Origin of the sequence: Waterburya agarophytonicola KI4 (assembly GCF_020640915.1) — a bacterium.
In the GTDB taxonomy this organism is placed as follows: domain Bacteria; phylum Cyanobacteriota; class Cyanobacteriia; order Cyanobacteriales; family Xenococcaceae; genus Waterburya; species Waterburya agarophytonicola.
The window spans coordinates 1-57,671 of the sequence record NZ_JADWDC010000025.1 but is presented as its reverse complement, the minus strand read 5'-3'; the positions used below and the strand labels follow the sequence as shown (position 1 = coordinate 57,671).

The 57,671-nt window shown below is 38.2% G+C and carries 46 protein-coding genes (2 of these 46 only partly in view); 27 read left to right on the top strand and 19 right to left on the bottom strand.

The annotated features are described in order from the left end of the window. Window positions 1–47, top strand: partial view of a hypothetical protein gene (locus I4641_RS11615; RefSeq protein ID WP_229640692.1) — the 3' end only. It extends 91 nt beyond the left edge of the window; 47 of the gene's 138 nt are visible here — the last part of the coding sequence; its start codon lies off the left edge, out of view; it ends in the stop codon at window positions 45–47. Beyond that, a protein-coding gene (locus I4641_RS24165; protein ID WP_369426773.1) for a DUF6399 domain-containing protein crosses the window boundary here: on the top strand, window positions 1–241 show its 3' portion. Its footprint begins 2 nt before the window's first position; 241 of the gene's 243 nt are visible here — the last part of the coding sequence; the start codon is cut by the window's left edge — 1 of its three bases falls inside, at window position 1; the stop codon is at window positions 239–241. Before I4641_RS11615 ends, I4641_RS24165 begins: the two co-directional genes overlap by 49 nt. Here the strand turns inward: I4641_RS24165 and I4641_RS11610 are convergent. The 5 genes from I4641_RS11610 to I4641_RS11590 form a co-directional block, all read right to left on the bottom strand. Next, window positions 197–835, bottom strand: a complete 639-nt coding sequence (locus I4641_RS11610; protein ID WP_229640691.1) for a hypothetical protein — start codon at window positions 833–835, stop codon at window positions 197–199. The genes I4641_RS24165 and I4641_RS11610 overlap by 45 nt on opposite strands. Before the next feature lie 148 nt (window positions 836–983). After that, window positions 984–2,072, bottom strand: coding sequence for an acyl-CoA dehydrogenase family protein (locus tag I4641_RS11605; protein ID WP_229640690.1), 1,089 nt, complete (start codon window positions 2,070–2,072; stop codon window positions 984–986). Between the two features lie 3 nt (window positions 2,073–2,075). Continuing rightward, window positions 2,076–3,662 carry a circadian clock protein KaiC gene (kaiC, locus tag I4641_RS11600; protein ID WP_229640689.1) on the bottom strand — a complete coding sequence of 529 codons (1,587 nt, stop codon included), beginning with the start codon at window positions 3,660–3,662 and terminating at the stop codon, window positions 2,076–2,078. A gap of 122 nt (window positions 3,663–3,784) precedes the next feature. Next, window positions 3,785–4,093, bottom strand: a complete 309-nt coding sequence (gene kaiB / locus I4641_RS11595; RefSeq protein ID WP_229640688.1) for a circadian clock protein KaiB — start codon at window positions 4,091–4,093, stop codon at window positions 3,785–3,787. A gap of 74 nt (window positions 4,094–4,167) precedes the next feature. After that, the gene (locus I4641_RS11590; protein ID WP_229640687.1) at window positions 4,168–5,145 is read right to left on the bottom strand and encodes a circadian clock protein KaiA; all 978 of its coding nucleotides are present in this window, start codon (window positions 5,143–5,145) and stop codon (window positions 4,168–4,170) included. Between the two features lie 473 nt (window positions 5,146–5,618). On the opposite strand from I4641_RS11590, the gene I4641_RS11585 reads away from it, so the two are divergent. Beyond that, window positions 5,619–7,904 (top strand): sensor histidine kinase, encoded by a 2,286-nt coding sequence (locus I4641_RS11585; RefSeq protein ID WP_229640686.1) that lies wholly within the window; start codon window positions 5,619–5,621, stop codon window positions 7,902–7,904. Between the two features lie 28 nt (window positions 7,905–7,932). Here I4641_RS11585 and I4641_RS11580 read toward each other — a convergent pair whose 3' ends face one another. Beyond that, window positions 7,933–8,805 carry a metallophosphoesterase gene (locus tag I4641_RS11580; protein WP_229640685.1) on the bottom strand — a complete coding sequence of 291 codons (873 nt, stop codon included), beginning with the start codon at window positions 8,803–8,805 and terminating at the stop codon, window positions 7,933–7,935. Between the two features lie 80 nt (window positions 8,806–8,885). On the opposite strand from I4641_RS11580, the gene I4641_RS11575 reads away from it, so the two are divergent. Beyond that, window positions 8,886–9,698, top strand: a complete 813-nt coding sequence (locus I4641_RS11575; protein WP_229640684.1) for an SDR family oxidoreductase — start codon at window positions 8,886–8,888, stop codon at window positions 9,696–9,698. A 34-nt stretch (window positions 9,699–9,732) separates the two neighbouring features. On the opposite strand, the gene I4641_RS11570 is transcribed toward I4641_RS11575, so the two are convergent. The 4 genes from I4641_RS11570 to efp all read right to left on the bottom strand — a co-directional run bounded on the left by I4641_RS11570 (window position 9,733) and on the right by efp (window position 12,488). Next, window positions 9,733–10,356 carry a GerMN domain-containing protein gene (locus tag I4641_RS11570; protein WP_229640683.1) on the bottom strand — a complete coding sequence of 208 codons (624 nt, stop codon included), beginning with the start codon at window positions 10,354–10,356 and terminating at the stop codon, window positions 9,733–9,735. Window positions 10,357–10,448: 92 nt separating this feature from the next. Then, window positions 10,449–11,285 carry an LmeA family phospholipid-binding protein gene (locus I4641_RS11565; RefSeq protein ID WP_229640682.1) on the bottom strand — a complete coding sequence of 279 codons (837 nt, stop codon included), beginning with the start codon at window positions 11,283–11,285 and terminating at the stop codon, window positions 10,449–10,451. A 32-nt stretch (window positions 11,286–11,317) separates the two neighbouring features. Next, window positions 11,318–11,815 (bottom strand): acetyl-CoA carboxylase biotin carboxyl carrier protein, encoded by a 498-nt coding sequence (accB, locus tag I4641_RS11560; protein WP_229640681.1) that lies wholly within the window; start codon window positions 11,813–11,815, stop codon window positions 11,318–11,320. 112 nt (window positions 11,816–11,927) lie between these two features. Further along, window positions 11,928–12,488: an elongation factor P gene (gene efp / locus I4641_RS11555; protein WP_229640680.1), complete on the bottom strand. Its 561-nt coding sequence runs from the start codon at window positions 12,486–12,488 to the stop codon at window positions 11,928–11,930. A 210-nt stretch (window positions 12,489–12,698) separates the two neighbouring features. Here efp and I4641_RS11550 point away from each other — a divergent pair, with 210 nt between their 5' ends. The 10 genes from I4641_RS11550 to I4641_RS11505 all read left to right on the top strand — a co-directional run bounded on the left by I4641_RS11550 (window position 12,699) and on the right by I4641_RS11505 (window position 30,325). Next, window positions 12,699–13,820 carry a peptidylprolyl isomerase gene (locus I4641_RS11550; RefSeq protein WP_229640679.1) on the top strand — a complete coding sequence of 374 codons (1,122 nt, stop codon included), beginning with the start codon at window positions 12,699–12,701 and terminating at the stop codon, window positions 13,818–13,820. A 69-nt stretch (window positions 13,821–13,889) separates the two neighbouring features. Then, window positions 13,890–14,891: a thiamine-phosphate kinase gene (thiL, locus tag I4641_RS11545; protein ID WP_229640678.1), complete on the top strand. Its 1,002-nt coding sequence runs from the start codon at window positions 13,890–13,892 to the stop codon at window positions 14,889–14,891. 235 nt (window positions 14,892–15,126) lie between these two features. After that, window positions 15,127–17,103 (top strand): GAF domain-containing sensor histidine kinase, encoded by a 1,977-nt coding sequence (locus tag I4641_RS11540; RefSeq protein WP_229640677.1) that lies wholly within the window; start codon window positions 15,127–15,129, stop codon window positions 17,101–17,103. Window positions 17,104–17,196: 93 nt separating this feature from the next. Continuing rightward, window positions 17,197–18,897, top strand: a complete 1,701-nt coding sequence (locus tag I4641_RS11535) for an ABC1 kinase family protein (RefSeq protein ID WP_229640676.1) — start codon at window positions 17,197–17,199, stop codon at window positions 18,895–18,897. Window positions 18,898–19,074: 177 nt separating this feature from the next. Further along, complete coding sequence (accA, locus tag I4641_RS11530; RefSeq protein ID WP_229640675.1) at window positions 19,075–20,058, top strand: acetyl-CoA carboxylase carboxyl transferase subunit alpha; 984 nt, start codon at window positions 19,075–19,077, stop codon at window positions 20,056–20,058. Window positions 20,059–20,410: 352 nt separating this feature from the next. Further along, a complete protein-coding gene (locus tag I4641_RS11525) occupies window positions 20,411–21,145 on the top strand; it encodes an SDR family oxidoreductase (protein ID WP_229640674.1) in 735 nt (244 codons plus the stop codon). A 61-nt stretch (window positions 21,146–21,206) separates the two neighbouring features. Continuing rightward, window positions 21,207–21,938 (top strand): GTP cyclohydrolase I FolE, encoded by a 732-nt coding sequence (gene folE / locus I4641_RS11520; RefSeq protein ID WP_229640673.1) that lies wholly within the window; start codon window positions 21,207–21,209, stop codon window positions 21,936–21,938. Between the two features lie 611 nt (window positions 21,939–22,549). Beyond that, the gene (locus tag I4641_RS11515) at window positions 22,550–23,869 is read left to right on the top strand and encodes an NF038122 family metalloprotease (protein WP_229640672.1); all 1,320 of its coding nucleotides are present in this window, start codon (window positions 22,550–22,552) and stop codon (window positions 23,867–23,869) included. Between the two features lie 559 nt (window positions 23,870–24,428). Continuing rightward, window positions 24,429–27,647: a two-partner secretion domain-containing protein gene (locus I4641_RS11510; RefSeq protein WP_229640671.1), complete on the top strand. Its 3,219-nt coding sequence runs from the start codon at window positions 24,429–24,431 to the stop codon at window positions 27,645–27,647. A gap of 71 nt (window positions 27,648–27,718) precedes the next feature. Then, the gene (locus I4641_RS11505; protein ID WP_229640670.1) at window positions 27,719–30,325 is read left to right on the top strand and encodes a CHAT domain-containing protein; all 2,607 of its coding nucleotides are present in this window, start codon (window positions 27,719–27,721) and stop codon (window positions 30,323–30,325) included. A 78-nt stretch (window positions 30,326–30,403) separates the two neighbouring features. Here I4641_RS11505 and I4641_RS24160 read toward each other — a convergent pair whose 3' ends face one another. The 4 genes from I4641_RS24160 to cysE all read right to left on the bottom strand — a co-directional run bounded on the left by I4641_RS24160 (window position 30,404) and on the right by cysE (window position 35,148). Further along, window positions 30,404–33,325 carry a DEAD/DEAH box helicase gene (locus I4641_RS24160; protein ID WP_229640669.1) on the bottom strand — a complete coding sequence of 974 codons (2,922 nt, stop codon included), beginning with the start codon at window positions 33,323–33,325 and terminating at the stop codon, window positions 30,404–30,406. 111 nt (window positions 33,326–33,436) lie between these two features. After that, window positions 33,437–33,664: a hypothetical protein gene (locus I4641_RS11495; RefSeq protein WP_229640668.1), complete on the bottom strand. Its 228-nt coding sequence runs from the start codon at window positions 33,662–33,664 to the stop codon at window positions 33,437–33,439. Window positions 33,665–33,806: 142 nt separating this feature from the next. Continuing rightward, entirely contained in the window at window positions 33,807–34,316 is a 510-nt protein-coding gene (locus I4641_RS11490; RefSeq protein ID WP_229640667.1) for a pentapeptide repeat-containing protein, read from the bottom strand. A 67-nt stretch (window positions 34,317–34,383) separates the two neighbouring features. Next, window positions 34,384–35,148 (bottom strand): serine O-acetyltransferase, encoded by a 765-nt coding sequence (gene cysE, locus I4641_RS11485; protein ID WP_229640666.1) that lies wholly within the window; start codon window positions 35,146–35,148, stop codon window positions 34,384–34,386. A 250-nt stretch (window positions 35,149–35,398) separates the two neighbouring features. Here cysE and I4641_RS11480 point away from each other — a divergent pair, with 250 nt between their 5' ends. From I4641_RS11480 to I4641_RS11470, 3 genes are all read left to right on the top strand, one after another. After that, window positions 35,399–36,460 carry an Mrp/NBP35 family ATP-binding protein gene (locus I4641_RS11480; RefSeq protein WP_229640665.1) on the top strand — a complete coding sequence of 354 codons (1,062 nt, stop codon included), beginning with the start codon at window positions 35,399–35,401 and terminating at the stop codon, window positions 36,458–36,460. 171 nt (window positions 36,461–36,631) lie between these two features. Next, window positions 36,632–37,510 (top strand): tRNA (5-methylaminomethyl-2-thiouridine)(34)-methyltransferase MnmD, encoded by an 879-nt coding sequence (locus I4641_RS11475; protein WP_229640664.1) that lies wholly within the window; start codon window positions 36,632–36,634, stop codon window positions 37,508–37,510. Window positions 37,511–37,810: 300 nt separating this feature from the next. After that, on the top strand, window positions 37,811–38,830 hold the full coding sequence (locus I4641_RS11470) for an HD-GYP domain-containing protein (RefSeq protein WP_229640663.1): 1,020 nt from the start codon (window positions 37,811–37,813) through the stop codon (window positions 38,828–38,830). A 15-nt stretch (window positions 38,831–38,845) separates the two neighbouring features. On the opposite strand, the gene I4641_RS11465 is transcribed toward I4641_RS11470, so the two are convergent. Beyond that, complete coding sequence (locus I4641_RS11465; protein WP_229640662.1) at window positions 38,846–39,928, bottom strand: glycosyltransferase family 4 protein; 1,083 nt, start codon at window positions 39,926–39,928, stop codon at window positions 38,846–38,848. 266 nt (window positions 39,929–40,194) lie between these two features. On the opposite strand from I4641_RS11465, the gene I4641_RS11460 reads away from it, so the two are divergent. From I4641_RS11460 to I4641_RS11430, 7 genes are all read left to right on the top strand, one after another. Then, window positions 40,195–42,888 carry a phycobilisome rod-core linker polypeptide gene (locus I4641_RS11460; protein ID WP_229640661.1) on the top strand — a complete coding sequence of 898 codons (2,694 nt, stop codon included), beginning with the start codon at window positions 40,195–40,197 and terminating at the stop codon, window positions 42,886–42,888. 662 nt (window positions 42,889–43,550) lie between these two features. Continuing rightward, window positions 43,551–44,036, top strand: a complete 486-nt coding sequence (gene apcA, locus I4641_RS11455) for an allophycocyanin subunit alpha (RefSeq protein ID WP_229640660.1) — start codon at window positions 43,551–43,553, stop codon at window positions 44,034–44,036. A gap of 109 nt (window positions 44,037–44,145) precedes the next feature. Then, window positions 44,146–44,631: an allophycocyanin subunit beta gene (gene apcB / locus I4641_RS11450; RefSeq protein ID WP_229640659.1), complete on the top strand. Its 486-nt coding sequence runs from the start codon at window positions 44,146–44,148 to the stop codon at window positions 44,629–44,631. A 353-nt stretch (window positions 44,632–44,984) separates the two neighbouring features. Then, the gene (locus I4641_RS11445) at window positions 44,985–45,188 is read left to right on the top strand and encodes a phycobilisome linker polypeptide (protein ID WP_229640658.1); all 204 of its coding nucleotides are present in this window, start codon (window positions 44,985–44,987) and stop codon (window positions 45,186–45,188) included. A 128-nt stretch (window positions 45,189–45,316) separates the two neighbouring features. Further along, on the top strand, window positions 45,317–46,522 hold the full coding sequence (locus I4641_RS11440; protein ID WP_229640657.1) for an FtsW/RodA/SpoVE family cell cycle protein: 1,206 nt from the start codon (window positions 45,317–45,319) through the stop codon (window positions 46,520–46,522). 216 nt (window positions 46,523–46,738) lie between these two features. Beyond that, window positions 46,739–49,870 (top strand): protein kinase domain-containing protein, encoded by a 3,132-nt coding sequence (locus I4641_RS11435; protein WP_229640656.1) that lies wholly within the window; start codon window positions 46,739–46,741, stop codon window positions 49,868–49,870. A 41-nt stretch (window positions 49,871–49,911) separates the two neighbouring features. Then, window positions 49,912–50,652, top strand: a complete 741-nt coding sequence (locus I4641_RS11430) for a DUF4230 domain-containing protein (protein ID WP_229640655.1) — start codon at window positions 49,912–49,914, stop codon at window positions 50,650–50,652. 22 nt (window positions 50,653–50,674) lie between these two features. Here the strand turns inward: I4641_RS11430 and I4641_RS11425 are convergent, their stop codons facing one another. From I4641_RS11425 to I4641_RS11410, 4 genes are all read right to left on the bottom strand, one after another. Next, a complete protein-coding gene (locus I4641_RS11425; RefSeq protein WP_229640654.1) occupies window positions 50,675–51,631 on the bottom strand; it encodes an Npun_F2552 family protein in 957 nt (318 codons plus the stop codon). 76 nt (window positions 51,632–51,707) lie between these two features. Then, the gene (locus I4641_RS11420) at window positions 51,708–52,832 is read right to left on the bottom strand and encodes a DUF1517 domain-containing protein (RefSeq protein ID WP_229640653.1); all 1,125 of its coding nucleotides are present in this window, start codon (window positions 52,830–52,832) and stop codon (window positions 51,708–51,710) included. A gap of 419 nt (window positions 52,833–53,251) precedes the next feature. Then, window positions 53,252–53,518, bottom strand: coding sequence for a hypothetical protein (locus tag I4641_RS11415; protein ID WP_229640652.1), 267 nt, complete (start codon window positions 53,516–53,518; stop codon window positions 53,252–53,254). Then, on the bottom strand, window positions 53,494–53,640 hold the full coding sequence (locus I4641_RS11410; RefSeq protein WP_229640651.1) for a hypothetical protein: 147 nt from the start codon (window positions 53,638–53,640) through the stop codon (window positions 53,494–53,496). The genes I4641_RS11415 and I4641_RS11410 overlap by 25 nt, the downstream gene beginning before the upstream one ends. On the opposite strand from I4641_RS11410, the gene menH reads away from it, so the two are divergent. The 3 genes from menH (at window position 53,631) to I4641_RS11395 (ending at window position 57,567) form a co-directional block, all read left to right on the top strand. Further along, window positions 53,631–54,581 carry a 2-succinyl-6-hydroxy-2,4-cyclohexadiene-1-carboxylate synthase gene (gene menH, locus I4641_RS11405; protein ID WP_229640650.1) on the top strand — a complete coding sequence of 317 codons (951 nt, stop codon included), beginning with the start codon at window positions 53,631–53,633 and terminating at the stop codon, window positions 54,579–54,581. The two genes, I4641_RS11410 and menH, sit on opposite strands and share 10 nt — an antisense overlap. Window positions 54,582–54,787: 206 nt before the next feature. Then, entirely contained in the window at window positions 54,788–56,242 is a 1,455-nt protein-coding gene (locus I4641_RS11400) for a GAF domain-containing protein (protein WP_229640649.1), read from the top strand. Window positions 56,243–56,550: 308 nt separating this feature from the next. Beyond that, window positions 56,551–57,567, top strand: a complete 1,017-nt coding sequence (locus tag I4641_RS11395) for a glycosyltransferase family 2 protein (RefSeq protein ID WP_229640648.1) — start codon at window positions 56,551–56,553, stop codon at window positions 57,565–57,567. Window positions 57,568–57,671 lie beyond the last annotated feature (104 nt).

Sequence of the window (57,671 nt, the reverse complement as noted above, 5' to 3'; positions counted from 1 at the left end):
GTCTCAAATTCATCATAACCGACGAGGATTATCCTCTACACGATTAAAAGTCGCCACGGTTATTCATAACTTTGCTTTAAAAAGAAATGATGGCACTACTGCTGCATCAAGACTCTTTGGTCAGCATTTTCCTGACTTGTTTGAATATCTTGTTGAAAACATTGGTGAATTACCTCAACCCAGAAAGTCGAGAAAATCATCCAATCCCAAAACTTTTACCCTGCCTACTGTCCCGTCTTAAGTTGGTTGCCGGTTTTGGGGTATATTCTGTTGCCGAGACAAAAAGCGGAATTACCAAATCTTTGTATCCCGCAACTAGGATTTTTCCCTCCTCGCCAATGGCGTGTACTTTGCCAATAAAACTATTTTGCTCTTTTAATTCTTGGAGTAGATTGTGTTGTCTTTTATAAGGGGCAAAACCCTTTGGCTGTTGCCAAGGTTCTAAAACCTGAATCGAGCTTACTTTGATATGTACCTGAGGACTAGAATTGGTAATAATATTTCCTCCCACACAAACTAAATCATGACGATTGATTTTCTTCAGGGTGTCGATTGTTTCAAGGTTTTCAGCAAGTAAAGAAAATTCACGATGATTAAAAAAGTTATCTGGTTCGCGTACGGACATGACAAACATTTGCGAGGAGGCTGCTGCACCATGAATTCTGACAATTAACCCCGTATTGTTTAATTCTTGGGATAACTGCGTCATTTCTAATCCCCGATAAGCTTCTAGATTGTAAACGCAAGCAGTGGCACTAGATTTTGCTACCTTTGGCACAATGAAACCAACTATAGATAAACAAATCAACAAAGCATATAAATATTTTTTAGCCATCAATAAATTACTAATAAATTGCCAAAACGCGATCGAGTATATATTAACGGGACTTAAACAAAAATCAAGCCCAAACAAAGCCCAAACTGGATTTTTTGTTTTAAACTTGTTTCAGTCCCATGAGAAAGATTTGAAAATAAAAGATCGACTATCCGCTATCAAACATCAACAATTTTTTTAGACTAACTTCCATCACATCAGTAGTTTGTCCTGAAACGCTAAATAATAATGCCTCGCGATACACTCTGGCTGCACTAGAATTAAAGTAATTGGCTGCACCACCAGAAGCAATTACTGCTGCTTGGCTACAGCGTTGGGCTAAATTAACTACATCCCTACGGAGTTGAAGCTTTTGCTCGTAAGATGTTGTCTTTTGGGAAATTAGCGCGATCGCTCGTTCTTCGGATTGCTTTACTGCTAAATTAAGAGTCTGCCAAGATTCGTGTAAAAAACCTAGTTGTTTCTTTTCGGCTAAAGATAATAGGATATCTAAACCAGCATAGGCACAGCCAATAGAATACCACCCATGATTGAGAATATTACGGCGACTGCTTTGATGAATCGATCCTGTTGGCTTAATACTGACTACCTGAGAACTATCCATCCACCATCGATCAATTTTGGCACTGACGGTATTGGTAGAAGCGATCGCCATCAAATCCATTGGCGGGCTGATACTTATGCCACCCCCTCGATCTTGAAGTTGGTTTTGCAAAGGTAATATGCCGTAAATCTCTCTACCATCGGGCAAAGTTGCACCCAAAATAAAACTACTAAAGAAACTATAGCCAGTTATCCAAGGTACTTCCCCTGTTATCTCGTAACCTTGAGTGGTTTCTTTAGCCGATACCATTGGTATTCCCTGGCGACGTAAATGAGAAAAACCAACTCCGATCAATATTTTTCCTGTCCCCATATAAGGTAAATACTTTTGCTGAAGAGAAGTATTTTCACTATTGGCTAGCATTATTGCCGCACTTTGATGCTGGGTTTGCAAGAAAGTCAAAGCACCAGAAAATCTGGCTAATTTAATCTGCAAACGACGATATTCTAATTCGCTTAAACCCCTCCCGCTCAACTTTTGAGAAACTTTTAAAGTTAGCAAAGAGCGATCGCTCATGCCTTGTAAAGCTTTGGCTAAAGCCTGGGGAGAGCGATCTATTTCGTTAGCAAAAGGTTTTATCTCCTTTTTGAGCCAAGATTCTATAGCTAGATTAGTATGAAGCCAATCCTCCATAACTTATTCTTCATCTTTAAAATCGAGATTTATATCTTTCACGTTACGAGCAATTCTCGACAATTCGTTTTTCTCGTTGAAGGATACGCGAGATGGAGAACCACTAATGATACCTTCGTAATTGCGGAACGATTCTTTAATAAAGGGAATTTCTGGTGCATCAGAACTAATTATATATTCCCTGATACCTTTATCGTGCCACGAGCCACGCATTTTAAATACGTTCATCGCTCTAGACATCTCTCCACGAATTTCTACATATTGCAAAAGAATAATTGTATCTGTGATCGTAGAGATATGGGATTCTGTAATTGAATTTGCTCCCAAGAATTGATCCGTGGTATTGGTAAAGAAACCCGTGATTTCTTCTTGTTTGGCATAACCAGTTACCCCAATGACAAATTGACGAAAAGCATTATTTGTCACTCCCCTGGCTAAAGCCGACAGGGAATCGATCGCAATGCGAGAAGGTTTGAAATCTGTAATCTCTGATTTGATCATTTGCAAATGATCTTCCAATCCTGCTGATTCGGGATAGCAACAAAGCAACTTGAGTAAGCCTTTACGCTCCATTTCTTCAAAATCTACTCCCCAGGAAGAAGCATTACGAGACAATTGCGCTCTCGATTCTTCATAGGCAAACAAAACCGCTCTTTCTCCCTGACGACAGCCTTCTTCTAAAAACTTACTCACCAACAGAGTCTTACCCGTACCCGTTGCTCCCGTAGCTAAGATAATCGAATCTTTAAAGAAACCCCCTCCGCATAGTTTATCCAGAGTTTTAACTCCAGAAGAACGACGCACATTAGACGAACGTTGAGTAAGACGCATCGCTCCCAGGGGAAAAATATTGATCCCGTCATTGGTAATGGTAAAGGGATATTCTCCCTTCATGTGAGTCGTCCCTCGTAGCTTAAGGATTTCAATAGTGCGACGACGACGTTCTCCTTCTAAGACATTACGAATAATAATTACGTTATCAGAAACAAATTCTTCCACGCCAAAGCGAGCAATTTGACCGTATTCCTGGACTCTTTCGGTAGTTAGGATAGAAGTTACCTCTAGCTGCTTGAGACGAGCTACTAGGCGAAAGATTTCGCGTCTGACGACAGAAGCTGCATCGTACTGTTGAAAGACTGCCGTTACCGAATCAATTGAAACTAATTTTGCTTTATATTTGCGAATGGCGTATTGAATGCGCTCGATCAGCGCGGATAGATCGAAATTTCCTACTACTTCTTGACCTTCAGGATCGGGGGAAGCATCTAAAATGAATAGTTTTCCGCGATCGATTAAATCTTGTAAATCCCAGCCAAAGCTACAGGCATTTTCAATAATGTCTTTGGGTGATTCTTCAAAAGTGACAAAGATACCAGGACAATCAAAAAATTTAATTCCCAGATAGAGAAATTGAACTGCAAGCAGAGTTTTACCCGTACCCGATGTCCCACTGACTAAAGTGGTTCTACCAATGGGCAAACCGCCATGAGTGATTTCGTCAAATCCTTCAATCATGGTGCGTGTCTTACGAACGCCTTTATTTGCTAGAGCAGGTTGTTGTGGCTGATTATTAGGATTTAGTTCGTTCATCTAAAACTTAGGTGGAAAAATCAGATCCCTTACCACTAAACATTGGTTAAGGTGATTTTGTAGGTCAGTATAATATTTTACGACATACTTAATCTATTTATTTATAAGTTTGAAATTTTTGCTTATAGTTCTCGTTCGCGTATTTCTTCATATAATAAGTCCAAACCAATCAAAACTTTTTCGCGATCGCTGAGATCTCCAATGATTTTGCGTACGGGAGGTGGTAAAACTTTCGACAAAGTTGGAGTCGCTAAAATTTTATCTTCTTCTGCCAATTGAGGATTTTTTAAAACATCAATTACTTTTAGAGCATATACTCCTTGAAAATCTTTTTCCAGAATATTTTTTAAAGTTTTCAAAGCTCTAACTGAGTTCGGCGTATTTCCTGCTACGTACAACTTTAGTATGTAGGTTTTTCTGAATTGATCCATAATATTTATTAATAACTTTATTTCTTGTGTAGTAGTAACTAGTAACTATAAAAAAATTTAATAAACTGTACCGTTTATTCTACTCCAAACAGTAATTTCAAAGAGATATCTTCCCCAGGAATAGAGCGACGATACATTTCACACAAATGAGCAATTACATCAATCAAAGCCAGACGATAATCTAGGAGAATATCATCATTTCGACCTTCTAGCCTTAGCTGATGAGAAAATTCATCAATTAAATCCATATGTATTTCTAAGATCTGGGAAGTAGAAACATCAGCAAAAAAAGCGCGATCGACAAATTCATCAATTAGTTGGTTAATTTCCGAATTGTCCTCAAAGTAATTAAGTAAAATAGTACGGTAACTCAAACTTAATTTATTTAATAGTTTTGTTTGTTCTTGAGAAGATAAATTGCGATAAAAATCTTGAACATTTCTTTTGTAATAGACCCCCAAATAACCAAGTCTTTCTTTTATTTTGTTAGTCAATCTCCGCTGCTGAGTAATCAAAGAGCTGGTCGCTCCTTGTTCCAAATCTGGCTGACTACCTTCTGGAAAATCATCAACTTTAGAATTGGGTGTCAAACTGATAAATTTAGTAATAGCTAAATTTATATAAGAGCTAATTTCTTTTAACTGAGTTGGATACAAACAAATTTCTGCTTGATGATAAATAATGTTACTGTCATCAATATGACAAAAGGATATCTCAGATTCTCGCTCTTGAAGATTCTCGATCTCGCTGGGTTGATCTGTTTCGACAATTACTATGGGAAACAACATTTTTGATTGCCATAGTTGCTCTAGAGTATTTCCGAGCTTAGAATTATTGACCAGCACAATACAGTCTATCTGCTCTTTATGGTCGGTTGTAAAATTTACCAGTTCCTCCGTCAAGCTAAAACATTTTAATTCATAGCGATCGCTATTCAATAGTTGAGCCACAGACTGAGTAAATTGGGGTTGGGTAGAAAATAAACAAATCTGTAATTTAGTCGACACAGAGCCACAATTGGAAGAAAAATGCTGGTTTTGATAATCTGACATTGCTAGATTAAATTTTACTTGACGGCTGCTAGTGTCTTCTAATCAATAGTCAACAGTAGGTACGGACGATTGCACTTTACCCAAGCAAGGAGCGATCGTCTCGAATTCTCTTTGATAACTGAGACAGGATTTAGATTGCTACCATCTGATAACAATCATATAACGCTGGCTTATACCTAAATATACATTAATTAAAAGTTAACATTTATTGCGCCTGTTTGCGAATTGTAATTCAACCAGGTTTATAACTACAGTTGATTTCCATAATGAAAGACAATAGTACCGATACCTATAGAATTTTTATCTTGTGGGATTTTAATATAATTACCAAAAGAAGTATTTAATTGATTTATTCAACTAAATCAATCACAAACCTAGCGACGATCGATTAAGTTAAAATCCCTTCATAAGACGGCAAACCAAGATACAATCATTGGTGGAGTTGGCTTTTGGAGACAAAAACCAGAGAATCCATGTTTAGTTCCGATCTTACGTTAAATGAATTCGCTTGTGCTATTGCAATCTGCCAACCAGAAGCAGATTTGGGTAGTATTCTGCGTATTTTTCATCAAACAAACTGTCATTCTTTAGCAATACCTGGGAAAAATAATACTTGGAGTACAATTAGCTCTCAAAATTTGCTGGTTCTACTAGCTAAATCTTGGCAAAAACTCCCTGTAGCAATGGTAAGTCATCCCAAAAAGACTCCTCATCAAAGAAATTTGGCTTTCAATACAATTGAAGATTTTCATTATCTGATTGAACCTGCAATTATTTGCCAAGGGGATACTAGATTAGAGGACTTTTTGCAATTTTTACATAATGATTCTCTCCATAGGAATCAAGATAAATATTTGATTGTCAATGCAGCGGGAAAATTACAAGGAAAACTAGATAAAGATAAGTTACTGAGATATTTGGCATCTAGATTCGATCGATACACTACGAGTCCTCGACTATCAAATTCGTCAATTTCTTTATTAGATTTATTAGATAATCTCTCATTACCCCTCAAAATAGAAACTGCTGAAAACAAAGACTATTATCTCAATCAATGTTGGCAAAAATTAATTTCTCATAATCGCGAAAAACATTTACCTCAATCGCCAAAATCAAATATTTCTATTGCTAATTGGTGGATAGAAAAACAATTTGATGCACTTCAACAAAATAGTGGAGAACAACACGAACAAATAAATAGCGCGGATGACTTTTGTTGTTTGGGAGATAAATACTATTCCCCAGATCGATCTGATTGTTTCTGGAAAAAAACTAATCTAGCTGATTCAAACAGAGAAACTTCAAAGCTACAACAACCCGTTATTGAATATGTTGATAATCTAGCAATATCTTGTCTGATAGACAACTTACAACACAAATCTGTCGCCAACTGTTCCTTCAAGATCGAACGGGGAATAGAATGGAACTATATCAAAATTCCTTTAACATTAAATAAACGGCATTTAGAGACAGCAACAACCTTAAATTGGTTAGTGTTAGGGATAAAATCATCATTATTAGAATCTGGCGATAGCCAACGCGCAAATTCTGTTCCTGCTGCTAAAACATCAACAATAGATAACTTATTGTCAAGCATTAGCCACGAACTAAAATCTCCCCTAACGGGTATTATCGGTTTATCTAAGTTGCTCAATAGTGAAAAACTAGGAAGACTCAATCAGCGTCAAGCCCATTATTCCCAGTTGATTTATAACAGCGGACAAAAGCTAATCTCAATTGTTAACAGTTTAATCGAGCTTACTAATTTAACCGCAGGAAATTTAGAACCAAAATTAGAAAAGATCGATCTAGAATCTTTGTGTCGTCAGGTTTATCAGCAAATAATAACTAAGGTTGAACTAGTAGAACCTAGGGAATCAAATTTAGCGATTGTAACTTCAAAACTAGAGTTAAATATAGAACCTGGATGGAAAAAAGCGATCGCCGATAGATCTCGCTTGTCTAGTATTTTGACTCATTTATTGTGGGAAACTTTCGAGTTTATCGAAGGAACTTCTTGTGCGATCGAGATTAAAATCCAGCAAAAATCTGAACTAATAGCCATTACGGTAGGTAATAATCTAGCTGATATTTCCGTCTCCTCTGAATCAACCCAAAGTACAGATTCATTTAATTCGGGGGTTGGCTTAAACTTAATTATCGCCAAATATCTAGCAGAAACAATTCAAGGAAATATTAATAGTATTTATTCGGCAAATAATAATTGTGCGTTTACCGTACTATTACCCATAGCTAATCCTGAAGCAGATATTTTAGCTGCAAAATCCCATCTCCCTCAAACGATTAAAGATAACGTCCCCAAAAATCTTACTGTTTTATGTCTTTATCCCGAACCAGAAGTTATCGATCGCGCGGTAGGGAATAATAGTGCTTTAGATTTTAATCTCAAAGATTGGGCAGAACAACATTGGTCGAACAACAGTCAACCCCAGTCTTATTATCGACATCGTATTATTGAAGCTGATGGTTTGGAACAAGCCCATACCCTGGCTCGTATCTGGCAATTAGATGTCATAGTATTAGATGGTTATCAAATAGCCCATCCCGATTTATATTTGCGATCGCTCCAAGAGTCTAAATATCTGTCAGCCTTACCTTTAATTACCCTAGACACCAAAACAACCGAAGCCGCAAATCAAATTGAAGGTTTGAACGTCTATCCTTGTTTGCTCCCTGCCAAATGTCGTAGTATTAAAGACTTGATGCAGGTCATTCAAATTGCCACAGGAGTTGAATAACTAATAACTAATAACTAATAACTAATAACTAATAACTAGTGCTATGAAGAGTAAAGACAGTAATTTCAGGACGACTATTAAAGCGAAAAGATAAGCCTGTCATTCCTAAACCACGATTGGTATATTCCAGAGTATCTTCGACTCGATTTAGACCGATAAAATATTTTCTCCCTCCAGGTGGTAATACCAGAGGATCGAAGAAAGGAAGACGAATTTGACCCCCGTGGGAATGTCCTGATAGCTGAAGGTCAAACTTGTACGTTTTGGCACTTGTTTCGATGTAATCTGGTTCGTGAACTAGTAATATTGCGGGGGTACTATCTGGTAGTCGTTCGATTACTCTCTCTAAATCGGGTTGACCCCAATAGGGATCGTCAATTCCTGCAATAGCCAATTTTTCGCTCCCTCGTTTGATAACATAAACTTGATTGTCTAAATTATTAATGTTACTTTTTTTAAGGGTTTTTTTGAGTCGATTGGTTTGTTTTCCCCAATGGTCGTGATTGCCTAAAACGGAAAAAGTACCATCTTTAGATACTAGTTTGCTTAGATTTTCCCTTAGTTTTTTAGCATCAAAAGATCTTCGTTTAGTAATAATATCTCCTGTAATTGCGATCGCATCTGAATTTTGCTGATTTACTAGTTCAATAATTTTATTTAGTCTTTGATCTGGCATAAATTGACTGGTATGCAGATCGCTAATCTGGACTATTTTGAAATCATTAAATGCTGGACTTAAATTAGGAATTGTTAAATTTATCGGTACAATCTCAATCCAATTGGGTTCTATCTTTGAACTATAAATATATAAATTAACTAATAATATTAATATTGCTACCGTAATTTTACTTATCCATTTTCTTATGGTTTTAAATAAATTGGGATAACGTATCGCTACCATAAATGAAATTTTAAAATAAGAAAAAATACTTTTCTATATTAATCTTGATTTATAAGTTTTGACATTAGCAATTAGCAATTATGAAACACGCAATCGTTACAGGTGGATCTAGTGGTATTGGCAAAGCTACTGCCAAATTATTAGCACAACGGGGTGCAAATATTTCTTTGATTGCTCGCGATCGCTCTAAACTAGTCCTAGCCCAAAAAGAAATACAGGCACTGACTATCAATCCTCAACAACAAATATTAATTTTTGTCGCAGATGTCTCTCAACGGCAACAAATCACAACTGCAATTCAGAATGCGATCGCGAACCTAGGAACCCCAGAACTATTAATTACTTCCGCAGGAATCGCTCATCCTGGCTATTTTGAGGAAATTCCCCTGGAAGTTTTTGAAAAGACTATGGCAGTCAATTATTTTGGTTCTCTATACGCCATCAAAGCAGCCTTACCCGCTATGGAAGAAGCAGGGATGGGGAAGATAGTCTTAATTTCTTCTGGGGCGGGTCTAATCGGCATCTATGGTTATACAGCTTATTGCCCTTCCAAATTTGCTCTTAGAGGATTAGCAGAGTCCTTACGAGGCGAGCTTAAACCAAAGGGAGTGGGAGTCGCCATTGTTTATCCTCCCGACACTGATACTCCTCAACTAGCAGCAGAAAGCAAAATCAAACCCCCCGAAACCAAAAACATTACGGCTACGGCTAAAGTTTGGTCTGCCGAAGCTGTAGCGATCGAAATCCTTCGGGGAATAGATCGAGGGCGTTTTGCGATCGCCCCAGGAACAGAATTAACTTGGTTGAATCGACTACATAGTCCCCTGGCACCCTTATTAAATTGGTACTTCGATCGCATTGTTAAGCAAACTAATTCAATCTCTTCTAAATAGAGACTATAAAATCTTTTATTTAATAACTGATAACTTAGAGGGTAAAGTTATTCTTAAAATCCTCTCTAGTCATTGGTTGATTAATTATCAATCCTTCTTCTCCAAGCTTTTCCAATGGCTTACCTTCGATGTTAATCCAAACGCGATCGCCATTGCTAGAACTGGTAGCGGTATAAATAACCTGTGCCAATCTGCTGGTCATAGAAGCACTTCCACCACCACTGGCAAATTCTTTAGATAGATTTAGCTTAATTCCTCTATCGTCTATGGTGACTCCCAATAACTTAGTCCCTGGAGGAATAGCTGTAGTGTGAGCCGAATCTTCAGGTGGATTGGTCAAAAGAGTTTCTAATGCTGTTTCCAAGACGCGCTCGGATTTAATCGACTTCTGAAAAGTCATGGTATTGGCAGCCAATTTAACGCTATCATCGCTCGGATTGAGCCAATAGACCTCAACTACTTTGTCTTGGGTAATCGGTTTGGGTACAGTGGGAAGATCTTCTTGAACTATAGGAGAAGGATCGGACTGAGTTACCTGAGGTGGGTCGTTGAGAGATGATTTTGCCCACCAAGCAGCACCGCCTCCCGCAGCCAAGATGAGTCCTGTAATTGCTGCTACTACAGGAATGGAAAAACGATTTTTGTTATTATCCTGCATGGATTATGCTCCTGCTTAAGAAAAATTAGGTAGAGAAATAAAAATAAAAAGTCTTAATAAATTAATACTTCTTTAATCTACTGTGAAGACAATCAAGGGTTTTTTGTTTCCAGTTTAAAAAAACTAGCCAACTCTACTTTGTCCTCATCGATCTCTAATTGTAAGATACGCGCTAAAATTCCGTCTCGTGACAACGAACCTAAATCTAGGCGATCGCTAATGCCGATGGCAAAACCGTTTAATAAGCGAGGGGACATAGGACGACCGTTAACAGTACCCTGAGGTTCTATCAAGGCAATCGTCTTACCATTAACAACCCGAACTCCTAACTCCAACTCCATGACCAATTCTCTAGATCTCGAAGTTCCAGAATGGCGATCGGTTTCAAAAGCACTACGGGATCTACTCAGTTTAAATTTTACTCCCAGTCGATTTTGGGGACGTAATTCCAACTTAAGATCGAGTAACTTATAGGCAATGTTGGTAGAACCAGCTTTACTGATGATGAGACGATTGAGAATTTTTTGGATTCTATCTAAAATTAAGGGGGATTTTAAGGCACGATTGAGATCGACTTCAGTTAAAACCAGTCTCACCGCACCTTGGAAGGGTCGATTTAATGATCGCCTTAATTCATCAATACTGTCGAGATTTAATCGTTTGAGATTGAGGTCTACTCGATCTGTTTCCAACTCCAAGGCTTCTATTCTCAGATCGGGCTTGATTTTTGAACCCCTGGTAGCAATTCTAACTTTTTGTAGTTTTCCTCCAGCAACTGCATAATTAGGGCTATTGTCTATCCTAATTTTTTGCTCCTCCAAACTAATTATCTGAGAGCGAATTCTACTAGCTGCAACGCTATCGGCAATTATGCCTCCACTAGATGCTAAAGACAACAATCCCGATAATACAATTGTCAGAACTTCCATTAGTTATTTATCTGGTTTTTGGCTATGAAGTGTCAGGCAGGATTAATTCTCATCAAAACTTGTCCGAACTCAACTGGTTCGCCATTTTCTACTGAGATTTCCATAATTTGTCCCACCACTTCTCCCTCAATTTCATTCATCAACTTCATTGCTTCAATGATACATACAGTATCGCCTTTGTTAATGCGATCGCCAACTGCGACAAAAGGGTCTTCGTCTGGAGCTGGAGCAGAATAAAATGTTCCGACCATGGGAGAAGTAATATCTACCCATTTTCTATCATCAACTGCTGGAGTCGAGGTCGATTCGGGGGGTTCGTTAGTCACCGCTACGGGAGTCTGTACTGCTGTGGGAACAGTTGTTTCCACAACGGTTGGAGTAGTCGATGTTGTCAATTGTGGAACAGCAACTACTCCTGTTTCCTTGCGTACAGTTAATTCAAAATCATCATTTTTGAGAATCAACTCCGTGATGTCGGTTTGAGAGATCGCCCCTAGCAAGTCCTGGAGTTCTTGGAAATTTATAGACACAAACTATACAACCGTAATTCTAGTAATTTTAAAATCTCTCTAAGATAGTTATGTCCGATGACATTTATCATAGAGAGGGAGTGATTGATTTAAACAGAGTAGAAATTAGCGGTCAATTTTCTCTACCTAAATAAGAACCGTCACGAGTATCAACTTTAATTTTTTCACCAATGGAAATAAACAAAGGAACCATTACCTGCGCTCCAGTTTCCACAGTAGCGGGTTTAGTTCCTCCCGTAGCAGTATCGCCTTTGACTCCAGGATCGGTATCGGTAATTTCTAAAACTACCGAAGTAGGTAGTTCTACTTCTAAAACTCTCTCATCCCAAAAGATGACGTTGACTTCCATTTCTTCCTTAAGAAAATTAGTACGATCGCCTAAACTCTCAATATTCATACGAGTCTCTTCATAGGTTTGCATATCCATAAAGACATATTCATCGCCGTCTTTATAGGTATACTGCATATTACGCTTTTCCAAATTTGCCTGGGGTACAGTTTCACCAGCGCGGAAAGTTTTTTCTACTGTGTTTCCTGACTGGACATTTTTGAGTTTTGTTCTCACGAAAGCAGAACCCTTACCTGGTTTTACGTGAAGGAACTCTACTACTCGCCAAACAGAGCCATCAAGCTCGACAGTAACCCCTGTGCGAAAGTCATTACTAGAAATCATGAAGCTAAAAATATGTGCTTAGAGATCGACATTTAATTGTACCTGATGAGGGCTGCACCGAAAAAGTGCCAAGTTTTGCATCTTTTACAAGTCAAGAATTTATGGTCTTTAGTGGTAAGGAAATGTTGACAAGAGAGAGCGAATACTAAGAACATACACCTTAGTAGGTTTGGTTATTTCTCCGTCCGCACTGCGATCGGGATACAATTTATGAATACGAAAAAAAATATACTTTTAAAACGATGCCAGCTTTGGTTAGCTAACCGAGCTTTAACCTCGGTCATAGCTTTGACAATTTTTACTAGTAGCTTATTAGGTTGGCAACCTCAAGCATCGGCTATTCTAGCTCAAGGAGATGCTGTTACTGACCCTAGAGCTATTCTTCAATATTCGTTACCAATAGAAAACGATTCTGTTAGAAAACTTCAAAAAAGCTTAGAAGATATTTCCAATCAACTGCGGGGCAAACGTTGGAAAAATATCGGTAAAGATCTCAACGAGGCAAATTCTGTCTTGGGTTATGGTCGTGATAAACTTTTAGCCAGTATTCCCGAAGATAGTCAACCTCAAGCAGAAGTCCTAATACAACGCTTGACTGAAGGAATTGAAGAAATCCGAGAAATTATCGACAATAAAGACCGCGAAGGTACTTACCTTAAAAGAAGAGAACTACTCGATCTAGTCGGCGATCTCGAACAGTTGATGGTGACTGATTTTCCTTTTGAAGTACCAGAGGAATATAGCTATCTACCACAACTTTTGGGTCGAGCTACAGTAGAGATGAAAACCAATAAGGGAGATCTGACTGTGGTCGTTGATGGTTATAGCGCGCCCATTAATGGTGGTAATTTTATCGATTTAGTCAATCGTGGCTTCTATGATGGCTTGGACTTCAATCGTGCTGAAGACTTCTATATCCTGCAAGCTGGCGATCCCCCTGGAGAAGCTGATGGTTTCATCGATCCTAAAACTAAGGAATATCGAGCTATTCCCATGGAAGTGCTAGTAAAAGGCGACGATCTGCCCGTTTATGGCGAAACTTTAGAAGAACTGGGTCGTTATTTGGATGTACCTGCAATTCCGTTTAATGCTTATGGTGCAATGGCTTTAGCCCGTCCTGCTGACGATCCTAATGGAGGATCTTCACAATTTTTCTTCTTTAAATTTGATACAGAAATTACTCCTCCTGGTTATAACTTAATGGACGGTCGTTATTCTGTCTTTGGTTATTTAATTGAAGGTAAAGAAGTCTTAGAAGAATTAACTGCGGGCGATCGCATTATTTCTGCCAAGGTAGTCGATGGAATTGATAATTTGCAAGAACCAAGTTAGTCATTACTGATTACTGATGGTGGGCAATACTCAATTAGTTGCCCACCCTAAAAACTACAAGCCAAGAAAATGGGCGATAAATCTCTTTTAGTTAAAGATTTGGGAGAACGGGGTTTATTAGAAAGGTTGCAACGTTATTGTCCAGTAGATGTAGTAGGAGATGATGGGGCAATTTTAACTACCGATCCCCATAAATCTCTGGTGGTTACTACGGATGTCTTGGTGGATGGAGTTCATTTTAGCGATCGCACTACCTCTCCATACGATGTGGGTTGGCGCGCTACAGCTGCTAATTTATCGGATTTGGCTGCTATGGGGGCGACTCCTTTAGGAATTACTGTCGGTTTATCTTTGCCAGGAGATAAAGAGGTCGATTGGGTAGAAGAAATTTATCGGGGGATTGATGGCTGTTTAAATTTATATCCCACACCCCTTGTCGGTGGGGATATCTGCCGTTCTACTGTTACTACTATCGCTATTACTGCTTTTGGGGAAGTAAGCCCTCAAAAAGCCCTGCTTCGTTCCTCTGCACGCCCTGGAGATGCGATCTTGGTTACTGGCTTGCATGGTTTGTCTCGTGGCGGATTGGAGTTATTACTCCATCCCAACCAGGAAAATAATTTAGAGCCAATCGAATTTCAAAGGTTAATTAAAGCGCATCAAAGACCCTTACCTAGATTAGATGTCCTACCGTATTTAACTCAAATTCCCGATAGTATTGCAATTGCGGGAATGGATAGTAGTGATGGACTAGCAGATGCTGTTATTCAAATATGTGAAAATAGTAATGTGGGAGCAATAATTAATCTGACTAATTTAAAAGTTTTTTCGGGATTAATAAAATTAGTAGGATTAGAACAAGCCCAAGAGTATTTGCTCTATGGAGGAGAAGATTTTGAATTGGTTTTATGCCTTCCTCAAAATCATGCTTTATTATTAGTTGAAAAATTGGGAAATGATGCCAAAATTATCGGTAAAATCACTGATGGCAAAGAAATCAAAATTGCTCTACAGGAATCTCCAGATCTCGAAAAAACATTAAATATAAATAAAGGATTTAGACATTTTTGATTATTATAAGTAATCCTAAAATGCAGTTATTTAATCAATTAATTGATCGCACCAATTATGAATTATCGCTCCTTATTTTTGACCGAAAACTAGAAAGCATTTTGTCAGAAAAACCATTACCCTGGTAAAAAAATATTAAAAATGGGAATGCTAATTCTGAAGAGAAAAAGTTTTGGACTGCTAAAGAGGCAATCCTTATTTCCTCTTTAGCAGGGAATAAGTCATAAAATTTGTGATGAATCAACCCAATAGGTATTTTTTTCAATCGTCACCAGCCGTAATCCCCAATCTGACTATGGAACAGCGAGATTCGTCTAGCACCATGCAACACTCAATCCAGATTGAGCAGATGGTTAGCAATATTCTGCAAATTATTTTAAAAAGTCAGAATTGCGATCGTATTTTGTCAGATGTGGCAAGTCAAGTTGGCAACTTATTGTCGGCGGATATCTGTGTGATAGTATCCGCTACAGATAATCAACCCAATAAAATTAATTATTGGTGCAAAGAACAAGATTCTGGGTTACTTCCAAAGGAGGTTATAGATTACTTAACAAATTTATCCTTAATTGATGGCGTTCTCAGTCAAGTCCAAAACCTACTCTCAGAAAGATTTCCCACTCAAACATTGCTGGGAGTAGAAACTCAAACTCAGTATCAAATTAACGGTTTAATCTTATTATTCAAGTCTAGCGCTGCTCAATGGACTAACTCCGAACAAGAAATATTAACCCACATTTCAGATTCAATGGCGATCGCAATTTCTCAAACTAAACTCCAACAACAAGCACGTACTAAAAATAAACATCAGTCTTTACTAAGAAATTTGAGTCGAGAGATCGCTCATATTTCTCATCCTGACTTGTTATTTAAAAATTGTTTGACCCAGATCTGCAATACTTTGCAGTTAGATCGGGGAATGGTTTTAATGTTGAAATATCAAAATCCTCTACAAGCCAAAAATCGACGCGGGAATAAATCTATTCGGGGAACAGTAGAAATTGCTTGTGAATATTCGGCTGAGAGGGATAGTTTGGATTCTCAGACTAAAAAGTTTTTCAGTTTTAGTCATTCCGATCTTTGTCAACAGGCTTGGCAAACTGCACCGCAATATTTGTGCTTTGAATCTGATACCAAGTTTCCCGATCTAGTAGCTGAAAATATACCCGATTCGATTCAAACTAAGGGTTCTGCTTTATTGATGATGCCTTTAATGGGCAAAAAGAACAGCGAAACATCTCCTGCCGTAGTTTGGGGATTTTTAGTTTTACAACATGACTCGTTTCATTCTTGGTCGGAAGATGAATTAGATTTGATCGACTGGATCAGCGTCCAAGTTAGCACGGCGATCGTTCATCATCAAACTTTGAATCAAGTACAGTCAATTGTTGAAGAACGTACCGCTCAATTAAAATGGAGTCTCGACGTTCAGGCAAAACTCTCAGAAAAAATGCGCCACAACATCGAACGATTGCAGAAATTAAATCAGTTGAAAGATGATTTCATGAGCAGTATGAGTCATGAGTTGAAAACTCCTCTAACCAGCATGAAAATGGCGATCATGATGTTGCGTCAAGCGCAGATTTCTCCCGATATGAAAGAGAAATATCTCAATATCTTAGAACAAGAATGGAATCGAGAATATAGCTTAATCAAAGACTTATTAACTCTCCAAGAAGTAGAGTCAGGAGAACTAACCTATACTCCCCAAGAACTCAATCTCAATCACACTATTGATAATTTAGCCCGAGCTTTTCAAGAGAAATGGCACGTAAATAAAGGTATTAGTCTAGAAACTAAAATTTCTGAGTCCGATCTGATAATTAATACAGATGTAGATAGTTTGACCCATATTCTCAATGAATTACTTTTAAACGCTGGTAAATATTCGGCAGTCGATACTATCATTGAGCTGAACATCGAAAGTCAAGCCACATTAAAAGGCAAAAATATTGTCATTAAAATTGCCAATCTTGGCGCGGGAATTACTCCAGAAGAACTACCTCATATTTTTGATAAATTTAGAAGGGGACAAGGAGTTACCGACCGCGCCGTACCGGGAACAGGTTTAGGGCTAGCTTTGGTACAGTATTTAGTAGAACACCTAAACGGTAAAATTGATGTTACCAGCGAGCCTTTAGATTGCGATTCAGAGATCTTTGCCACAACTTTTGTGCTTAAATTACCCCAATTTCAACCAGCAATTAGTTAATCTGGTAGAAAAGTATTTAATCATAGGTGATGGCTGAAATCGATCGCTTTAAATTAATCCAATTCTCAAGTAGATCGATTCTCTGATATTTTTATGAAATGGCCTCAAAACAAAAAGCTCGTAAATCAAAGTTTACCTCGATTATCTCCAGGTGGCTCTTCTTATTCGCCATTTTTACGCCAGTTGAAAATTTTTGGCATTACTTTGAAACTGATATTTTCTCTATGGTGGGATAAAAATTTAGGCAATAATTCTTCTCGTAGAAGACATCGTTTGGCGAAATGGTTGGTTAAAAATATTTTGGAATTAGGGCCAACCTTTATTAAAATCGGACAGGCTTTATCTACCCGTGCCGATCTTATTCCCATTGAATATATTGAAGAATTTAGTCAATTACAAGACAGAGTACCGCCCTTTGGTTCGGATTTGGCGATCGCTGCCATCGAGCAAGAATTGGGTAAACCGATTTCAATATTGTTTGCCCAATTTAATCCCACTCCCATTGCAGCAGCCAGTTTGGGACAGGTTCACAAAGCGAGATTGCATACGGGAGAAGATGTTGTCGTCAAAGTTCAGCGTCCTGGTTTAGCGAAGTTATTCAATCTTGATTTTGAGATTTTGCATCGTTTGGTGAGATGGCTGAATCGTTTTATTAAAAGTATTAGAAAATTTAATTTAGAAGCAATCTATCGAGAATTTTTTGAACTTTTATATTTAGAAATTGACTATATTCATGAAGGGAAGAATGCCGATCGCTTTAGAGATAATTTTCAAAGTTATCAAAGGGTAAATGTGCCAAAAGTTTATTGGCAATATACTACCTCTAAGATTTTAACTTTAGAATACTTACCAGGAATAAAAATAGACGATCGCCTAGCATTAGAAGCTAATAAAATTGATACTCAAGAAGTGATTCAGTTGGGTATTACCTGCTATTTGAAACAGCTTTTAGAAGATGGTTTTTTTCAATCAGATCCCCATCCTGGCAACATGGCAGTCAGCCAACGGGGAGATATTATTTTTTATGATTTTGGCACGATGGCAGAAGTCAAAACTATTGCCAAAGACCAAATGGTAAAAACCTTTTTTGCTGTCTTAAAAAATGATACCGATGAAGTAGTAGAAACTCTTATTTACATGGGTTTAATCGAACCCGTGGCGGATATGACTCCCGTCAAGCGCATGATTGCCTTTATGCTAGAGGAATTTCGCGATAAACCAGTCGACGTTAGAGCCTTTGAACAAATAACCGACGAAGTTTATTCGATTTTTGAACAACAGCCATTTCGTCTTCCTCCTCAGATGACTTTTATCGTTAAGTCTTTAACTACTCTCGATGGTATTGCGCGGGCTTTAGATCCTCAATACAATTTACTCGCAGCAGCCCAACCTTTTCTCAAACAAATTGCTTTTTCTCAACAACAAGGGGGAATGTTGGGAGTTTTTGCCAAACAAACCAAAGACTTTATTCAATATAAATTTAAGCAACCAAACCGCACCCAACTATCAATTATGCGCCTCGAATCTAGATTAGATTTAGGGGAATTACAAGTCAAAGTTAAGGCAGTTGAAAGCGAGCGTTCGTTAAAGCAAATTCAGTTGGGAATTAAAAGTTTAATTTATACTTGTTTATCGGGTTTTAGTTTGCTATCTGGCTCGGTATTATTAGTCGGACAACTCAAAGGTGTCGCGATCGCATTGTTTTGTTTTGCGATTTTTTGGTTTATTTTATTACTCCGTTCTTTAACTAGTATGGCGATGACTGAAAAAATGTATAAAATGGCTCAGAAATAAATTTTTCTAATTAACCCTTTCCCTGCATCAGAATATAAGCGATCGCGATATTGATTTGCCAATCAGTAACCATATACTGTATTCAAAACGACAAAATTTCCTAAAAGACACCAAATAGCAGATAATATTATGCGGGGATTACGATTGAATAGAGAACTTATCCGCAAGCCATAAGCCATGTCCAAAACTAAGAAAAAAACCTTCTTACTAGATTTTGAAAAGCCTCTTTGCGAGCTAGAATCGAGAATCGACCAGATCAAAACCCTAGCAGAAGAAAATCAAGTAGATGTCTCCGCAGAAATATCTCAACTTGAAATTAGGGCGGATCAGCTACGGCAAGAAATATTTAGTACCCTCACCCCTGGTCAAAGGCTACAATTAGCTCGTCATCCCCGTCGTCCTAGCACTTTAGACTACGTTCAGGCTATAAGCGACGAGTGGCTAGAATTACATGGCGATCGCGGTGGTTATGACGATCCTGCTTTGGTTGGAGGCGTAGCTCGCATTGATGGTCGTCCAGTGGTGATTATGGGACACCAAAAAGGCAGAGATACCAAAGATAATGTGGCGCGCAATTTTGGTATGGCTTTTCCTGGAGGCTACCGTAAAGCACTAAGGCTGATGGAACACGCCAATAAATTCGATCTGCCCATTTTAACCTTTATCGATACTCCTGGGGCATGGTCTGGGGTAGAGGCGGAGAAATTGGGACAAGGAGAAGCGATCGCCTATAACCTCAAAAAGATGTTTAGTTTTGACGTGCCAATTATCTGTACTGTAATCGGGGAAGGTGGTTCTGGTGGGGCATTGGGTATTGGCGTAGCCGATCGTTTATTAATGTTAGAACATTCGGTTTATACCGTTGCTAGCCCCGAAGCTTGTGCTGCAATTTTATGGAAAGATGCCAAAAAAAGCGATCGCGCAGCAGCAGCTTTGAAAATTACTTCTTGGGATTTAAAAGAACTAGGTATAATCGATGGCATTATCTCCGAACCTAGCAGTGGGGCGCACGCCAATCCTGTTGATGCGGCAGTAAAACTCAAACAAGCTATTTGGAAAAACTTAGAAGAACTGTGGCAAATGACTCCTCAACAAAGAAAAGAACTACGCTACCAAAAATTCCGCAATATGGGACGGTTTGAAATCGTCGAAGCTCAGTAATCGATATCTTATTTCCTTAACTGACCAATCACTAATGCTATAATTGCTAAGGCAACATTTTGTTACATTAATTTTAATGTAGCGTTGCCGACAAATTTACTGGTTAGTTAATGCTCTACCATTTAGAGCTACAAATACTGGTAATCAGCAACAGCATATTCAAGTCAAACAAACACTTGCAGTATTTTATATTCAGTATCATCAATGGTAAAAATATTCACCAATCTAACACTACTTTGATGAACAATAAAATTATTTCTATGGATGCAGTTTCTAGCTGAATTCTAGATTACCCCTGCGAGCGTACAATTTCATAATAAGAGCAAGTTTGGGAAACCATAACAAACAAATAATGAATCCACCTTCAAATCAACTACGAGCAATAGTGACAGGTGCAAGTAGTGGTATTGGAAAAGCAACTGCTTTAGCCTTTGCTAAATCTGGTATTGAAGTTGCTTTAGTGAGTCGTTCTATGGTCAAATTAAAAACCGTAGCTGATGAAATAGAAGCTTTAGGAACTTCAGGAAAGGTAAAAATCTACTCTCTAGATTTAGAAATATTAGATAGAGTTCGACAACAAATTAGTGATATTTGTCTTGATTTTGGCTCAATCGATATTTTGGTCAACAACGCAGGGATGGGTTACACCAATTCTTTACATCAGACTTCTTTAGAAGATTGGCAGAGAGTGCTAAATCTCAACTTAACGAGTGCATTTCAATGCATTCAGGGAGTATTGCCCCAGATGCGCGATCGCAAATCAGGAACAATCGTTAATGTTGCTTCTATTGCTGCTTTTAATGCTTTTCCCAATTGGGGTATATACGGTGTGAGTAAGGCAGCTTTGGTTGCTTTGAGCAAGGCTTTGTCGGTGGAAGAGAGAGAACATGGTATCCGTACTGTGACTATCTCTCCAGGTTCGGTTAATACCCCTATTTGGGACACAGATACCGTACAAGCAGATTTTAATCGGTCAGCAATGTTGACCCCAGAAATTGTTGCCCAATCTATACTCCATGCAGCTTTACTACCCCAAGAGGCGGTAGTAGAAGAGATGATCGTTATGCCCAATGGAGGGGCTTTGTAAATAACGTTAATCGACAAAATATAACAGCAAGAGGACAGAGTTTTACTCACATTAAAACATTATGACAATAGTTTCTTCTAACGGTTCTAGCCGTTCTGAATCTTTAAATGGCAATAGTAATAGTTCAAATCCACTCAAATCTACTTTACTAGATCAAGTCGCTAGCAGACCCGATCGCAATACTCACAATGGTAAAGAAGCCCAGATTAAAGCAACTTCTGAAGCTGCTAAAGAGAAAATGATGGAAGCCGTTTACACTATGCTAGAGTCGGTGGGCGAAGATCCAGAGAGAGAAGGATTGCTGAAGACTCCCAAGCGAGTTGCTGAAGCGATGGAATATCTAACGAGTGGCTACAACCAGTCTTTAGAAGATCTTGTTAATGGAGCTATCTTTGACGAGGGACATAACGAAATGGTTTTGGTTAGAGATATTAATTTCTTTAGTCTCTGCGAACACCATATGTTGCCTTTCATGGGTAGAGCCCACGTAGCTTATATTCCCAATCAAAAGGTAGTAGGCTTAAGTAAGTTAGCTCGTATCGTGGAAATGTACGCTCGCCGTCTACAAGTACAAGAACGTCTGACTCGCCAAATTGCCGAAGCAGTACAAGAAATTTTGGAACCTCAAGGGGTCGCTGTGGTAATGGAAGCCAGTCATATGTGTATGTCCATGCGTGGAGTACAAAAACCTGGTTCTTGGACTGTTACTAGTGCTATGATTGGCTCTTTCCAAGACGATCAAAAGACTCGCGAAGAGTTCTTGAATCTGATTCGTCATCAGCCTAACTTTTAATTAGCTAGCTCGATCGATTAGTTGCGATAGAAGATGACAACAAGTTGCAGTATATTATCTAGCTGCTAAAAAATTACCATAGATTTAAAGATGGCGAGTAGATTCTACTCGTCATTTTTGATAAATTTTTTCCTAAAACCTTGGTAAATTAATTTAAGTTGATAATCAGATTATAGTTAAAAATACTAGCTCTCTTTACTAAAATAAGATTGATTTTTGGAGTTAGAGCAAAGCCTGACAAGATCTTACATATAATTCACCTAATCAGCTATATTATTTAAGCTTTTAACATTTTGATACTGATTATAAGAATGTTTTTTAGCTAAAATATTGCTTTTAAAAATCAAAACTTTATAAAAACATTAATCTATAATGAAGTTAAAGTTAAATCAGATTGAGTTACGGTGTAAAAACACTTAAATCTATTTAATTTATTTGCGTATTTTTTATGTAAGATGAAATATCTTCATGAAAAACAGATAAAATTAGACTTTTTGAAAAATCAAAAAAACATCTTATCTTCACCCATTTACATGGTATCTAGGTCTATTCTTAAGCAAAGAATATATTTTAAACCACTTTGATAAACTTAGATATAAGTAACAATTAAAATGAGTGAAATAAATGCAGGGGTAGAATTTAATTTTAGTTTCGCTCCTGGAATAACAGACGATCAAGCATTAGGATTTGAAATAGCTGGTGATATCTGGTCGCAGCACCTAGCTGATTCTTATCAAGGACAAAATCTCGAAATCAATATTTATGTTGAAGCAACAGACGATTTGCTTCCAGATAATGTAGTTGGCGGTTCATTTCCTGCGATCGCCACAGGAATTAAGTATCAAGATATCTATGATGCAATTCAAGATGATGTAACGACAGATATAGATTTAGTAGTTGCGGATAGTTTACTAGATCAAAGCAAAATTGATGTTTTAGTCGGGGGAGAAGTGGTCGATCAAAACTTCAAAACCCACATTACTACGGCTAACATGAAAGCCTTGGGAATGATAGCAGGAGATAGCCCAGAATTAGATGGCTATATTCTCCTCAATAATTTTGAAGGTTCTTTGTGGACTTATGATTATCTTGATACTCCTCAAGACGGCACATTAGATTTTCTGAGCATGGCACAACATGAGATAGGTCATGTACTTGGCTTTATTAGTGGTGCAAATCATACAGAAGAAACTGTGGATCACAAAATTACCGACATAACTACGATGGATTTATTCCGATATTCGGAAGAAAGTATCGCAATGGGAATCAACGATCTGACTTATGGCAAAACTGCATTTTTATCCATAGAAGGTCAAGAAAGTATTCTTCAACTAACTACAGGAACAGATCATCAAGTTGGTCATTTAGCAGAGTCAGAAGACCACGACCATGCTTTGATGAGTCCTACTATTAGTTTGGCAGAACGTTGGTCGATCACTGGTGATGATTTACTAGTCTTGGATGCTATTGGTTGGGATGTGGTCAATCCAGGCACAATTGACATGGCTGCTATTTATCAAAATGCTCAAGCAGAAATAGAATCTGTCCAAATTGTCGACCGTAGAATCGATGTCGAGCATTATATTTTGAGTGGAGATGCCTACAATTGGGGAAGTACTGGTAGCACCTCTTCTAGCGGTGGTTGGTGGTGGGGAAGCACTGGTAGTACCTCTTCTAGTGGTGGCTGGTGGCAAAAAGGTTACTTTATGGAAGTAGAATCTACTACTGATTCTGCTACAGAAGAAACGCACCATCACACTGATGAAGTGTATTTTAGTAAGTTTTGGAAAAGCTTAGAAATAATTCAAAATTGGTTTGAAGATAACTGGGGTGATAAATGGTGGCAGAAAGACTCAAGCGATAAATGGTGGGAGAGCAACTCAGGCTATAGGTGGGAGAACAACTCAGACTATAGATGGTGGGATAAATAGTGATTGAAATATTATTTGTAAGTTGATTAATTGATACCTGAGATTCTGCCCAAATCCATTTCTAGATCTCTAGAGTCTGGCTAAAGCCCATCACAAAAGATTTCGGCGATCGCCAGATAGAGAGTATCTTACCAGAAAAATCAATAATTCATTTTGAAGATGAATAGAACTAATAATTGAGCTGGCTATAAGCTTTTTTATTCTATTCATCTATTTTTTTGCTGATTTTTAATCGTGATTGATATCAAAAATAACTGTCCAACATTTTGCTATGTTACTTTAATCTCTTTTTTGGGAAACCTATGACTGAAACCGATAATTTCAACATTATTTTTTAATCAACCTAGAAATAGCAAAGCAAGAAAAAGATGTAATTTGGATTACAAAATTAATCAGTTCGTATCGTCATTCAAGAATTACTTTCTAAGAATAAACATCTTGGCAGTTTTTCGATCAAAATTCGATTTTTATAATGCAGCAAGCACTATTACTATTTCCTGGCACCTATTGTAGATCCCCAAAATTTTCCCGAAATGCCCAGATTTTGAGTGGGTTATTGATGATTTATATTCTACTGGCAAAATTAGGAACAGCAGCATCAGCACAGATTGTTCCGGATAATACGTTGCCGAATAACTCAGTTACTTCATCCGAAGAAAATGTAACTGAAATTATGGGCGGTACAACTGCTGGGGGGAATTTATTTCATAGTTTTGAACAGTTTTCTCTTCCTGAAGGAAATACAGCTTGGTTTAATAATGCTTTGACCGTAGATAATATTATTGGTCGGGTTACGGGTGATTCGGTTTCGACTATTGATGGTTTAATTCGAGCAAATGGTTCGGCAAATCTATTTCTAATTAACCCCAACGGTATTATCTTTGGTGTCAACGCAGCTTTAGATATTGGCGGCTCTTTTATCGGGAGTACTGCTGATAGCCTGAAATTTGCCGAAGATAGCGAATTTAGTGCGGTAGATCCTCAATCATCCCCATTGTTGAGCGTCAATATCCCTCTTGGTTTGCAATATGGCAATGATAATGGAGATCTTGCTGTTACTGGTAGTGGCAATCAACTACGTTTTAATCCCAACTTTACCGTAAATAGAGACTTCCGACCGTCAGGACTTAAAGTAAATGAAGGTCAAACGTTGGGTTTAGTCGGGGGAAATATTATCTTAGATGGAGGCAATCTTACTGCTGAAGCAGGGCGCATCGAACTAGGAAGTGTTGCCGATAATCAATTAGTTCAATTTAATTTCACGGAATCGGGTTTAAATTTTGATTATTCAGCGGTAAACAATTTTAAAAATATCAATTTAGCCAATGCTTCATCCCTTGAGGTAAGTGGTATAGGCGCGGGAGAAGTACAGGTACAAGGGAAAGAAATAATTATTACCGATGGTTCGACTATCTTAGCTGATACGTTCGGCGATCGCCATGGCGGAAACTTAGCAGTTAACGCTTCAGAATTATTAGTAGTAGCTGGTACTGCTGTCGATTTACCATTTATCAGCCGTCTGTCTACAGATGTGGCACCTGGAGTAACGGGTAATAGTGGTGATATTGAATTGAATTCTACCAATCTAATTATTGCCGATGGAGCGCAAGTAATTAGTAGTAGTTATGGTGATGGGAATACAGGAAATATCAAAGTCAATGCTAATTACCTAGAATTATTTAGTGGTTCGCCCATACTCAATTCCAGTGGATTCTTTACCTTGGTCTTTGGTAGGGGTAGTGGTGGCGATATCAACATTGATGCCAATAGGGTTTCAGTTTCTGGTGGGGCGCAAGCTGCAAATCTTACTTTTGGCGATGGTAATGGGGGTGATTTGTCAGTCAAGGCAAATCGAATTGAATTGGTAGGTAAATCTCCAGGCAGTACAGCCAGTTCATTCCTAGCAAATGTAGAATCTGGAGCGACGGGAAATGGCGGAAAATTAAGTATTGAGTCAGAATACTTATCAATTAAAGACGGCGCAAGAGCAGCAATTCTGACTTTGGGTACGGGTAATGCTGGCACTTTAGATGTTAAAGCCCAAGAAATACAATTGACTGGTGGTGCAGCACAAGTAGGTAGTAGTGGATTGTTTTCTAATGTGGAATTGGGAGCAACAGGAAATGGTGGCGAATTAAACATTGAGACGGAATTATTATCCATTGAAGATGGAGCGCAAATTGCAATTACCACTTTTGGTGATGGTGATTCAAGTGCTTTAGGTGTCAAAGCCCAAGAAATAAAATTAGCTGGCACGTCTCCAGGAGGAAATTCTAGCGGAATATTTTCCAATGTTGAATCAACAGCCATAGGTAATGGCGGTCAAATTCAGGTTGATGTGGATCGATTAAATATTACTGATGGAGCGCAAATTGCAGCACTTACTTTAGGGTTAGGCAAAGGTGGTACGATCGCGATTGATGCTGATCAGGTTGAAATTTTTGGAGGAAGTCGTAATGCCCCTAGTGGTTTTCAGTCTACCGTTGCACCTGCTGCATCAGGAGATGGGGGAAACGTCTTCGTTGATACCAAAAGTCTTCAGTTAACCAACGGAGGACAAATTGCGGTAAGTACTGCGGGAAATGGTACTGGAGGAGAACTATTAATTTCAGCAGATAGGATTGATTTAATTGGCAGATCGGAATTTGGATCTAGCGGGATTTTTGGCAATGCCATTATTGGCAATGGAAATGGCGGAAACCTAAAAATTAATACTGATAGTCTGCATATTCTTGATGGTGCAACTATTAGTGCCAGCAATTTCTCTAGTAATAATAGTAAAGTTTCCCCAGGAGAAGGGAAAGCAGGTAACGCGAACATTAATTCGAGAATTCTGGAACTAGATACTAAATTTGTCGATCTCCCCAGCAGTATTACCGCTTCAACTAATAATCAGGGTGGTGGCAATATTAACTTAAATATCTTAGAAGAAATCGTCATCAATAATAATAGCGAAATTGACGCGGATACTAAGGGTAATGCTCCTGGTGGCAATCTCAGTCTGAGAACTAATAATTTAAACCTTAACAATGGCGGAAGAATTTCTGTGGATAGTTCGAGTTCGGGGGATGCAGGAAAGATTGAAATTGAGGCAAACAATCTCAATGGGAAAGACGGTCAAATTTCAGCCACTTCCCTCAATTCTGGGGGTGGAGATCTTAAGTTGATTGCAGATACCTTAATTCTTGATGACAGCGAACTTAGTACTAGTGTCTTTGATGGTACTGGTGGTGGGGGCAATCTCAATATAGAGAGTAATGTTGTGATTAGTAAAAATATTACTACTATTTTTGCTCGGGCAGATCGGGGTGCTGGAGGCAATATTAATATTACTACCGAGGTTTTTTTACTTTCTTTAGACAGCCTAGTCGATGCCAGTTCCGAATCTGGTGTCGATGGTGCAGTAGATATTAATAGTCTAGAAAGCGATCGCCAGATTGATTATTTACAGTTACCAGATACAGTGAGCGATCCTTCAGCTTTGATTGCTGCTGTCTGTCCCAAAAATGGGGTTAATAGTCTGTCAACCATCGGCAAAGGAGGATTGTCAGAAAACCCCAGTCAAAATCTCCGCGGAAGATCTGTTTGGGAAGATTTACGCAATTTTGTCGAGCCAAATTCCAATTTGTCTGCATCCTCTAATCTTAATCGCGACGGAGAAATTATTGAGGCTAAAGCTTGGAATGTAAACGATCGCGGCAAAGTGGAATTGTTAAGTCACATTCCCCAGAAAACGAAACAAGATTACTGGGCATTATTCAATCAATGTCGGAAATAATACTATTTTCGGACTAATTCAATCAAACAAGATTGAGTGACTTTCAACCTATTATTTACTATTAAATAGCTTTGAGCAAAATTATGCGCCGTATTTCTAGTTTTAAAACTAATTTTATTTTATTTAATTCAATTTTTGGCTTTTTGCTGATAATTGCTTATTTATTTCTTGGTTTAGAAGTGGCTTTGGCTGGCAACGAAACTAAAGCGATCGCAACTAACTCATCTCAAAATAAATTAAGTATAAGCGATCGGGGTAGATTGGCTTATCAGGAGGGAAGGTATACCGAAGCCAAAAAAATCTGGCAAAATGCCTATAAAATAGAACAATTAGCCCAAAATATTCAATCTCAAGCTCAAATTCTCAATTATTTGGCTTTAGTAGAGCATCAGCTGGGAAATAACACCACAGCAGAGGAGTACTTAACTCACAGTTTAGAATTAATTCCCGATCCTCTCCAAGATTTAGATTGGCAAATTAAAGCCCAAGCCCTTAACACTCAGGGAAAATTAGCCTTAGAAAAAGGAAAGGCTAAATCCGCTTTGACTAGTTGGCAGGAGGCAGATCTAGCTTATCAACAAGGGGGAGACAAGATAGGTAAATTGGGGGTACAAATCAATCAAACTCAAGCCTGGCAAAGTTTGGGTTTATATCGTCGCGCCCAAAAAGCTTTGGAGAATATTGCGATCGCCCTAGATCGTGAATCAGATCTAACTTTAAAAATTACGGGGCTGCGCAGTTTGGGAATTGCCCTACAAATTGCGGGAGATTTAGAGGCTGCCGAAGAATTATTCGAGGAAAGTCTCGGTCTTTCTAAGGAATTAAACTTAGATGAGGAAAGCAGTACTACTTTATTTAGTTTGGGGAATAATGCTTTAGCTTTAGGGAATGAAACCCAAGCGATCGATTACTATCAACAAGCTACTGCTACTACCGCTAGACCTTTACTTAAAACTGAAGCCAGATTAAATCAGTTAGGCTTATTAATCGCTACCGAACAATGGCAAGCTGCCCAGGGCTTGTTACCAAAAATTCAAACTTATTTAGCTAATTTTGAGGATATTTCTAGCCGTAGACTGGTTTATGCCAGGGTAAATTTAGCCAAACATTCAATTGAGTTATCTGCTAATACTGGCAATCGCAATCTTTTGACTCACACTCAAGATTTATTATTGGCTACGATCGAGCGAGCAGATCGGCTAGAAGATCCTCAATCAAAATCTTATGCTTTAGGAATATTGGGGCATCTATACGAAAGCGATCGCCAAATAAATTTGGGGTGCAGATATACCCGCAAAGCATTACAGCTAGCTCAGACGATTAATAATTCAGAACTTACTTATCAATGGCAATGGCAACTAGGTAGATTACTACAAAACAAGGGAAATCATCAAGGTGCCGTAGCATCTTATACAGGTGCGGTGAATGCTCTAGAATCTCTGCGCAGCGATCTGGTTGTGACTAATGCCAATCTACAATTCTCGTTTCGCGAACAAGTCGAACCTGTATATCGCGAATTAGTTAGCTTATTACTTTCTCCTGTTGATCGTCAGCCAGTAAGTCAAGCCAATTTATTACAAGCGAGAAATACGATCGAATCTTTGCAACTAGCAGAACTCAACAACTTTTTCCGAGAAGCTTGTTTGGATGCTACCCCCACCGCTATTGATCAAATAGATCGTCAGGCTGCGGTAATTTATCCGATTATCTTGCGCGATCGCTTGGAAGTAATTGTTAGCTTTCCTGATAAATCTCTGAAACATTACACTCAACCCATTGCTCAATCGGCATTAGAGCCTATTATTGAAGAATTGCGCCAAACTCTGCAAATCCGCAGTCGTCGTAAATTCTATCAACCAGCGCAAAAACTATATAGTTGGTTGATTGCTCCTGTATTGCAAGAGCTAGAACAACAACAGGTTGAAACTTTGGTATTTGTTCCCGATGGCAGTTTTCGCAACATTCCTTTAGCCACTCTTCACGATGGGGAAAAATATCTCATTCAGCAATACAATGTTGCTCTTACTCCTGGGTTGCAACTCCTCGCGCCTTTACCCCTAGAAAAAGTGCAGCTTAAAACTCTCGCAGCAGGAATCACTCAACAAAGAAGGGGTTTTTCTTCTTTAGAATATGTCAATCAAGAACTACTCAATATTCAAAATCAGACTGATACCTTTGTCTTGCGCGACGAAAAATTTACCCAACAGAGTTTGCAAACAAATATTGAGTCTTCAGACTATTCCATCGTTCATATTGCTACTCACGGTCAATTTAGCTCCAACTTAGATGATACCTTTCTTCTGGCGTGGGATAGTGATATTAAAATTAGCGATTTAGACCAAATTTTGAGCAGTCGTAATTCCGATAGACAAAGAGCGATCGAGCTATTGATTCTAAGTGCTTGCGAAACTGCCAGAGGAGACAAACGAGCAGCTTTAGGGTTAGCGGGAATCGCAGTCAAAGCAGGAGCAAAAACCACCTTAGCAACACTTTGGGCTGTCTACGATCAATCTACCGCTTCAACCATGAATAATTTTTATCAAAATATTTCTCATCCTCAAGTAAAAGGCAATAAAGCTAAAGCTTTACGTCAGGCTCAACTAAGCTTGATTGAGTCGCCTCAATTTAAACATCCTTATTACTGGTCTCCTTTTATTATGATTGGCAATTGGCTTTAATTGTTTGCCTGAAAGTTTTTCTGGTCGATCGTTCCTCGCTTTTGCACAATTTATTAGTCTTTTAACTAAATTGGAAAACTAAATTGGAAAACGCTTCATCATTGCCCCCGCATCCCTAGCATTATTAGATAAGGTTGAGGAAATATTGGGAATTTGAGGAATTTGTGACAAAACATCCACAGTACGACGCAGCATTCTGACAATATCCCCTTCTGCCAAACTAACACTTTCACAAAGTTCGTTCCAATCCATGCCTAACGCCCACTGTTCGCACAAACCAACTAGTTCGTATTCCCGCCATACAGGTAAGCCAACTCCATGACGACGTTGTACTTGAAATAAACGAGTTCTAATTTCACGGATCGAAAAAGAATTGTTGCTATCTTCAGCCTCAGCACCGCGTTTTTTGACTCCCAATACTTCTAAGACTTCTTTTGGAGGAGGAAAATCACACCAAACATCAGCGCGAGGAGTTTCGGTAATCAAAGCGCAGACGGTAGCTGCTAGGTGATGGGGTTCTAAATATTCTAGTTCTCCTGATACAAAGATTAAAGCTAGCCATAACTCGTTATCACCTCTAATTGTGGCTGCTGCTTGTCCCAAAAAGGTGGGGTTATATTCGTCTAAAGCGTCAAATTCTTGCAGAACACTGATTAGATTCAGAAACTCTGACCAATAATAAGATTGGTTGGATTTTTGCTTTTGATATTTTATTTGAGTTTTATGGAGTTTCTCCCGTAGTTGCAGACGCTTGTTGTGTTTTTTCAGCAAACGATTGGGATTGTTTACCTGTTGTACGGGATGCTCGTCAATTTGTTTGTTAACCTCATCTAGTCTTTGCTGTTGTTCGGTTATTTCCTGAGGAGGAACAGGTGGAATTAAATAATTGGCAATTTGTTTGATTGCGATCGCCGTTGCTTCGTCACCTTTACGCCACTTTCCCAGTTTTAAATTATCTAAAGCGGGAATTTCCAGATCGGCTATTTCTAACTGGCTGAAAGTTCCTTGATTAATTTCGCTAATATCGGCATTGGCTGCAATATACCAATAATTATCCGCCCCTAAACACAATAAATCGGAAGCTTTACCCGAACCTGGAATCTTCTCTACTAATACCGCTGCTAGGGGAGAATTTACCCGAATGTGTTTGCCTTTTAGCCCCACAATTCTTCCTGGCTCAATTTGAGAAATTAAAGGCTTAATCTGGTTCTTACGGGTAACTTCTGCTTGCTGTTGCAGAATTTCTAGCAGCCTTTGTTCTTCCTTTGCTCTTTCCTTGAGCTTTTGATAGCTAGCTAGTTGCCCAGGAGAAACCGCAGCCAATGCCACATCTAGTTTAGCTAAATCTGTAGTTATTTCGGCGATCGCTGTTTGTTCGGGAGCGAGTCTTTTCTGGGAGAGATATTCGGCAAAGCTGCGTTCGAGTAACTCTTTGACCTCGGACAGGCTATATTTTTGCAGTAAATTTAGCACCATGCCATAGGAAGGGGTAAACCAACTTCTCAAGGGTTCGGCAGAGGAAGTTGCCAAGAAAGCTGCTTCTTTTGCTCCTTCAAAGGGCGTTTGAATAGTTACCACATGACCGACTTTATCTTTTCCTCTTCTACCAGCCCTACCCGATATTTGTAAAAATTCTGAAGGACTCAACATACTATGTCCCCCATCGGTACGCTTAGATAATGCTGACATTATCGTAGTACGAGCGGGCATATTGATCCCTGCTGCCAGAGTAGCCGTAGCAAAGACAACTTTAACCAGTCCTAATTCAAACAGTCTTTCGACTAATTCTTTCCAAGCTGGTAATAATCCTGCATGGTGAGAAGCAATACCTCGCATCAAGGGTTCGATCTGATCGATTCTCCCTATTTGAGAGCGATCGCATAAAAACTGCCACAGTAAATATTTTTGATTGGGGTTAGTAGTTAGATAGTTGGCTAAATGAGTTTCCCCATGATCATTATTTGCTAGATAATTTCGCAAGAGATCGGCTAGCTTTGCATTAGAATCAGAAAAATGCTCTAATAGTGCATTTTGCAATTCCATATTGTTACTCAAGAAGAAATAAAGCAATATACTCTCAATTTTCAAACCTTCTTCTTGGGTAACTAAATCCAAGGCGTCTATAGTATCAACTGCCTTATCACAACCCCGACGGCTAAAGATAATATAGATCGCAGGTAGCATATCTTTTGCCTGTAGCTGCTGCACCACCTGATAGATTTTGGGACAGTCTTTGACCTTCAGTCGTTTGGCTTTTTGACCTTTGCGGGGAGAAGATGCCTTTAGCTTGGGGCTAATTTGGGTTTCATCTTGATTTAAAAGACGATGGATTCCTTTGCGATCGCAAAAATAATAGCGTAGAGGTACGGGGCGAAAATCAGAATTGATTAATTCGCATTCATACGTGCGATCTCTATCTGAATTAGAATTACGAACTTTAGCGATCCAATCAGTTAATTCTTGAGGATTGCCGATAGTTGCCGAAAGAGCCACTAATTGTATTTGGGGCGGACAATAAATAATTGACTCTTCCCATACAGTACCGCGATAGCGATTACTGATATAGTGACACTCATCCAATACTACCGCTTCAACATCTTCTAGGGAAGTTCCTAACTGTCCGATGGGAGTCTCATAAAGCATATTCCGAAAAATCTCTGTGGTCATAATTACCACATCCGCATTGGGATTGATAATCGTGTCCCCCGTCAATAAGCCAATTCTTTTAGCATTTCCCTCGCCAAATTGTTCCTGAAAATCTCTAAATTTTTGGTTAGAAAGAGCTTTGAGGGGTGTGGTGTAAAAAACTCGCTTGCCATGATTTAAAGCTCGATAGATAGCATACTCACCAATTAAAGTCTTGCCCGAACCAGTAGGAGCGCAAATTACAACAGATTTTCCTGCTGACAAGGCTGCGATCGCCTGTTTTTGAAATTCGTCTAGTTCAAACGGAAATAATTCTTGTAGATTAAACTCTGAAGTGGAAGCGATTGAATTCACAAGCTGTTCTATAAATTGGACTTCTTGTCACAAAGATCTATTTTTTATTATGTATATTGTGACATCTTTGCCTGATTTATGAATTTTTTTGCTACCATCCCTTACTGGCAATTAAATTTGAGAATCAGCAATATCTCTAATTAACCAAGCTCTCGATTTAATATAGTCTATTAAAGATTGATGATCCTCAGAACTCAAAATTGAAGCTTTCTCTACTTGTCTGATGACTCGATAAGTTAAGTCGGTATCGTTTAATTGCAGTAGGGTATTTTTATTAATTGCCTCCACAGAAGACCAAACTGCACGTAAGATAGTTGATTCTATATTGGTGTTTTTCATACATTGAATTGTATCTGCTAAACCTCTGAAAAAAGGTAAATTTTATTACAATATGAGGATTTAAAACTTAATTTTTTAAGTTAATTTTTTTAAGTATTTTTTTATGTTTCGATCTAAAAAACGAATACATCGATCGCACTATCTAAGGACAGTACAAAGTATCTTTAGTATTTCTACCTGTAGTGGGGTTAGTCCCGCTGGCTCTTTCACATAGAGCTTTTTCTGTAGTCGGATCGATCAAGACATCGGTAAAATCTGCTCCAGTAATGGTAGATTCCTGCAACATCGCATTAGTTAAATATGCCCCTTCCAATACCGCATCGGTCAAATTGGCACGAGTTAGACGAGTAGATTCTAAACTGGCATAGCGCAGATCTGCTCCTTCAAGATTGGTTCTCGACATATTCGCACCAAAAAAACGGACTCCCACAGCTTTAGAAAAACTAAGATCGCTACCGCGAAGATTGGTATGGTCAAAACTAGCATCGGTTAAATCTTGGTGGGAAAAATCTGCATCAGTCCATACTTGCTTGTTATAGTCAGCACTCCAAGCGGGCTTGACCCATAAAGAAATAGTCGCTAGTAAGGCGATCGCAATAAGAGAAAAGTTAATTAATGTAGATGATGGTAAATGCTTAAAATTTAGTTTCATAGTTCTAATTTTAAAATTTGTCGATAATGTGAATAGAGAAAATATTATTAGATTTTCTGTGAAACTACTAAAAATTGCTTTCACCCAGAAACTCTCTTATTTCTTTGTCTCGTAGTAGACAACTGTTTTTTTTCTCCAAACAATCTTCAACTTCCTTGTCGGATAGCACTGCTGCAACTAAAGACTTATTTTTAAATTGAGAATGTCTGAGTTGTTTTACTTCTTGTTCTAAAGATTCAATGCGATCGACTAAAGTTCGGATAACTGCGGCTTCCGAATCGGGTAAATTTCCATGTTCTAAGGGGTCTACCTTAACTCCCGAACGGTAAACAATTCTTCCAGGAATACCAACTACAGTGCAGTTAGAAGGAACATCTTTGAGTACTACCGAACCCGCACCAATACGAACATTATTACCAATTTGAATATTACCTAAAACTTTGGCACCGCCACCGATGACTACATTTTCGCCTAAAGTTGGGTGACGTTTACCCAATTCTTTCCCCGTTCCCCCTAAAGTAACTCCTTGATAAATTAAAGAATAGTCTCCGACAATTGCAGTTTCACCAATTACGACTCCCATACCGTGGTCGATAAATACTCCTTTACCAATCTGCGCTCCTGGGTGAATCTCAATACCAGTCAAAAAGCGAGCTAGATGGGAAATAAAACGAGGTACAAAAGGAATGCCCACTTTGTATAGCCAATGGGCAAAACGATGCAAGAAAAGAGCCTGTAAACCTGGATAGCAAACTAAAACCTCTAGCCAATTACGGGCAGCAGGGTCGCGTTCAAAGATGATGCGAAAGTCAGCTACTAGGGAAGAAAGCATTTCTAGATAGTCCTTAGTTTAATGATTGTTTGCTACTAACGAGTCTATTTTATCGTTTTAGAGTCATTTCTGAACTCTATAATTTGGAGTAAAAACCCAACAATTTAGGGAAATAGGAATTAAGTTTGATTGTCGTTTTTAAACCAACTGTTGTTTGGCAGAACCATTTAGGCTGATAATTTAAGAGTAAGTAAGAATACTTGGTTTTGATAGAAGCTAAGAGCTAACGGCTAAAAGGAGAATTAATTTAATGTTGGATACCAAATCGGTTTTAGAGATTTTACGTCCCGTACAAGACCCAGAATTACAAAAAAGTCTGGTTGAGTTAAACATGATTCGCAATGTGGCAGTGGATGAGGGAAAAGTCAGCTTCACTTTGGTTTTGACCACCCCTTCTTGTCCTCTTAGAGAATTTATTGTCGAAGATTGTCAAACTGCGGTCAAAAAGCTCCCTGGGGTAGAAAGTGTGGATGTAGAAGTAACCGCCGAAACCCCTCAACAAAAATCTCTTCCCGATCGCACTTCTATCCCTGGTATTAAAAATATTATTGCTATTTCCAGTGGTAAAGGTGGTGTCGGTAAAAGTTCTGTGGCAGCTAATGTAGCTGTGGCTTTAGCTGCGAAAGGTTCTAAAGTAGGATTGTTAGATGCGGATATTTATGGACCTAATGCTCCTAATATGTTTGGTTTGTCCGATGCTAAAATTGCAGTCAAACAAGGTAGTGAAGGGGAAATCTTAGAACCTGCCTTTAATCACGGTGTTAAATTAGTTTCGATGGCATTTCTGATCGACCCCGATCAGCCTGTAATCTGGCGCGGTCCAATGCTAAACGGCATTATTCGTCAATTTCTTTATCAGGTGGAATGGGGCGAACTAGATTATTTAGTGGTAGATATGCCTCCAGGTACGGGGGATGCTCAATTAACCATGGCGCAAGCTGTACCCATGGCAGGGGCGGTAATTGTCACCACACCGCAAACTGTATCTTTAATTGATGCTCGTCGTGGCTTAAAAATGTTCCAGCAACTTGGGGTCAATGTGTTGGGAATTGTAGAAAACATGAGTTATTTTATTCCCCCCGATATGCCCGATAAAAGCTACGATTTATTCGGTTCGGGTGGGGGGACGAGAACAGCAGAAGAATTGCAAATTCCGATGTTAGGCTGCGTACCTCTAGAAATCGCTTTACGGGAAGGAGGAGATAATGGGATTCCTATTGTAGTTGCCGATCCCGATTCTGCATCGGCAAAAGCCTTAATTGCGATCGCTGAACAAATTGCAGCCAAGGTTTCTATTGCTGCGTTGGCTTAGAAGTTCCTAGCGATCAATTGCAGGGTGGGCATTTTAAAAAAGATAAAAAGATAAAGGGGGTGGGCGAAATTTACGGTGGCAAAAATTAGTTTTCGGACTGTTTAAGTAATAAGTATTAAGTAATTTTATTTTTTAACTCCCACACCTTTTTTCCTCACCCATAGCTATTTTATGGATAAACATAATCAATTTGTTCCCCAACCTACAGAAGATGGTTCGTATACTTTTTATTCAGAAGAGTTTCAAGAAGCATTTCATTCCTCTTTTGGGGCAAAACAAGAAGCTGAGGTTAGATATATTGAACCCTGTGGGATTAAACAATTAGCAAGGAAACAATCTACTATCCGCTTACTAGATGTTTGTTACGGCTTGGGTTATAACAGCGCAGCAGCATTAGAGACTATTTGGTCGGTCAATCCAAAATGTAAAGTAGAGTTAATTGCTTTAGAGATATCGGTCGATGTTCCTCGTCAAGCGATCGCTCATAATCTTTTAGGGCAATGGCGATCGCCTATCCCAGATTTGCTATCTCAATTGGGAAATAAATCTTTAGTTAGAGAAGAATTTTTAACAGCAGAACTAATATTAGGTGATGCTAGACAAACAATTAAATCGGTAGTCAACAAGAGTTGGCAAGCGGACGCTATTTTTTTAGATCCTTTTTCTCCCCCGAAATGTCCTCAATTATGGACAGTCGAATTTATTAGTCTGCTAGCCAAATGTCTTTATCCTACAGGGAGATTAGCTACTTATTCTTGTTCTGCTGCAATACGCACTGCGTTACTTGCAAATGAATTGAATATTAGTTCTATAACAGGTGTTGGTCGAAAGTCTCCTGGCACTCTGGCTAGCTTTGAGTATAAAAAATCACCACCCCTACCTCAAAAAGAACAGGAACATTTAACAACTCGCGCTGCAATTCCCTATCGCGATCGCAATTTGTGTTCGTCATCAGAAGAAATAGTCAATCGAAGACAACAAGAGCAACAACAAAGCAATTTGCAATCTACTTCTGGGTGGCGAAAACGCTGGTTGCGGTCACATATTTAACTTTTCAATTGCCGTAAATTTATTTAAGTATAGTTTCTCGCAACCATGTAATTGGCAAAATTAACCCATAAACTCCGTATTATGCCCGATCTCAAAAAAAAAATTAACATTCATAATATTAATTAGTGGCAATTTAAAAAATTTTATGTCAATTTTGTCATCCGATTGAAAAATCCGAGCTAGGCTGGGATCGACGGAACATCTATTTTTAATCAGAACTCTTGATAAATTGAGAGTCTCAAAAATAGACTTAAGATTCCGTTGGCTATTTTATTAAAAATCTTCAATAGCAAAAAAATAATGAAAAAAGTTGGCGAGTTTCCTTTAGCGACGATTGGAAGTTCTAAGATGAGCAATAATTCTAATTTTACAGCAGCTAAAATTTTGATCGTTGATGATAATCCTCATAGTCGTATGACCGCAATCGATCTTTTGTCATTAGATGGTTACGACGTAATAGAAGCAAATAACAAGTTAGCAATTCTCGATAGCATAAATAAACAACAACCAGATTTAATTCTCCTGGATGCAATAATGCTTGGCTTTGATAGCTTTGCTTTTTGTCGGCAACTAAAAAAAGATTACCGCACCGCTAACATACCCATCGTCTTGACAGCCCTTTCAGATAGTCGAGAGTATCGGATCAAAGTTATGGAAGCTGGTGGAGATGATATTTTACTCAAGCCTCTCAATAGAATTGAGTTGTCTACCAGGGTAAAATCTTTAATTAACCAAAAACGTCTCAATGATGGCTTAGATCAAACAGAACAGGTACTATTTACCATCGCCAAAGCAGTGGATAACCGTTCGGTTAATAGTGGCGGTAGCGTTCGCGTAGCTTCTTTGGTTAAGTCTTTTGCCGAGTATCTTGGTTTGACTGCGAAGGAAATTGACGACCTCGGCTTTGCTGCTCATCTCCATGATATCGGTACGATCGCAATTCCCGATGCCGTCATGCTCAAAGCAGGAGAGTTAACCGCAGCAGAAAAAGAATTAATTAGACAGCACGTTTTGATTGGAGAGGAAATTTGTCAGCCATTACGGAATCGTAGTGGAGTATTACCTATTATTCGTCACCATCATGAACGTTGGGATGGTACGGGATATCCCGATGGCTTATCTGGCACTGATATTCCCTATTTAGCCCAAATATTTCAAATAATTGATATTTATGATGCTTTAACAAGCGATCGCCCCCACAAAAAAGCCTATAATTCCACTGAAGCTTTAAAAATTATTATGGAAGAGACAACAAAAGGCTGGCGCAATCCAGAATTGATTACAGCTTTTACTAGTTTTATTCGCTCTCAAAAACAGTAAATAGCTTAAAAAATCCTAAATATATCTTTCTAAAACCTCTTTGGTAGCGGCACCTGTTTGATGCCAACTAAAGTTTTGTGCTTGTTGAATTCCCCATTGGCTCAATTGCGATCGCATTGTTCCATCTCGTCCGATTTCTATCATCGCCGAAGTAATAGCAGCAGTATTATAAGGATCGATTAAAATTGCTGCATCACCTGTTATTTCGGGCAAAGAAGCTAAATTAGAAGTGATTACAGGAGTTCCACAAGCCATTGCTTCTAATACGGGAAGTCCAAAACCTTCCCAAAAAGTAGGGAATACTAAAGCGATCGCCTTACTCATAACTATAGGTAATTCTTGATAGTCTAAATAGTCAAGCAAGACAACTCGATCTTCTAACTTTAATTCTTTGATTTGTTGTTCTAACTTGGGTGTAAAACGGAGGTCTTTAGAACCTGCGATCGCTAGATAATATTCTTTATTAGGTATGGCAGCAAAAGCATTAATTAAACCCTTTAAGTTTTTATAGGTATCTTGACGACCAAGATATAAAAAATAGGGATTTTCAATCTTAAAGAATGATTCTTTTCGAGGATAGAAATTATCGCGATCGTATCCCAATAAAATTGGCGTAATCTTATCAGAATTAATCCCATAAAAATCTACAATATCTTTAGCCGTAGCCTCAGAATTACAGATAATATGTTTTGCTTGTTTTAGAACTTGAGGAACAACATAACGAAAATAATTAGTCAAAGGAGAAGTTGCACGAGGAAAACGCAACGGAATTAGATCGTGACACATCACCACATAGCGACACTCATTATACAGGGGTGCTTCTGGTATGGGGGAATAAATCAGATTTGCTTTTAACTTCTGGTAGATCTGAGGCAGTTTAAATTGCGTCCACAATAACCTTTTAAAATGTCCTCGACTACCTTGGGCGGGAGTCATATCATCAGGGACAGCATAGTGAAAGAAATTGCCTAATTTTTGTGAAGACAATAAAGTTGGATTGAGACTAGAAAAGCTCTTGAATGTATTTCGAGCATAAGTAGCAATACCTGTAGGCTTGTCGAATAAGACAGTTAAATTAATCAACAATGAACTAGACAAACTCAAATAAATCCCTATTATCAGTATTTTTAACAAAAATTAACAAATTCAATTTACCAGTAAAGAAGTAAAGTCAGGTCTAAGCCATAGAGCAAAAAGGGCAAAATACCTCTAGATAAAGTTTTTGATGATTGTCTAGTTATGTTGCGCTCCCTGCCCTTTTCGTCATCATCTTAATACATAGTTCTTAATAAATCCCCTGATAAAGCGCGAAACGTTTTAATCTAAAAGCTGAACTATAAGTAAAATAATCTAATAAATTAAACATGAGTGTAACGGCAAGTGGTGGCAGTTCATTAGCCCGTCCTCAACTCTATCAGACAGTAGCGGTGTCTACAATCTTGCAAGCAGAACAGCAAGACCGCTTCTTAGAAGGAGGTGAACTTAAAGAATTAACAGCATATTATAAATCTGGTTTTCAACGTTTAAACATCGCTCAAACCATTACCAACAATGCGGATATAATTGTCTCACGGGCAGCAAATCGCATTTTTACTGGTGGTTCTCCAATGTCATACTTGGAAAAACCTCCTGCGGTAGAAGAAATGGCAATGGCTACTCCCAGTGGTAACACGGGGGTTCCTCAAGAGCTAGTAGTAGAGCAAAAAGAAGATAGCAATAGCGGTGGTAGCATTTTTGGTGCTTTCAAATCCCTGTTTGCAGGAGGTTCTGGCCCTGTTCCTGCGGGATTTAGACCAATTAATGTATCTCAATATGGACCTGCTAATATGCAGAAATCTTTGCGAGATATGGCATGGTTCTTACGGTATATTAGCTATGCGATCGTCGCAGGCGACCCTAACATTTTGGTAGTTAATATCCGAGGTTTGAGAGAAATTATCGAAAGAGCTTGTAGCAGTGCAGCAACGATTGTAGCGTTGCAAGAAATGCGTGCAGCATCTAGAGACTATTTCCGCAAAGACCAAGCTTCAGCAGAGATCGTTACTCAATACTTTGATGTAGCTATTGCTGAATTTAAAGCCCCTACTCCTGCGACAAAAGTACGTCAACGTCCCTCTTCCGATGTCCAAGGTTTGGAACTTCCCCAGAGCTATTTTAATGCTGCTGAGAGAAGACCTAAATTTGTGATGAAGAGTGGTTTATCTACCCTAGAAAAGCGATCGGTAATCAAAGCAGCCTACCGACAAATCTTTGAAAGAGATATTACTCGTGCTTACGGTCAGTCTATTTCTTACTTAGAATCTCAGGTAAAAAATGGCGATATTTCCATGAAGGAATTTGTTCGTCGCATCTGTAAGTCCGAGTTATATCGCAAACAGTTCTTCGAGCCGTTTATCAATAGTCGTGCTTTAGAACTGGCTTTCCGTCATATTCTCGGTCGAGGTCCTTCTTCTCGCGAAGAAGTTCAAGACTACTTCTCGATAGTTTCTGCAAAAGGATTAGCAGGACTAGTTGATGCTCTTGTCGATTCTCAAGAATATGCAGACTACTTTGGTGAAGAAACCGTTCCTTACCTCCGAGGCTTTGGTCAAGAAGCTCAAGAATGTCGCAACTGGGGAATGCAGCAAGACCTCTTAAACTACAGCGCGCCTTTCCGCAAAGTACCTCAGTTCGTCACAACCTTTGCCCGTTACGACCGCCCTTTACCAGATCAGCACGTATATGGTTCTGGAAACGATCCTCTAGAGATTCAGTTTGGGGCGATTTTTGCCAAAGAAACTCGCAATCCCAGCAGCAGTCCCGCACCTTTTAACAAAGATACCAAACGTTTGTTAATTCATCGCGGCGCGGGTATTAAAAACCAGAATAGTAATCCTGGTGCTAGAGGAGAATTTCCTGGCACTTTAGGGGCGAAGGTATTCCGTCTCAATAACGAACTTCCTGGTTCTAGTAATGGTGGAAGCGTTAAGTTTTCCGAAAACTCGACTCAGGCTGTAATTCGTGCTTGTTACCGTCAAGTATTTGGTCGTGATGTTTATCAAGGTCAAGAACTAAAAGTAGCAGAAATCAAGCTGGAGAATGGTGATATTCCCGTACGCGAGTTTGTCAGAATTTTAGCTAAATCTGATACCTTCCGTAATCTATATTGGACATCTTTATACGTAGTCAAAGCGGTTGAATATATTCATCGTCGTTTGCTAGGTCGTCCTACTTACGGTCGTCAGGAGATCAATAAGTACTTCGATATTTGCTCCAAAAAAGGCTTCTATGCCCTTGTAGATTCGATACTCGATAGTAATGAATATTCTGAAGCTTTTGGCGAAGATACTGTTCCTTACGAACGCTATCTTACTCCTGCGGGGCTACAGCTACGCAAAGCTCGTCCTGGTTCAATTGAAGACGGTATTGGAGCAAAAGTTGAAAGTAGTGCAACTCCTCGGTTTGTAGAGTTGGGTCAAGTTAGTAGTCTGCGTACTGCTCCTGAAGTAGAACAGAAAATCGCTCAAGGCGTCACCATACAGCGTCAACAAAACAAAGTATTCAAACTCACTGGGAATGCTGATAAGGTAGCAGTTAAAAATGCTATTAAAGCAGCGTACCGTCAGATATTTGAACGGGATATTGACCCTTATGTGGTGCAAACCCAGTTTGCAGTTCTAGAGAGCAAACTAACTAACGCGGAAATTACTGTAAAAGAATTTATTGAAGGATTGGGTTGTTCTAGCCTATATCTCAAGGAATTCTATACTCCTTACCCCAATACTAAAGCGATCGAATTGGGTACAAAACACTTCTTGGGACGCGCGCCATTAAACCAAAGGGAAATTCAGAAATACAACAAAATTCTTGCTTCTCAAGGGCTTAAAGCCTTCATTGGTGCAATGGTTAGTAGCATGGAATATATCCAGGTATTCGGCGAGGATACAGTTCCTTTCCGTCGTTTCCCCACTCTTCCTGCGGCTAATTTCCCCAACACAGAAAAGCTTTACAACCAATTAACTAAGCAGAATGACAGTATTGTTATTCCCAGCTTTGAACCAACGAAGTTGAATGTATAGTTCTAAATTGGTTGAGATTTAGATACTGATACTCAAGTAGCGATCGATATTCTTGGTGCGACTTAACATTAATTTTAGTTAAGCTATCTTGTAGTATTGATTGCTTCTTGTCTATCGAAAAATCTATGTTCCCGCAGTAGGTTGGAACATTAAATTCTGTTAAGAGGGGGCAATCAACTGCAACAAAGTATCAGATGATAATTAGGTTGGAATATCACTCCAATAAAAAAACAAGCTTCTTAAGACAAGCAATATTGTTTGCTTTTGGGCATTTTAAAAGCAAAAGTTAGTGTGAAGCAGTACTTGTTAATAAGTATTGACTTTATGTAAAAGTTTGTTAAGGCAGTGGCTACTTTTACACATTTAGTTAGAGCAAGCTGCGATACTAATTTGTAGCTAAAAGTTGAAAACTGGGTAACAAAACAGAGTAATCTATGTACCTAGTAGAGTTTGAACAACAGCAGCAAAACATAGATTTTATATTTTAGAACCTAGTTAAGTTAAAGAACCTTGTTTAGATCAGCTTCAACAAATCGCTTCGGCGTTAATGTTGACGGATCTAATAGGTTGCTGTAAATCTCGTTCAACTAACACTATCAGCTTTTTTTGGTGATAGTTTTGTTTATTAATTTGATTTCATAATCATTGGGAGGAATCCATCGATGAGTATTGTCACGAAATCCATCGTGAATGCTGACGCAGAGGCTCGCTACTTGAGCCCTGGCGAGTTAGATAGAATTAAGTCTTTTGTTACAAGTGGTGAAAGCCGTCTACGCATCGCTCAAACTTTAACTGAGTCTCGCGAGCGTATTGTTAAACAAGCTGGCGATCAATTGTTCCAAAAACGTCCTGATGTTGTTTCTCCTGGCGGAAACGCTTACGGCGAAGAAATGACTGCAACTTGTCTTCGTGACATGGACTACTACCTACGCCTAATCACTTACGGTGTAGTGGCTGGTGATGTAACTCCAATTGAAGAAATTGGTCTAGTTGGTGCTAAAGAGATGTACAACTCTCTTGGTACTGATGTAGGTGCTATTGCTCAAAGCATCCGCGAAATGAAAAGTGTAGCTACTTCCATGATGTCTGCTGAAGACACTACAGAAGCTGCTTCTTACTTCGATTATGTTATCGGAGCTATGCAGTAGTATTTAACCGTACTTCACTGCTCATATATCAGGAACAAACTTTTTCAAAAAATACACTAACTTATCAGTGTTAAACATTTAAGACTAGGTAAGATAAGGAAACAAAACTATGCAAGACGCAATTACCTCTGTAATTAATTCAGCTGACGTTCAAGGCAGATACCTCGATGGTGCTGCTATGGATAAGCTAAAAAACTATTTTCAAACTGGTCAACTAAGAGTTCGTGCAGCAAGCGTAATTAGTGCTAACGCAGCGAGCATCGTTAAAGAAGCAGTAGCAAAATCCTTGCTATATTCTGATGTTACTCGTCCTGGCGGTAATATGTATACTACTCGTCGCTATGCCGCTTGTATCCGTGACTTAGACTACTATCTTCGTTATTCTACTTATGCAATGCTAGCTGGAGATCCTTCCATTCTAGACGAGCGCGTACTTAACGGATTGAAAGAAACTTACAACTCTTTAGGAGTTCCTGTTGCTTCTACAGTTCAAGCTATCCAAGCTATGAAAGAAGTTACTGCTAGCTTAGTTGGTGCTGATGCTGGTAAAGAAATGGGCGTTTATTTTGACTATGTCTGCTCTGGATTAAGCTAAGTCTTTTAGTATCCTGGGTTTATCTTGAAATAGTAAACGTACAGATTCGGGAAGTCTAGAGTGAGTGCTAGTTCTAATAAAGCTTAATTTTTCGAGCGCGAAAGAAAAATAAGTTTAGACGATCTAGTATTGACTCCTGACTCCCGAATTTTGGTGTTTTAAGGCTGTTTCATATATTCTCAAACAAGAGTAAAGCACAAAATAGCCAAAGATTTTTTGTAGATCGCAATCTTGATAGCACTTTTAATGCGAGAGAGCCTTGGCTGCAAGTATTGAACCCACGCAACAAGCTGTCCCGCAATTTACAACAGGAAAATTAAACTTTTTTTTATTAAATAAGGAGAACTTATCTCATGCGTATGTTTAGGGTAAAGGCTTGTGTCCCTAGTCAGACTAGAATTCGCACTCAAAGAGAATTGCAGAATACTTACTTTGAAAAACTCGTCCCTTACGATAACTGGTTTCGCGAACAGCAACGCATCCAGAAAATGGGCGGAAAAATTATTTCTGTCACTTTGGATACGGGCAAACAAGGGATGAATACTGGTTTATCTTAGGCAGAATATTGCCACACTTGAGTAGAAGAGGGGTCTAGTAGACCTCTTTTTTATTATTTTGTTATTTTCCAATGGTTATCTGTTACCTTTGAAAAGCAAAATAAGCAAATGATAAATAACGTCAAAGAGTGAAAGCTAAAGTTTTGAGGCAATATCTGGGTTATTTGATTCCCTTTATAGATCCAAAAATTAGATCTTGGACTTGGGAAGCTCGTTTATTAAATTGGCTGACGTGTGTGTGGCTAATTGTTGGTTTGGTAACTTTAGTATCAGCATCCTATCCTGAAAGTATCATCAATAATGGTGATGGATTATATATTTTCAAAAGACAATTAATAGGAGTTGGAGCTGGTATTATCGGGTTTAACTTGATGGCTCGTAAGCCTTTAGGTCAAACTCTTAAATATTCTCCTGTAATGGTTTTGTTTTTCCTGGTGTTGATTTTTGCTACCTTAGTGCCAGGTTTGGGTAAAACTACAATGGGAGCCAGTCGCTGGATTGCAATTGGACCATTTTCTTTACAACCGTCAGAATTAATCAAGCCTTTTTTGGTATTACAGGCTGCTTATATTTTTTCTCGCTGGAATCAACTGTCAAGTAAAGTTCGTTTGGTGTGGATGGTTGTTTTTGCTTTAGTATTAGCGGGGATTCTTAAACAACCTAATTTAAGCACTACGGGGTTATGTGGGATGAGTTTATGGCTGATTGCGGTGGCTGCCGAATTACCTTGGACTAAACTTTTAACGGTTTCTATTGGCGGAATAAGCGTAGCAAGTTTGAGTGTGGCAATCAATCCTTATCAGTTGGATCGAATTACATCTTTTATAAATCCTTGGCAAGACTACCATAATAAAGGATACCAGTTGATTCAAAGCCTACTAGCGATCGCATCAGGCAGTTTTAATGGTTCTGGATTTGGTTTATCTCAACAAAAATTATCATATCTGCCAATTCGTTCTACAGACTTTATCTTTGCAGTATATGCCGAGGAATTTGGTTTTATAGGATCTCTGTTACTACTGTCTATCATTATCGGTTATGGTACTTTGGCTTTGAGAGTAGCCATAAAATGCCATCAAACTATACCCAGGCTGGTAGCAATCGGTTCAATGGTGTTTATTGTCGGACAGTCGCTGATTAATATTGCTGTAGCGACAGGTTCTTTGCCCACAACAGGTTTACCACTACCTTTTTTTAGCTACGGAATCAATTCAATTATTGCGTCTTTGTTGCTGGCTGGTTTATTGGTGCGGGTAGCCAGAGAAAGTAACACTGGAGAAGTAGTTCAACTCAAACAAATTCCCTTGAATAGACGAACTTTAACCAGGAATTAAAAAACGATCGTACAATATGGCATCTATGGTTGTGTCAATTTTTCTACTCGTGTAGTTTGACCTTGGTAAAAGTATGAATAATGAAAATTGTCGAGGGGCTTATGACTTATATTTATATATTTATAAGATAAAAATATCCAAGATTCACGATAGAACCATAGATAACATCTCAATCTCGATCCAAACGGCTGCTTTATTTTTTGACTAAGATTAATCATGCCTACTCCTCATCGAGACTTATCAAATTCTGCTTCTAAAATTATTAAGTCTAAAAAAATAATGCACGTTCCTGGCTCAATTGTTGGTAATCGCTATCAGATTATTCAAAAATTAGGTAGAGAAGAAACAAGTAAAACTTACCTAGCTAAAGATTTACAGGCGACGGGAGATGCTAGGTGTGCTTTGGAGCAGCTAAATCCTAACTACGATAACGAAATAAACTGGGAATTAATTAAACAACACCTCATTAAAGAAGTTGATGTGCTAGAGAGACTGGGAGATCATCCACAAATTCCTCAGTTTTACAATTATTTTATTGAAAATCAGCAATTTTATTTAGTTCGGGAATATATTGACGGAGACAATTTAGAAACAACAGTAGAACGCAAGTTATTTAATGAAGTAGATGCTATTTACCTCGTTCAAGATGTTTTGAGGATTTTAGATTTTATCCATAAAACTAATGTCATTCATCGCGATGTTCAACCAATTCATTTAATCAAACGCAAGCAAGACAATAGCTTTGTTTTAATTGATTTTGGTGCTATTCGTGAAATTGAATCTACAGAAATCAATCTCAAAGGAGAATTAATTAGTGGCAAATCGTTGGGGAATTTAGCCTATGTTGCACCCGAGCAAAAAGTAGGACAATCTCACTTTAAAAGCGATATTTATGCTTTAGCTAGATCTACTGTTTATGCTTTGACAGGGCGATCTCCGCAAGAAATGGAAGAAGCTAAAATAAGTTGGCAAACTCAGTGTCAAATCAGTCTTAAACTCCAAGGTATTCTAGAGAAAATGATGTCACCCCATCTAGATATAAGATATAGTTCTGCTCTAGATGTCTTGCAGGATTTACGACCTTTGCTAAGGATTAAGCAGGTGGTGGGAGGACGTTACTTGATCGCCAGCTATTTAGGTGGTAAAAGTGGAGTTGAGACATATTTGGCTGACAATCTTCACCGGCAGTATCAATCTCCTTGTTTGATCAAACAGATTGAATTGCCAAACATTCATGGTTCGGGAAAAGTCAAAATCGAAAGAAGATTTGCGGAAGAATTGTCTATCTTAGAAAGATTGGGATACCACGATCAAATTCCCCAGTTATGGGATCATTTTGAAGAGAATGAGGAATTTTATCTAGTTCAAGAATATATTCAGGGAGAGAATTTAGCTCAAAAGATTGAGCAGCAAAACTTGTCAACTTTGGAAGTGGTCAGAATTTTAGCTAGTAGTCTTTCCGTACTTAATTTTATTCATCAAAATCGGATCATTCATCGGAATATCAAGCCTTCAAATTTAATGATTCGCTCTGATAATCGGCAGGTTGTCATCACTGACTTTGGGATCTTGATGGATATCAAAAATCCACCCAATGTGACGATAGACTCCAGTCGACAAGAGGATAAAAGTAATTATTGGTCTCCCGAACAAATTGCTGGTAGACCCACTATTAATAGCGATTTATATGCTTTGGGGATGAGCGCGATCGAAGCTTTAACCAATATTAAACCAGCTACTATCGTCAGAAATAAACAAACAGGAAAACTTTTGTGGGCGCAAAATCTTCAGATAGATCGTCGTTTGGTTAAAATAATCGACAAAATGATCGATCTAGATTTAGGACAGCGTTATCCATCAGCCGAAAAAGCTCTTCGGGATCTGCAAAAAATTAATGTCTTAGATCGAGCTAGCAAACAGCCTCGAAAATCATCAAACAGAATTACAAATCGCCTTAAAACACCCAAGTTAAAAATCGGAACATTTTTGGCGATTGGGATATTGGGAGTTATTTGTTTGTTGGGCAGTATTGAATTTGCTTTTCCTACAGTTCGACCAATATATTACTGGTATCGGGGCAATAGTTTATTACCCAAAGAACCCCAAGCTGCCCTTGATATTATTACTAAAGCGATCGATCTTAAGCCAGAGAGTACTATTGCTTGGTCTGGAAGAGGAGATGCTCTCTATAGTTTACAACGCTATCCCGAAGCTCTAGAAGCTTATGCCGAGGCAGCACGATTAGATAAAACTGATTGGCAAAGCTGGAAAAAACAAGGGGATACTTTATATAAGTTAGAACGATTCCCAGAAGCGATCGCTTTATACGATCGGGCATTAGCCTTAGAAAAGGATAGCGGACAACTATACAACCATCGAGGCAAAGCTTTGTATGAGTTGACTGATTATGAATCTGCTTTGATGATGCAGCAAAAAGCCTTGGAAATAGATCGCCTCAATGCAGTTTTCTTAAGCGATCTGGCGAAAAACTTGATCAAGTTGGGTAAATATTATGATGCTTTGACCGCACTCAATCGAGTTCAAGTAAGCCAACCATACAACATGAAACTCTGGCAGGATAAAGCTATTGTTTTAGAGGCATTAAATCGCCCTCAAGAAGTAGCTCAGGTCGATTTTGAAGTGACTAGAAACTACAACAAAATTTTAAAACAACAGCCACAAAATCAAAAAGTTTGGCTGAGTCAAGGAGACTTTTTTGCTGTACGTCAAATGTATTCTCAAGCAATCCAATCCTATCAACAAGCAGTTAAAATTCAGCCCAATTTTTATCAGGGTTGGTTGGCATTAGGGAAAACACTGGCTCAAACCGAGCAAAATGAGTCGGCTTTGTCAGCTTTAGATCGGGCTTTGGATATTCGACCCAATTCTTATTTAGCTTGGCAAGCGAAGGGATTGATTTATCAAAATAACCAAAACAATTTAACTCAAGCGATCGCCAGTTATGATCGAGCTATTGCCATTGAATCGGATTATGCTCCCTTGTGGCGCGATCTCGGATTAGCTCTCAGTCAGCAAGGCAATTATACTCAAGCGATCGAGTCTTTAACTAAAGCTGCTCAACTTGCTTCCCAAGATTTTCTGACCTGGAAGGGTTTAGCAACCGCTTGGGACATGACGGGAGAAGATAAAAAAGCTTTATCAGCATTAGATCGGGCGATCAAACTTCAACCTCAAGATCCTGTGGTTTGGAATCAAAAAGGACAAATTTATACTAAAAATGCACAATATGATCGAGCCTGCGATATTTACCGTCAATCTTTACCTGTTATTGCCGACTCTTCAATAATTATGAGTTCTATGAGAAGCTTAGGATGTCGGATGAATTAAAATAGAATTATTAAATATCTTTTAATAATACAAATTCATCTATGAAAACTTCTAAAGCTGACCTCCCATTTTGGCAGCAATTAATTTTGCTGAGTGTTGGGGGAATAAATTTAATTGTTTTACTAATTATTTTTAGTCTCTGGCATACGAGCGATCGCGCTTTAAATTTTGTGGGCAATCTATTTAAACCCCAACCAGTCAAACTTAAAATAGATAGTTCAACTTTAATTGTGGAGCGTTTACAAAATCTGCAAGAGTTGACAACTACAGTACAAACTATGGAAAAAATTGTACCGACTTCTGCCGAAAGGAAATTGGGAGATCTTCCTATCGCCACTACTCGTTTACTTTATATTGCTCAAGGGGAAATTCGAGCAGGGGTTGATCTGGGAGAATTAACCAGTCAAGATATTCAGATTGACCGTCAAAGGATTGAAATAGATTTACCAACAGCCAAAATATTAGATCGCAAAATTGATGTCGATCGCTCTCGCGTTTATGATTACGACCGCGGATTTCTCAATTTAGGACCTGATGTTGCACCACAATTACAAACCTTGGCTCAAAGAAGTACCCTACAAGAAATTGTAAAAACTGCCTGTGATGGAGGTATTTTAGACAATGCCAATCTTAGAGCGCAAGAAAGTATTTCTCAACTATTGACTAATCTCGGTTACGAACGAGTCAAAGTAAATACCACAGTACCTGCATCTTGTGAATTTAACCGCGATCGACAAACAGTTTCTGAAGGCGAACAGCTATCTCCAATAGTAGTTAATTAACTCAAACAGATAATAATTTTATTTATTTGCTATAAGTTTTCATTGGCTCTTTAATAAAGCGAATGTAGAAATTCTTGAAAGTAGAGCGCAATACACGAGGAAGTCCAAAATCAATTGGCATTAGAGCATCGGGTAATTTCCAATCCGATACCTGTAAATCTGCGGGCTTACAGTAGGGAAATTCAATCTCTGTTAATTTGGTGCAAAGACCCTGTTTAAACTGTGCAGATAGAGTAGGAACGGTCATTGGATCGACGTTCAAGATATCAATTACCGCCCGATCTAAAGCAAAGACATCAGTAGATGCGCCGAGTATGCCTAATTCTCTCGGTTCTCCACCGCTAGGGCCGTTACCTTCATGACCGATAATGCCATCAATGATAGTTAAGTTGGGAGATATTGCTCTGGCTGTTTCCACAATCATTTCCCCAAAGCGATCGGCATCTTTCCCCGCTTCCATGTGCCACCAAGCCTTCATTTTACCTGGTACGCAGCCGAAGAGATTTTTTACCCCCAAGGTTATAGTTAGCTGCATATGGGATTTAACTTTAGGTAAATTTATCACCACATCTGCATTCATCGCTTCTTTAGAAAGACGTAGATGCTCGAAATTAGGATTTTCGGTGGAGTAACGCTGACCTTTAAATTCAATTATAGGCAAGTCTAACTCTTCGCATAAGGGCAAATAGCCGTTTGCCTTAGCAACTCCCTTAGCACTGCCAAAAGCAGGACTATCTCCCAGAAATGGCTGTCCCCCCGCTTCTTTGACTAATTGAGCTACACAATAGACAATTTCAGGACGGGTAATACATTCTTTGGTGGGACGATTTCCAGTCAGCAAATTGGGTTTTAATAAAACGCGATTGCCTTGTTGGACAATTTTTCCCATACCACCCAAAGGTTCTAGCAGATGCTCGATACGAGATTTCAAGTCTTCTAAATCGTAAGATTCCGCAGGAATTAAGCTTACTGTATACATTTTAAAATTTTAAATCTTCTGCAAATTTTCGATTTCAGGTTATTTAGACGAAAATAAACTGCTTGCCAAGATAAAATCAAAACAGTCTTATCATGTCAATGTATTTCTTTAACAATTCATTATTGCTCAAATATTTTGCTTCTGCTTGAGGATTCCATAATAAATCGAATTTTATGAGATCGTCTTGGCGCATTTTTCCTAGTTCGGATAATTCTTCCACCAACTGCCTTTTAGTGCGAATCTCCCAAAACAAAGGTTCGGTATGAGATGTGCATAAGATCAATGTAACTACTACATATTTCGGCATATCTGTGGGGAGAGAGTTATTTGGTTTTGGCGATCGCTCCTCAGTATCAACCAAACTTAACTCTTCCCTTCCAAATTTACTCTTTTCCGTAGCAGAGATTAGTTCAAATTCTCCCTTGACTCGATTGATGGGCAAAGATTCGGAACTACAACTAATATGAGTCCATTCATCTTGACTAATGAAAAGAGAAATAGTTTTTCTCATCAACTCAGCAACGCCACGATCTGTCCTGGGATCTACACTGGAACAAAGTTCTGCTAATTTATGCCTTATATCCACATTCTCAACAGCAAAGGCAATTTGTAGCTTAGATACTGTAGCTTGAATATTATTTAATTCTTCAAGTTTGATAGTTTCAGGATTTAAAGATGTAATCGGTAGTTTTGAGATTAACTCTGAAGTTTCAGATAACTGTATAGGCTGGTCTACTAAATTATCGTAATTTGTGTCAACATTTAAAAGTTTTTTATAAAATAAAAAGAAGGGATAAAAAATACCGAAAGGCACAAACAGCAGCAAAAAAAAAGATAAAGATACTATTTTAATAACTTTGGTTTTCGGATTTTCTTTATCATTATTAGCATTAAATCCTAAAAAACTACTCAACTCAAAAATCGAATCTTCTTGAGGATCGCGAAATACTAATTGCTCATCCTTTTGACCGCTTTCTAATAACTCAGGTTGAACATTAATTGAACCTGTAACTAAATTAGCTATCTGTATTTCTGTTTGGGGATTGACTTTAGTCTCTGGTGTATAAATATAACTTTTAGTATTTCTAGTATGAATTGTTGGTGTCAGCTTTGCTGATGCTTCATTAATATTACGAAATCCAACGGTTGCCAGTAACGTTAAGCCCAGTAGTTTTAAATTAATGTTTTTGTAATTAAACACTTTAGATGATATTTGTGTAAATTTGATGTCTATTAAAAAGCATTTTGTACAAAGCTGCTGATTGTAGCTTTGTGTTTGCCAATTTTTTACTACAGGCTGTATATTTTATTTATCATCCTATAGCCGATCTCAAAACTTGTTAAGAACTGATGTTACGCACATGAGGTCTTGAACTATTGATATTCCGTTCTCGACTAATAGGTGAAACTGTTGAAGTCTCGTTTGGCTGCGTAACGTCAGTTAAGAATATTGACTCTATTATATTCAGTTATTATATTTTTTCTAAAATATATAAAATATAGTTTTCTATACTACTGGTTGTAATGCCAATAGTTAGTAAATGTAGGTTTGTCGATCGCTTTAAAGCAAACCTCTTAAATAGAGCTATTAATAACATTAAATAGAATCCCCAATAATTCTTATCCCACATCAGACAGCAAAACTTCACCAACGATCGCCTTACCATCAATACAAGTAACTTTACTCTCTGGCACAATCAACACAGCCGAGGGCAAGGTATTTGTAGTTTGATCATTTAGTTGGAAAAGTTCGACACTTGACCAGTTAATCTTGCCAGCGAGAAAACAGCGATAAGAATCATCGCGACTCGAATAAATGCCCCATTCGCGATCGCCTTTTGGTCTACCTTGCCAGTGAATAATTATTGGATTTTGTCCAAAGTCCAATACTCGACTACAGCCCCAGGAGCAATTAAGTAAAACCCAATAGCATTGCTAAATTCAGAGGTAAGATTCTCGGTAGCCCCTGTTAGCGCACCATTAAAAATTGTTGTTTGCTGTGTCGCCATTGCTTAAATTTTCTCCGACATATTTACCAGAAAAAACAGCCGAATCATTTAGTAAATCTCGAATACAGCCCTTTAAGCTGAAAGATTTAGTCTTACCTGACTACCCACCATATCTAGTGTCTACCACGGGAATTACGGTAGAGCCTACTACTTTAATGATTAATTATGTTTTGATAGGCGATCGCAACAAGCCTGTTATCTTATTTTTACATGGTTTTATGGGTAGTTGCGAAGATTTTGGGGAAGTTATTAATTTATTAAACAAAGATTTTTGTTGTTTGTCGATCGATTTACCAGGACATGGCAAAACAGAAGTGAAAAGCGATCTCGATTATTATATGCCCAAACTGGCAGTCGCTATTATTCAATTATTAGAGCAATTATCGATTCCTCAATGTTTTCTGGTGGGCTATTCCATGGGAGGGAGGCTGGCATTATATTTGGCAATTTACTTTCCCCAATATTTTCCTAAAGTTATCCTCGAATCTGCTTCTCCAGGACTAAAAACCAAGGCAGAAAGAAAAAAACGTATTAAACAAGATTTAAAACTAGCAAATAAATTAGAAACAGAGAATTTTGCGTTTTTTTTACAGCAATGGTATCAAAATCCTTTATTTACTTTCTTTATTAAACATCCTAATTATCCCCAAGCGATCGCGAGAAGATTAAATAATAATCCTCACAAGTTAGCCAAATCTCTCCGCTACATGGGTTTGGGAGCGCAACCTTGTTTGTGGGAACAGCTTGAATTTATTCGAGTACCAATATTGTTAATCGTTGGCGAATTAGATCCCAAATTTGTTGCTATTAATCAAAAGATTAATTCATTATCTCCTCTATTGGAGATCGAGATAGTAAAACTAACAGGTCATAATGTTCATTTTGAACAACCAATAAAATTTAGCCAACTTTTAATTGATTTCTTGACATCAAACCGCTAAAACACTCATTTTAAAAGGTTTTGATTTTATCTTGTCTATCTGATACGGAGGAATTAATTACTCAAATAGGTTAGAATCTTCAGTAATTATACATAAATGTTACGGTATCGAATTTATAAAAGCTACTTAAAATAAGCGTTTGAGTAATTTGTCATTTCAATATTAAGCACAAATTAATATAAAAACTTCCATAAAATATTATGACTATGCAGCCATCAAGATCGTTGTCGGAAATTTCCGCCAATGGTGCAAAATACAACAATTTACCTCTTAATATTTTCTCCAAACTTGCTAGTGCAAGCACAGAAAAAGAAACTCTCCAAACAATAGTAGAAATTGTTTATCAAACCTTAAAATGCGATCGGGCGGTGGTTTATAGTATGCAGTCTGAATCGATGTGTAAGATTACTGCTGAAGCTGTTACCCCTGGCTACGCTGAAATTTTGGGTACAACAATTAAAGATCCTTGTTTTGAAGCAAGATATATCGACAAATACCAACGAGGAAGAGTTAGCGCAATTACCAACATCTATGAAGCAGGAATGAGTCCTTGTTATGTGGAAAATCTAACTAAAATAGATGTCAAATCGAATTTAGTAGTACCTTTAACAGCCCCCGACAATTCTCTTTATGGACTATTGGTAACGCATCAATGTGTTAGAACTCGCCAATGGCAACAAACAGAGATAGAATTTCTCCTGAGTGTGGCTGATTGGACGATGAAACAGATGTTTCAACAAAAAGCCACTTTAGATTTGGAACAACAAATAAGCAGCAACAAGCAAACCCAGGAGCTACTTAACGAGATTACACGAGAAATCTACGGTGCAGCAACTTCTGAAGAGGTATTACAGATCGCCGTAGACAGAGGAAAAGAAATTTTAAATTGCGATCGCGTTGTCGTGTATGGCTTGCAAAGTGGCAATCAAGGAGAGATTGTCGCCGAAGCAACTATCCCTGCCTTGGCTTCTATTTTGGCTAGTGTTATTAAAGATCCTTGCTTTGAATATCGCTATATAGATCGCTATCAGCAAGGAAGAGTGCGTGCTATTTCCAATATCTACGAAGCGGGAATGACTGATTGTTATGTAGATAATTTAGCAAAAATCGGGGTCAAAGCTAATTTAGTAGTGCCAATTAATCGCGATAATGGAGAAATTTATGGTTTGTTGGTTGCTCATCACTGTTTTAGTTTTAAAGATTGGCAAGATAGTGAAATCGAAAATTTTAAACAAATTGGCTTTCACGCAGGTTTATCTTTGTCTAAGGCAAAATTAAAAGAGCAATCTGTTCTCGTAGAGATGGGTTTGAGGGAATTAAATAATACTCACAATAAGATTAATCAGGCTCAAACCAAAATCCAGCAGATCGACAAACCAATGCAAAATACCAAGAGAGTTTTAGTCGAGATCGATAATCTCAATAAATTATTAGCCAGAGAAATTAATCTAATTAATCACAATAGTTCTTCAGAAACTAAAAAAGATATTAAACTAATTTCCATAATTGCGAGAAAAATGGCAATGAATAGCTCTAAGTTAAGAGAGTCGTTGAGCGATGTTAATCGCGATCGCAATGAAGCCCAAGATGTCTTGAAGCAAGCCAGAGAAGACTACAGAGATAGAGATCGAGAGCTTGCACCTTCTCCTTTGGATAATTAACGATAGTTGCTAATTTTGATGATTTCATCACATATGGCTGGCATTTAGAGCTTGGTATAGTATTATCTAGTTTTTTAGAAGTTTACGATATGTTATAACTAGTCTCACAAAAAATTAAGCTGAAATTAACTTTATTAGTCAGACTGTAATGTATTATGTAATCGAGTTTACCGATCTAGTAATGTCTTATAAGTATTAGTTTTATTGTAAAAAATTCTGATTGGCGTTCGAGTTTTTTGAGAAAAAAATGCTTATTTTTTAGATCTGCAACATATATAGGAAATATCAAGCTTTATATAATCAAGAAAATGAATCCTGAAGTATCTATAATAATTCCTACATATAACAGCGAAGCTTACTTAGCTCAAGCTCTTGAATCAGTTATATCTCAGACATATCGCGATTTTGAAATAATATTAATTGACGATGCTTCTACAGATTCTACAGTCAAAATTGCTCGCAATTTTAAAGACAAACGGTTGAAAATAATTTGCAACAAACATAATCGTGGTGTAAGCTATGGGCGCAATTGTGGCATCAAAGTCGCCAGAGGTAATTGGATCGCTCTATTAGATTCCGATGATTGGTACGCGCCAGAAAGGCTAGAAAAGCTTTTGTCAGTGGCAAAACGAGAAAATGCGGATTTAGTTGCGGACAATCTAAACTTGATTCGCGATCGCCAATCTCAACCTTGGAGTACTTTGCTGCTAGAAAATCAGCAAGAAATATCTTCTGTAGAATCGATCGACGCTATTAATTTTGTAATTAGCGATCGCCCAAATCCCATTACTGCCAAAAGAAATTGGAGTCTTGGCTACACTAAGCCTTTAATTAAGCGAAAATTTTTGCTTCAGCACGGTATTGAATATGATGAAGCAATTAATGTCGGAGAAGATTTTATTCTCTATTTAGAATGTTTGAGACAGGAAGCCCATTTTGTATTAGTACCCGAAGCTTATTACTATTATCGCACGCGCAGCAGTTCTCTTTCTACTAGAAAACCAACAGAATATTTAAGTGATTCTTGTAAAATAACTCAAATATTTATTACTAGAGAAATTAAGTCCCATGGCAATTCTAACTTATTAAAAGTGTTATTTGAGAACTCAATTATCTATCAAAAAAGATTGGCATACTATCTTGTTTTAGAAGCTATTAAGCGCAAGAAAATCATCGAAAGTATTAAATTAATCTTGGATAATCCTTATACTTTAGGTTCTTTAGTTAATAGGCTAGCTGGTGTTTTACAAAACAAAATAGCTTCGATTTTAGAATCGAAAAATTTAAATCAAGTTGATTTTAATGTAGCCTCGGTCAAAGAATAAATACTCGATTAAATCCATTAAATATTTAATATTTAACTTTTAAGCTGATATATAAGTACCTAAGCAAAATTAATTACATAGCGATCGCCAAAATGCCGCAAAAT

Coding starts and splice junctions, on each gene's coding strand:
- apcA (WP_229640660.1), top strand. CDS start 43,551: ATGAGTATTGTCACGAAATCCATCGTGAATGCTGACGCAGAGGCTCGC.
- I4641_RS11570 (WP_229640683.1), bottom strand. CDS start 10,356: ATGCAGGATAATAACAAAAATCGTTTTTCCATTCCTGTAGTAGCAGCA.
- I4641_RS11495 (WP_229640668.1), bottom strand. CDS start 33,664: ATGAAAAACACCAATATAGAATCAACTATCTTACGTGCAGTTTGGTCT.
- I4641_RS11475 (WP_229640664.1), top strand. CDS start 36,632: ATGGATAAACATAATCAATTTGTTCCCCAACCTACAGAAGATGGTTCG.
- kaiB (WP_229640688.1), bottom strand. CDS start 4,093: ATGGATCAATTCAGAAAAACCTACATACTAAAGTTGTACGTAGCAGGA.
- folE (WP_229640673.1), top strand. CDS start 21,207: ATGACAATAGTTTCTTCTAACGGTTCTAGCCGTTCTGAATCTTTAAAT.
- I4641_RS11435 (WP_229640656.1), top strand. CDS start 46,739: ATGCCTACTCCTCATCGAGACTTATCAAATTCTGCTTCTAAAATTATT.
- I4641_RS11480 (WP_229640665.1), top strand. CDS start 35,399: ATGTTGGATACCAAATCGGTTTTAGAGATTTTACGTCCCGTACAAGAC.
- I4641_RS11490 (WP_229640667.1), bottom strand. CDS start 34,316: ATGAAACTAAATTTTAAGCATTTACCATCATCTACATTAATTAACTTT.
- thiL (WP_229640678.1), top strand. CDS start 13,890: ATGGGCGATAAATCTCTTTTAGTTAAAGATTTGGGAGAACGGGGTTTA.
- I4641_RS11610 (WP_229640691.1), bottom strand. CDS start 835: ATGGCTAAAAAATATTTATATGCTTTGTTGATTTGTTTATCTATAGTT.
- cysE (WP_229640666.1), bottom strand. CDS start 35,148: ATGCTTTCTTCCCTAGTAGCTGACTTTCGCATCATCTTTGAACGCGAC.
- efp (WP_229640680.1), bottom strand. CDS start 12,488: ATGATTTCTAGTAATGACTTTCGCACAGGGGTTACTGTCGAGCTTGAT.
- I4641_RS11470 (WP_229640663.1), top strand. CDS start 37,811: ATGAAAAAAGTTGGCGAGTTTCCTTTAGCGACGATTGGAAGTTCTAAG.
- I4641_RS11395 (WP_229640648.1), top strand. CDS start 56,551: ATGAATCCTGAAGTATCTATAATAATTCCTACATATAACAGCGAAGCT.
- I4641_RS11585 (WP_229640686.1), top strand. CDS start 5,619: ATGTTTAGTTCCGATCTTACGTTAAATGAATTCGCTTGTGCTATTGCA.
- I4641_RS11590 (WP_229640687.1), bottom strand. CDS start 5,145: ATGTCAGATTATCAAAACCAGCATTTTTCTTCCAATTGTGGCTCTGTG.
- I4641_RS11580 (WP_229640685.1), bottom strand. CDS start 8,805: ATGGTAGCGATACGTTATCCCAATTTATTTAAAACCATAAGAAAATGG.
- accA (WP_229640675.1), top strand. CDS start 19,075: ATGTCCAAAACTAAGAAAAAAACCTTCTTACTAGATTTTGAAAAGCCT.
- I4641_RS11410 (WP_229640651.1), bottom strand. CDS start 53,640: ATGGCGACACAGCAAACAACAATTTTTAATGGTGCGCTAACAGGGGCT.
- I4641_RS11540 (WP_229640677.1), top strand. CDS start 15,127: ATGAATCAACCCAATAGGTATTTTTTTCAATCGTCACCAGCCGTAATC.
- I4641_RS11510 (WP_229640671.1), top strand. CDS start 24,429: ATGATTTATATTCTACTGGCAAAATTAGGAACAGCAGCATCAGCACAG.
- apcB (WP_229640659.1), top strand. CDS start 44,146: ATGCAAGACGCAATTACCTCTGTAATTAATTCAGCTGACGTTCAAGGC.
- I4641_RS11400 (WP_229640649.1), top strand. CDS start 54,788: ATGCAGCCATCAAGATCGTTGTCGGAAATTTCCGCCAATGGTGCAAAA.
- I4641_RS11565 (WP_229640682.1), bottom strand. CDS start 11,285: ATGGAAGTTCTGACAATTGTATTATCGGGATTGTTGTCTTTAGCATCT.
- I4641_RS11535 (WP_229640676.1), top strand. CDS start 17,197: ATGAAATGGCCTCAAAACAAAAAGCTCGTAAATCAAAGTTTACCTCGA.
- I4641_RS11525 (WP_229640674.1), top strand. CDS start 20,411: ATGAATCCACCTTCAAATCAACTACGAGCAATAGTGACAGGTGCAAGT.
- I4641_RS11425 (WP_229640654.1), bottom strand. CDS start 51,631: ATGTATACAGTAAGCTTAATTCCTGCGGAATCTTACGATTTAGAAGAC.
- I4641_RS11575 (WP_229640684.1), top strand. CDS start 8,886: ATGAAACACGCAATCGTTACAGGTGGATCTAGTGGTATTGGCAAAGCT.
- I4641_RS11445 (WP_229640658.1), top strand. CDS start 44,985: ATGCGTATGTTTAGGGTAAAGGCTTGTGTCCCTAGTCAGACTAGAATT.
- I4641_RS11550 (WP_229640679.1), top strand. CDS start 12,699: ATGAATACGAAAAAAAATATACTTTTAAAACGATGCCAGCTTTGGTTA.
- I4641_RS11515 (WP_229640672.1), top strand. CDS start 22,550: ATGAGTGAAATAAATGCAGGGGTAGAATTTAATTTTAGTTTCGCTCCT.
- I4641_RS11460 (WP_229640661.1), top strand. CDS start 40,195: ATGAGTGTAACGGCAAGTGGTGGCAGTTCATTAGCCCGTCCTCAACTC.
- I4641_RS11605 (WP_229640690.1), bottom strand. CDS start 2,072: ATGGAGGATTGGCTTCATACTAATCTAGCTATAGAATCTTGGCTCAAA.
- I4641_RS11430 (WP_229640655.1), top strand. CDS start 49,912: ATGAAAACTTCTAAAGCTGACCTCCCATTTTGGCAGCAATTAATTTTG.
- kaiC (WP_229640689.1), bottom strand. CDS start 3,662: ATGAACGAACTAAATCCTAATAATCAGCCACAACAACCTGCTCTAGCA.